This is a genomic window from Aphanothece hegewaldii CCALA 016 (assembly GCF_003007785.1).
GTDB classification, from domain to species: domain Bacteria; phylum Cyanobacteriota; class Cyanobacteriia; order Cyanobacteriales; family Microcystaceae; genus Chroococcus; species Chroococcus hegewaldii.
In genome coordinates this window covers 171701-212785 of sequence record NZ_PXOH01000007.1, presented here as the reverse complement: position 1 = coordinate 212785, position 41085 = coordinate 171701, and the positions used below count along the sequence as shown (strand labels likewise).

General features: G+C 37.9%; 43 protein-coding genes and 1 tRNA gene (1 of these 44 running past the window's edge). 18 read left to right on the top strand and 26 right to left on the bottom strand.

Going from position 1 to position 41085, the window contains the following annotated elements; genetic code table 11:
* The 4 genes from C7H19_RS27160 to rpsP form a co-directional block, all read right to left on the bottom strand.
* The coding region (locus C7H19_RS27160; RefSeq protein ID WP_146136507.1) for a Clp protease N-terminal domain-containing protein at nt 1-109 on the bottom strand (109 nt) is incomplete at its 3' end.
* Nucleotides 110-217: 108 nt separating this feature from the next.
* Nucleotides 218-1081 carry a shikimate dehydrogenase gene (locus C7H19_RS09540; protein ID WP_106456639.1) on the bottom strand — a complete coding sequence of 288 codons (864 nt, stop codon included), beginning with the start codon at nt 1079-1081 and terminating at the stop codon, nt 218-220.
* Nucleotides 1082-1144: 63 nt separating this feature from the next.
* Nucleotides 1145-1564: a KH domain-containing protein gene (locus C7H19_RS09535; protein WP_106456638.1), complete on the bottom strand. Its 420-nt coding sequence runs from the start codon at nt 1562-1564 to the stop codon at nt 1145-1147.
* Nucleotides 1557-1805 (bottom strand): 30S ribosomal protein S16, encoded by a 249-nt coding sequence (rpsP, locus tag C7H19_RS09530; RefSeq protein ID WP_106456637.1) that lies wholly within the window; start codon nt 1803-1805, stop codon nt 1557-1559. The genes C7H19_RS09535 and rpsP overlap by 8 nt, the downstream gene beginning before the upstream one ends.
* Nucleotides 1806-2118: 313 nt before the next feature.
* Here rpsP and C7H19_RS09525 point away from each other — a divergent pair, with 313 nt between their 5' ends.
* The gene (locus C7H19_RS09525; RefSeq protein ID WP_106456636.1) at nt 2119-3306 is read left to right on the top strand and encodes a tyrosine-type recombinase/integrase; all 1188 of its coding nucleotides are present in this window, start codon (nt 2119-2121) and stop codon (nt 3304-3306) included.
* A gap of 93 nt (nt 3307-3399) precedes the next feature.
* Here the strand turns inward: C7H19_RS09525 and C7H19_RS09520 are convergent, their stop codons facing one another.
* A complete protein-coding gene (locus tag C7H19_RS09520; protein ID WP_106456635.1) occupies nt 3400-4203 on the bottom strand; it encodes a hypothetical protein in 804 nt (267 codons plus the stop codon).
* A gap of 26 nt (nt 4204-4229) precedes the next feature.
* Nucleotides 4230-4544 (bottom strand): helix-turn-helix domain-containing protein, encoded by a 315-nt coding sequence (locus C7H19_RS09515; RefSeq protein ID WP_245927413.1) that lies wholly within the window; start codon nt 4542-4544, stop codon nt 4230-4232.
* 283 nt (nt 4545-4827) lie between these two features.
* On the opposite strand from C7H19_RS09515, the gene C7H19_RS09510 reads away from it, so the two are divergent.
* The 3 genes from C7H19_RS09510 (at nt 4828) to C7H19_RS09500 (ending at nt 7207) form a co-directional block, all read left to right on the top strand.
* A complete protein-coding gene (locus C7H19_RS09510; protein WP_106456634.1) occupies nt 4828-5031 on the top strand; it encodes a hypothetical protein in 204 nt (67 codons plus the stop codon).
* A gap of 17 nt (nt 5032-5048) precedes the next feature.
* Nucleotides 5049-5354 (top strand): hypothetical protein, encoded by a 306-nt coding sequence (locus C7H19_RS09505; protein WP_181280562.1) that lies wholly within the window; start codon nt 5049-5051, stop codon nt 5352-5354.
* 197 nt (nt 5355-5551) lie between these two features.
* Nucleotides 5552-7207: a DUF3987 domain-containing protein gene (locus C7H19_RS09500; RefSeq protein ID WP_181280561.1), complete on the top strand. Its 1656-nt coding sequence runs from the start codon at nt 5552-5554 to the stop codon at nt 7205-7207.
* A 279-nt stretch (nt 7208-7486) separates the two neighbouring features.
* Here the strand turns inward: C7H19_RS09500 and C7H19_RS09495 are convergent, their stop codons facing one another.
* From C7H19_RS09495 to C7H19_RS09425, 15 genes are all read right to left on the bottom strand, one after another.
* Nucleotides 7487-8230, bottom strand: a complete 744-nt coding sequence (locus C7H19_RS09495; protein WP_106456631.1) for a CARDB domain-containing protein — start codon at nt 8228-8230, stop codon at nt 7487-7489.
* Nucleotides 8231-8417: 187 nt separating this feature from the next.
* A complete protein-coding gene (locus tag C7H19_RS09490) occupies nt 8418-9176 on the bottom strand; it encodes a glycoside hydrolase family 19 protein (RefSeq protein WP_106456630.1) in 759 nt (252 codons plus the stop codon).
* Nucleotides 9148-9330: a hypothetical protein gene (locus C7H19_RS09485; protein WP_106456629.1), complete on the bottom strand. Its 183-nt coding sequence runs from the start codon at nt 9328-9330 to the stop codon at nt 9148-9150. The genes C7H19_RS09490 and C7H19_RS09485 overlap by 29 nt, the downstream gene beginning before the upstream one ends.
* Nucleotides 9331-9537: 207 nt before the next feature.
* Nucleotides 9538-9918, bottom strand: a complete 381-nt coding sequence (locus C7H19_RS09480) for a hypothetical protein (RefSeq protein WP_106456628.1) — start codon at nt 9916-9918, stop codon at nt 9538-9540.
* Nucleotides 9896-10123 carry a hypothetical protein gene (locus tag C7H19_RS09475; RefSeq protein WP_106456627.1) on the bottom strand — a complete coding sequence of 76 codons (228 nt, stop codon included), beginning with the start codon at nt 10121-10123 and terminating at the stop codon, nt 9896-9898. The genes C7H19_RS09480 and C7H19_RS09475 overlap by 23 nt, the downstream gene beginning before the upstream one ends.
* Entirely contained in the window at nt 10116-10667 is a 552-nt protein-coding gene (locus C7H19_RS09470) for a hypothetical protein (RefSeq protein ID WP_106456626.1), read from the bottom strand. Before C7H19_RS09470 ends, C7H19_RS09475 begins: the two co-directional genes overlap by 8 nt.
* 121 nt (nt 10668-10788) lie before the next feature.
* Complete coding sequence (locus C7H19_RS09465; protein ID WP_106456625.1) at nt 10789-11625, bottom strand: hypothetical protein; 837 nt, start codon at nt 11623-11625, stop codon at nt 10789-10791.
* 11 nt (nt 11626-11636) lie between these two features.
* Nucleotides 11637-13631, bottom strand: a complete 1995-nt coding sequence (locus tag C7H19_RS26335; RefSeq protein ID WP_219907621.1) for a hypothetical protein — start codon at nt 13629-13631, stop codon at nt 11637-11639.
* A gap of 8 nt (nt 13632-13639) precedes the next feature.
* The gene (locus C7H19_RS09455) at nt 13640-13963 is read right to left on the bottom strand and encodes a hypothetical protein (protein ID WP_106456624.1); all 324 of its coding nucleotides are present in this window, start codon (nt 13961-13963) and stop codon (nt 13640-13642) included.
* A 525-nt stretch (nt 13964-14488) separates the two neighbouring features.
* Nucleotides 14489-14559, bottom strand: a tRNA-Gly gene (locus tag C7H19_RS09450).
* Between the two features lie 64 nt (nt 14560-14623).
* Nucleotides 14624-15142 carry a salt stress protein, Slr1339 family gene (locus tag C7H19_RS09445; protein ID WP_106456623.1) on the bottom strand — a complete coding sequence of 173 codons (519 nt, stop codon included), beginning with the start codon at nt 15140-15142 and terminating at the stop codon, nt 14624-14626.
* A gap of 21 nt (nt 15143-15163) precedes the next feature.
* The gene (locus C7H19_RS09440; protein WP_106456650.1) at nt 15164-15754 is read right to left on the bottom strand and encodes a vWA domain-containing protein; all 591 of its coding nucleotides are present in this window, start codon (nt 15752-15754) and stop codon (nt 15164-15166) included.
* Between the two features lie 37 nt (nt 15755-15791).
* Nucleotides 15792-16397 carry a vWA domain-containing protein gene (locus tag C7H19_RS09435; protein WP_106456622.1) on the bottom strand — a complete coding sequence of 202 codons (606 nt, stop codon included), beginning with the start codon at nt 16395-16397 and terminating at the stop codon, nt 15792-15794.
* A gap of 32 nt (nt 16398-16429) precedes the next feature.
* On the bottom strand, nt 16430-16906 hold the full coding sequence (ndhN, locus tag C7H19_RS09430) for an NAD(P)H-quinone oxidoreductase subunit N (RefSeq protein ID WP_106456621.1): 477 nt from the start codon (nt 16904-16906) through the stop codon (nt 16430-16432).
* 189 nt (nt 16907-17095) lie between these two features.
* The gene (locus tag C7H19_RS09425; protein ID WP_106456649.1) at nt 17096-19255 is read right to left on the bottom strand and encodes an O-linked N-acetylglucosamine transferase, SPINDLY family protein; all 2160 of its coding nucleotides are present in this window, start codon (nt 19253-19255) and stop codon (nt 17096-17098) included.
* Between the two features lie 160 nt (nt 19256-19415).
* Between C7H19_RS09425 and C7H19_RS09420 the strand changes: the two genes are divergently transcribed.
* Nucleotides 19416-20375 carry a ribonuclease Z gene (locus C7H19_RS09420; RefSeq protein WP_106456620.1) on the top strand — a complete coding sequence of 320 codons (960 nt, stop codon included), beginning with the start codon at nt 19416-19418 and terminating at the stop codon, nt 20373-20375.
* Here the strand turns inward: C7H19_RS09420 and C7H19_RS09415 are convergent.
* From C7H19_RS09415 to C7H19_RS09400, 4 genes are all read right to left on the bottom strand, one after another.
* The gene (locus tag C7H19_RS09415) at nt 20372-20785 is read right to left on the bottom strand and encodes a hypothetical protein (RefSeq protein WP_106456619.1); all 414 of its coding nucleotides are present in this window, start codon (nt 20783-20785) and stop codon (nt 20372-20374) included. The genes C7H19_RS09420 and C7H19_RS09415 overlap by 4 nt on opposite strands.
* Before the next feature lie 66 nt (nt 20786-20851).
* Complete coding sequence (gene argF, locus C7H19_RS09410) at nt 20852-21775, bottom strand: ornithine carbamoyltransferase (protein ID WP_106456618.1); 924 nt, start codon at nt 21773-21775, stop codon at nt 20852-20854.
* Between the two features lie 131 nt (nt 21776-21906).
* Nucleotides 21907-22404 carry an HNH endonuclease gene (locus C7H19_RS09405; RefSeq protein WP_106456617.1) on the bottom strand — a complete coding sequence of 166 codons (498 nt, stop codon included), beginning with the start codon at nt 22402-22404 and terminating at the stop codon, nt 21907-21909.
* 71 nt (nt 22405-22475) lie between these two features.
* Nucleotides 22476-26306, bottom strand: coding sequence for a hypothetical protein (locus tag C7H19_RS09400; RefSeq protein WP_106456616.1), 3831 nt, complete (start codon nt 26304-26306; stop codon nt 22476-22478).
* A 545-nt stretch (nt 26307-26851) separates the two neighbouring features.
* On the opposite strand from C7H19_RS09400, the gene C7H19_RS09395 reads away from it, so the two are divergent.
* The 7 genes from C7H19_RS09395 to C7H19_RS09365 all read left to right on the top strand — a co-directional run bounded on the left by C7H19_RS09395 (nt 26852) and on the right by C7H19_RS09365 (nt 31710).
* Entirely contained in the window at nt 26852-27370 is a 519-nt protein-coding gene (locus tag C7H19_RS09395) for a C-phycocyanin subunit beta (protein WP_106456615.1), read from the top strand.
* 87 nt (nt 27371-27457) lie between these two features.
* A complete protein-coding gene (gene cpcA / locus C7H19_RS09390; protein WP_106456614.1) occupies nt 27458-27946 on the top strand; it encodes a C-phycocyanin subunit alpha in 489 nt (162 codons plus the stop codon).
* Between the two features lie 117 nt (nt 27947-28063).
* Complete coding sequence (locus tag C7H19_RS09385) at nt 28064-28885, top strand: phycobilisome linker polypeptide (RefSeq protein WP_106456613.1); 822 nt, start codon at nt 28064-28066, stop codon at nt 28883-28885.
* A 28-nt stretch (nt 28886-28913) separates the two neighbouring features.
* Nucleotides 28914-29792, top strand: a complete 879-nt coding sequence (locus tag C7H19_RS09380) for a phycobilisome linker polypeptide (RefSeq protein WP_106456612.1) — start codon at nt 28914-28916, stop codon at nt 29790-29792.
* Between the two features lie 116 nt (nt 29793-29908).
* Nucleotides 29909-30145, top strand: coding sequence for a rod-capping linker protein CpcD (locus C7H19_RS09375; RefSeq protein WP_106456611.1), 237 nt, complete (start codon nt 29909-29911; stop codon nt 30143-30145).
* A gap of 196 nt (nt 30146-30341) precedes the next feature.
* A complete protein-coding gene (locus C7H19_RS09370) occupies nt 30342-30524 on the top strand; it encodes a hypothetical protein (protein WP_106456610.1) in 183 nt (60 codons plus the stop codon).
* Between the two features lie 199 nt (nt 30525-30723).
* Entirely contained in the window at nt 30724-31710 is a 987-nt protein-coding gene (locus tag C7H19_RS09365) for a calcium-binding protein (RefSeq protein ID WP_245927410.1), read from the top strand.
* Between the two features lie 420 nt (nt 31711-32130).
* Here C7H19_RS09365 and C7H19_RS09360 read toward each other — a convergent pair whose 3' ends face one another.
* Entirely contained in the window at nt 32131-32988 is an 858-nt protein-coding gene (locus C7H19_RS09360; RefSeq protein ID WP_106456609.1) for a phosphate/phosphite/phosphonate ABC transporter substrate-binding protein, read from the bottom strand.
* A gap of 142 nt (nt 32989-33130) precedes the next feature.
* Between C7H19_RS09360 and C7H19_RS09355 the strand changes: the two genes are divergently transcribed.
* The 6 genes from C7H19_RS09355 to rodA all read left to right on the top strand — a co-directional run.
* On the top strand, nt 33131-34036 hold the full coding sequence (locus C7H19_RS09355; protein ID WP_106456608.1) for a Tll0287-like domain-containing protein: 906 nt from the start codon (nt 33131-33133) through the stop codon (nt 34034-34036).
* Nucleotides 34037-34174: 138 nt separating this feature from the next.
* Nucleotides 34175-36544 (top strand): caspase family protein, encoded by a 2370-nt coding sequence (locus C7H19_RS09350; RefSeq protein ID WP_106456607.1) that lies wholly within the window; start codon nt 34175-34177, stop codon nt 36542-36544.
* 93 nt (nt 36545-36637) lie between these two features.
* Nucleotides 36638-37819: a sigma-70 family RNA polymerase sigma factor gene (locus tag C7H19_RS09345; protein WP_106456606.1), complete on the top strand. Its 1182-nt coding sequence runs from the start codon at nt 36638-36640 to the stop codon at nt 37817-37819.
* A gap of 21 nt (nt 37820-37840) precedes the next feature.
* A complete protein-coding gene (locus C7H19_RS09340; RefSeq protein WP_106456605.1) occupies nt 37841-39016 on the top strand; it encodes a DUF1822 family protein in 1176 nt (391 codons plus the stop codon).
* A gap of 96 nt (nt 39017-39112) precedes the next feature.
* The gene (locus C7H19_RS09335) at nt 39113-40174 is read left to right on the top strand and encodes an Mrp/NBP35 family ATP-binding protein (RefSeq protein ID WP_106456604.1); all 1062 of its coding nucleotides are present in this window, start codon (nt 39113-39115) and stop codon (nt 40172-40174) included.
* 19 nt (nt 40175-40193) lie between these two features.
* A protein-coding gene (gene rodA / locus C7H19_RS09330) for a rod shape-determining protein RodA (protein ID WP_106456603.1) crosses the window boundary here: on the top strand, nt 40194-41085 show its 5' portion. Its footprint extends 374 nt past the window's final position; only the first 892 of its 1266 coding nucleotides appear in the window; the start codon lies at nt 40194-40196; its stop codon lies off the right edge, out of view.

The window sequence follows — 41085 nt, the reverse complement described above, 5'->3', positions numbered from 1 at the left end:
ATCCTAGTAAGATCTGCTCTGTTCCTACGAAGTTGTGACCCAAACGCCGGGCTTCTTCTTGGGCGAGCATGATTACTTTAATTGCCTTTTCTGTAAAGCGTTCAAACATGGCGTATCTCCATCACCTGCTGCTAATCCCTAGTATGCTGATTTTAGCACAGGCATTGGGTGTAACTGCCGTATCGTGTAGAGCAGAAATTGTTATCTTTAGGATGATTTAATCGATTTTTAAATATTTTTTTAAGGATCGCTCCATAATTTCTATTGGTGGCTCTTTTTCTGTCCAAATTTTTAAAGCAAATGCACCTTGCTTAACTAGCATTTCTAAGCCGTCTATTATTATAGCACCTTGTTGTCGCGCTTTTTGTAAAAATTGGGTGGGATTGGGGGTATAAATTAAATCGTAGGCGATCGCACCTGCCGCTAATTTTTCTAAAATCTTTGCTTCAATGGGAGACTGATCTATCTTAGGATACATTCCCACTGGTGTAGTATTAACTAAAAGTTGGGTTTGGGGCAGTAATTCGGGTAATTGCTCAGGTAAATAAATATTAATTTTACTTGACAAATTGTTCCATGTGTGCTTAAAAAGTTCTAATTTTTCGGGATCACGTCCGACAATATTAATTTCTGGACAACCTAACTGGGTACATCCAACAACGACGGCTCTTGCGGCTCCGCCATTGCCTAAAATAACTGGTGTAATCTGACTCCAATCATAGGATAAAGTTTTTAAAGGTGCGAGAAAGCCTGCGACATCAGTATTAGTGCCACACCATCCTGTTTCGGTGTACCATACTGTATTTACTGCACCGACTAACTTAGCGGTTTGGGACACTTGGGAAAGTAAAGGAATAATATCGAGTTTGTGGGGAATGGTTACACTAAATCCTTTGACACCGATCACGGCAAAACCTGCGATCGCTGTTTTGAGATTTTGGGGTTTAATTTGAAACGGTACATAAACATAATTTAAACCCAAAGCTTCTAAAGCGGCATTGTGCATCACAGGTGAAAGAGAATGGGAAATGGGATCACCAATAACACCTAATAATTGAGTTGCACCTGTTATCTGATTCATCAAAAACTTATATTTTAGAGCAAAATAAAAATGAAAGACGCTGAAAACAACGTCTCTTTCTAACTAGAATTTCGGGGGTGCTGGACGACGAGAACGCTGTTTCCCATTCATGGGTAAATTGTGCGATCGTCGCTCATTATTAATACTAGGTTTACGTTTGGGGGGTTCAGGTCGAAACTGTTCGTCGTTACTTTCACTTTCGTAAATCTCGATGTGTAAAGATTGTCCGGCGGCGGTTGCTGCTGTTTCTAATACAGTGCGGATCGCTTGAAGGTTTCTTCCACCTCGCCCATATACTTTTCCTTTATCTGCACCTTCAATAGCGACACGAACCCAGACTCGTAGATTGTGTTTAATTAACTCACAGTCTACACTAATGGACTCTTTTGACTCTAAAAACGGTTCTATGAGAAATTTAACCAGTCCCGAATAATCAGGACTAGAAGAAGTGGTATAAGCGGGTATTGTGGTCACATTAGCCATTAACTTGTTCAAATACTTTAGCTTTTGAAAGAATGCTACGAACGGTCTCTGTAGGCTGTGCGCCTTCCTGTAAACGTTTTACGATCGCGGGTACATCCAAACGAGTTTCATCGGTTCTAGGATTGTAAAAACCTAGTTCTTCTAGGGGACGACCATCTCTACGGCTAGTCCCACGCATTGCTACAATACGATAGCTAACTTCTCTTTTTTTCCCAAAACGTTTCAAGCGTAATTTAATCATACTTCTGCTCTTAAAAGACTCCTTGATCAATTGTAATAAAAGATCGACAGACTTATTATCGTAAAACAAATCTCTAAGCGGGTCAATTAAAAATGATTGAGTAGAGTTTTAGATTAAAGCTTAATCGTTTTATTCTCCAAAACTCTTGATTTTCTTGCTTTTTGTTTGAAGCGGGTGAGGGGAATCGAACCCCTATCATTTGCTTGGAAGGCATTAAACCACTATTTGGTAAAACCCTTTGATTTCTAGGGTTTTTTGGCTATAGTCTAATTTATAGTCTAGATTTTAGTAACAAAATTAGTAACATACAGCCATGAAACATCAATTGAGATCGTCTAAAGGACAAGCTTCTATTCAGGAAGACAAAGGACGGCTGCGAATCCGTTTCCCCCGTGAATTGTTCGACGGCAAGGTTAAAGTTATGAGTCTTAACTTGCCTGCTACCAAGGACGGATATACAGAAGCACGTCACCGACTCAGTGCTATTCAAGCTGATATTGATTTTGGTACATTTGACCCAACTTTGGCCAGCTACCAGAAACAATCTAAAAAACCAAAACACTTACAGCAGGTTACAGATTTATATCCTGATATTGAATTAATGGATCTGTGGTTAAGGTATTTTAACTACAAAAAACCAATGTTGAAAGAGAGTACGATTCAGTATTATGAAGTTTGTATCGCTCGTACTTTAGAAAAATCAAAGTTTAAATCTCCCTATCAGGCGTTAGAACTTCGGGAATGGCTACTTAATAATACAACTGAATCAATGGCTAAAAGAGTTCTAACTTACGTCAATGCTGCTTTTAATTGGGGATTGAAACACCGCTTGGTTAAAGGGTTAAACCCTTATGATGGAATGCCTACAGAACTAAAACACAACTATCAATTATCAACAACTCCCAATGCTTTTACTCTTGAAGAAAGAGAAAAAATTTTAGAATCATTCAAAAATCATTCAGGTAATTGGAACGGTAGAGGTTATACAGGAAAAACTTATCAGCATTACTACAACTTTGTGAGGTTTCTCTTTTTATCTGGGTGTAGACCTCATGAAGCTATCGGGTTATGTTGGGGAAATGTTAGTCAGGATTTTAAAAAAGTTACCTTTGACGGAGGAATTTTTCAAGCTTACGGCAAACGTATACGAACTAAAAAAAGTAAAAATAATAAAGTTAGATCCTTTCCCTGTAATCTTGAGCTTCAAACTTTTCTTGAAAGTATTAAGCCCGATGGAGTGACCAGCGACGATCTAGTATTTCCTTCACCCAACGGCAAGCCGATTAACTACGGTAACTTTAGTAAAAATGCTTGGGATGCGATCGTCGATCCAATTAAGCCGGGAACTACTCCTTATTGCTGTCGAGATACTTTTATTACAGAGCAGATAGCAAAAGGGGTCAACCCGGCAATCATTGGTAAATGGGCAGACACATCAACGGGCATGATTGAAAAACATTATTTGGATTCAATGAATCTAGCCCATATCTTGCCTCAATAAATGGTATCCCTATATTTAGTGTGTTACTAGGGCGGCTTTGTCCCTAGTGCCACGCTATATCTAGTTTTTTTTGAGTAGTTCTTTTATATTTATTTATTGTTGATCGAGAATCTTCTTGACCGTGCCGATTGTGTTCCATCTGAGATCGTATTTAGGAAATTTTTTCCGAAGTTTCCCCAATTGGGTTTTAGCGTTTGCCTCAGTGTTATATTTTCTAACCGCCGTTACTTGAGGATGGAAAGCAAGCTTAACCTTGACCCAAGCCTGAGAGTTACCCCAGATTTCAACAACCTTTTTATTTTCTAACCGACAAATAATATAAGCGTTAGGATCTAAATAAGGTTGCTCACTTGGTAACTCCCTTGGTAACTCACTTAATGAGTCGTCAGAAATAATTGACTCATCCAATAAATCAATATCATTCTGCTCATCTAATAAATCAATATCATCCTGAGTAGGTTGCTCACTTGATAACTCACTTGATAATTCACTTGATAAGTCGTCAGAAATAATTGACTCATCCAATGAATCAATATCATCCTGAGTAGGTTGCTCACTTGATAACTCACTTGATAACTCACTTGATGAATCTTCAGAAACAATTGACTCATCCAATAAATCGATATCATCCTGAGTAGGTTGTTCACTCACTGACTCACTCACTGACTCACCATAGCAAAACGCCTCTAATGCTTGGATTCTTTTTATCAAATCTTTTAGTGAGTAATTTGGTTGCTCACTTGATGAGTCACTTGAGGAGTCACCAAAAAAATGTTTTTTTACAATGATTTCAACGGCAGATGATAAAGATAATTTTTGCTCAGTAGCAAAAGCTTTTAATAATTCGTGTGTACTATCGTCAAGAAAAGTTTGTACTCTTGTTTTAAGTGTTGTCATACTCACCTTTTAGCTCACTCAATTACTCACTTAATGTTAACACTTATATTACTCACTGAGTGAGTATCGTTTGACTCACGTTCTATATTGTCTCTAATCCAGTCAGGCTCTAAGTCAGAAAATGATAAGCCAACTTGTTTGAGTAACTTTTCAAGTTTTTGACACTGCTCCCAGTTAAGTTTAAACTCTATTGTTCCTTTGCGATAACCCCACAGCGTGCCGTAACTGATTCCCAGAAGGTCAGCAAATTCCTTGTAATTCAGTTCCCATTCTTTCAGCAGGCAGCTTAACACAGATTGTTTTTCAGACCCCTTGACTTTTTTTTGATTATATTCTTTCATGATAGTATACCTTAAGTATCCTTAAGGTTTTTAGGTTAGATGAAGTGAGTAGCCATAAGGTAGCGTTTCCCCGGCTACTTACTCACTAAATCCTATGACTATGCTTAACCATTTCATACAGGAGGTTGAACATAAACAAAAATGCTTGTTAGTGCTGATGAGTGAGTAACCCAGTTCATTAAAAATACTCACTACTCTGTTAAATCACTCTGGATTCTCATAAATTGACGAAAAAAGCAGGACTGATTATGGTCCTGCCCTTTATTCAAACTAGAGGTGCTGAATGCAAAAAACCCCGCCTGAAAATACCAATTTAACTAAACGAGAGTTATTCGCCTTACACACCATGCAAGGTATTGTATCAAAATTCAATGACGGCTCTTGTCTAGACTCTAACTGGGATAGAAAAAGTCATTGTAGAAGAATCGCTGCTTTAGCAGTAGATTTGGCAGACGCTTTACTAGAAACTTTAGAAAAGGATAAATAACCATGATCGAATATGAAATGCAGCCAGTCCCTGATAATAAGATCCGAATTGACGCTTATTACTGTGGGATGACCTTTGAAGGTATTGCCTTAATTGAAGATTTAAAAACTCCAGTGCCTAAAATCAGTATTCCTAAACCGTTAGGGATTGGAGCAATAGTTCACATCATGATTATGATTATCGGCGAATTAGGGGAACAATATAAAGAGCCTAGCGCGATAAATTATAACTTGTATTTCTGTGACATTCATCTTAAACATTTGTCCGAATACTTGGAAGAGTATACGAGAGTGTGTATAGAAGAAGAAATAACACATATATAGACACTCATAAAAGAACCGCGCTTGTTTGATTTTGCGCGGTTGTCGTCTATTCAAATAAACTTTATAGGAGGTAAATCCCAATGTTAGATGACAAATTGTTCACTCAAATTACATATCGTCTAGTGCATGAGCCAGATGTGTATTCATACTACCAAAAATTAATTGAGTTTGTTAAGACAAACCAAAGACACCCCGATATGTCAAATATTGTCGACCAAATAGCATGGATAGAACAAGAATACGGATACGAATCGCCTAAGCCACCAAAACAAAAAATAGTAGCCGAGAAAATTAATACTGATTACTTAACTGCTTCTCAACAAGTTACAGAAGTCGTCGATAAGATAATTGATCGAGATTTTTCGCCTACTGATTTAAAACCCGTTCTACAATATCTTGCACCCGAACTGCGCTGGAATGAACAAGCTTTAGAAAAATACTATAGCCTCAGAAAAGAACAACGCGAGGATGAAGACTTTACCAACGAGATCAATAACGAGTTAAACGAACTTCTAACAATTACAGCCGGTGATGTTGAAATCAAAGACTTCTTACCCGATTGGATAGCTTTACCGTTAAACTCATATTGCAAAAATACACAAACTCGTCAGTCGATCGCGCTCTTAACTTTCCTGACTGCTTGCTCGGCTTGCCACAAAGTCGGGACAAAAATATTAGTCGACTATTCAAAAAATTGGTTACAACCTCCGTTGTTGTTCTCGCTGCTCGTTTCACCAACAGGACAAGGCAAAAGCCCAATTGTAGACGCACTGATTCAAGAGCCGTTTTCATCTATACAATCGGAATGGAAAAAAGCCTATGACCAGCAAAAACAAGATCACAAATTTGAATTAGACGACATAAAAGGGTTACCCAAAGAAGAGCAAATCGCGGCAATGCGAGAAGTTGTACCACCACCGGATCGGGAAAAAATATTATTTTCAACTGACCCGACCATCATCGGTTTAAACCTCCAATTCAACACGTATCCCGAACAAGGAATTTTAGGATTGTACGATGAGGCGAGTAAACTTTTTGCTTTTGATCGCACAGCAAGCGGTAAAAGTGATCGTGCTGACCTGCTTAGTTATTACAACGGTTATGGGGTTTCCGAACTGAGAAAAGACGGCATAAGAACCAATGTTCCACAAACTTCGCTATCTATTCTAGGAGCAATTCAGCCAGAACTATTGTTAGAACTTATGTCTGGTTGCGAAGACCCATCAGGCCAGTGGGCAAGATTTATCATCTGTAATCAACCATTACAACGTAAGCTCCCATCAAGAAATCAACCGATGATCGAGATGAAAGATTTCTTGATCAATATTTACCAAAGAATTTTAAAAGCCCCCAAAACTTTATATACTCTCGACGAGGCTGCTGGTAAATTATTTGATGATTATCTTTACTTTGATGTTGAGAGCAAACGAATGACGACTAATCAATTAGGGCTTGCTGCTCTTTACGGTAAAGTCGGCGGTAAAGTTGCTCGATTGGCTCTTACTTTGCAGGCCATCGAAATGTTAGAGACGGATCGAGTCGACAAAGCTCTTATTAAAATCGAGACGATGGAAAAAGCGATCGCCCTCGATAAATTCTTCACGAATCAAAGTAAAGCTTTTTATGCTATCTCGATGGCCAATCAAAACGAGTTGTCACCTAAGCTGGCGCTGATTGTAAATCGTTCTAAGCAAGTCGGACCATTAACCGCCCGCGATGTTCAAAGATTTATCTTAGCTTTTAGAAAAGATGATCCGTCACAGATCCGCGAATGGTTCAAACGCCTAGAAAAACTAGGTAAAGGAAAGTGCCACGGTACGGGTAACAGACTAACTTTTAATGCTCGGTTGTAACACGGTCTACAGTTGATTTTTTCCTCTCTGTTGATCGACAGATCGACAGTTTTACAGAAGCGGGTCAAGTCCTTATTTAATAGGGGTTTGACCCGTCGACAGTTTGATCGACAGTTGATCGACAGATCGACAGTTTTTACATTCCTTTACATAATTTGTTACATCACTCTACGGAAAATGGGGGTATTCAAGAGTAATTGTAAACTACGTCAAAAAATTGTTTTATGTAGTATATATTCTCTAGATTTTGCGACTTGTAGTATAGTTCCAATGAACTGATTACTGTGGTTTTTGAGTTTTAGTAACCTTGTAACTCCCGTCTGGAGCGATATCTACTGTCCACATATCAGTAATCAGCAAATCAGGCTTTTGTGTTGGATCGGAGATGGTTGCATCTAATAAAAAAGAATTATTACTCTCGTTCGATTCCCGTATTTGATTGTAGCCATCAGCAAGAATAGAGATTTGATGTGTCCCCGGCGTTAGATTCTCTCGTTTCAACGAATGAGAGAACGATCGTTCTTTTTGAGAGCCTACACTTTTTAATTCAACCTTCTTCAAAATCTGGCCATCAAGAGAAATTAAATTAGAAAAACTGCCCGCTCGTCTTGGGCCAGAATTGCTGACCGTATAAGAAACCGTCAGACCATCAGGGATTAATTCAACCTTTCCATCCTTAATCGTCAGGTCAACGCCCGTAATCGGGATAGCCTTAAAATTATTTTTCTCGTTAAACTCAGAAAATTTATTTGCCGAATCAGCCTTAAAAATAAGGTAGTTACTTTGATTGGGGTTGAAGTTTAGTAGTAAATCAATATCTTTTGATTCTCCCGCCGCTAAACTTTCCCTTCGGTTGTTGAGTAACTTGTCACCAAAATTCAGTAAAGGATCTTGAGACAGATAAACCGCCGTTCTAAATCGGTTAGTCTTTTCAGTGCCAAGATTATGAAGCTCATAACCGACAGATACCTGATTATCAGTGACAGGATTAATCGAAACATGATCGACCGATAGATCTAACATTAAAATTTCCTCTTTAAAATAAACAGACTCATCGCCCCAACGATGAACAAACCCGACCCTAAAGAATTTTCTGAAATTCGTTGAACATTAGAGCGAGAGAACTGATTCTGATCAGTTGGCCTGTTACTGGGCAGATGGGAAAAAGAACCATGACAGCCCGTTAACAGTAATCCGAGCAACAAAAGTTTTAACATCCCAAAACCTTACGAGCGTTTTCCCAGCGTCTAACTCGATCGTCAATTCCGTTGTAGCCACCGTTAATCTTTTTTGTGATTCGTCGGAAAGCGTTGTGATCCGCTAATTCATTTAAACCGTTTGATTGCCAGAAGTAGCCAGCGACTCTAGCGGAAATGATGGGGATTTTAACCAGCGTTGGCTCATCTTCCAAGTCAAGCCCTAACGCTTTTCCAACGGTTCTGTAATTAGCCCTTCCAGTTAATTGAATTAGTCCACGTCCTTTATACCGAACGCCGTCGCCTTTATAAATATTTCCTAAGTTTTTGCGACCTTCATAGGCGAAACCCGATGCTATTTCCTCTGAATATCTCAGACTTGCTGATTCATGGCCAACTTGAGCAAGAAAGGCCGCGATCCTTTTTGAGGAATTAATCTGAAACTCTCTAAGAGTGCGATTAATAGGGAGAAAATAAATATCTCGATCTCTATCTTTGGCATATCGGAAAATTTCATCAAAATCTTTACGCGAGATTAAGAGTTCAAATTTATTAGATTCATCCTTAAGCTTTTGATAAGACGCGGGTCCAATTAAATCGGGGTCGCTTAAATAATAATGTTGTTTAAACGAGACCCATGCCCGTTTAGTTTTTGCTCCATATATTCCATCTATTTCATTTTCAGGATAAAGACCTAATCGAGATAGCAGAATTTGAAGGTCTTTTAAAGCCGAATTATCTAAATTAATTAGAGCCGTTTGAGTTGCGATCATTTTTAATTCCTAAATAGGTAAACGCGCTGGTAATCATTGAGCTAGGAATCGAAGCGTATAAAACGGCTTTGTTTTCAGGAAGAAACATAATGCCCATCCCGATAACACAACTTAATAAAATAACTCCTAAAGAAAAACGCTCATTATTGTTCATAATTTTTTTCAAGTCGTTTAATACGTTGTTCTAAAACAATTAACCAACTAGAGAGACGAACTGTTCTAAACACTATAGTTACAAACATGAAAAAGAGTTCTAATTTTTCTTTACTCATGATTAAAAAATTTAATTATTGCATCAAGGGATAAATCAAATAAATAAGCCAAGAAAATAAGTAAAAAGTAAATTCCTTCCATGTTTCCTCTATTGAAATTCATAAATAAGGATTGAGACGTGATGCAATCGATAAAAAGGCTTGAAGGTTAAAAGATAATTTCCTGAATAATCTTCGGAAAATCTGATTAACTGCGTTCCTCTCCAAATCTTCCTAGCTCCAACAACTGCGTTTTGATTAATTCCGAGGGATTTAATTTGTCGAATGTAGCCGAATTTAGCAAAGCTTACATTATCAATTGTCGCCGCAGTAATAGCCAGAATAGGAGAGGAAAAAGGTACAGAAATAATTTGCTCAGGAATGGGTGTATAAGTATTTGTTTCAGGGTCAGTTAACTGAGCTATCCAAGAACTTGATGACTTTAACACCCAATCAGGAGAGTCTAAATTAATAGGCAAGGGTAATGACATTTTCTTCTACTTGCTGTGAATATTCTTCAACATCAATCCCGCTATCGTCAATAATTTCTTCAAAATCATTTAAAGAAATTTTTCCTTGAATTAATAGATTAGTGGCTTGATTAGCTTTGTAGTAATTTGACATTAGTTGCTCTAAATCCTCTTGTGATTCTAAATCCTCTCCTAAAATAATTACTAATTCAAAAGGATTAAGCATCGTAGAATCTTTCAGGAAGAAAAGAAACTATACAAGATTTAGCTTTAGCCGCATTTTTAATCGCTTTCATTCGGGTAAGCAAATCATCTGTAGCTGAAGCCCTCCCAAAAGGATAGGTATACGCTGCTACTCCAGATTTCTGTTTATATTTTTTTCCGGTAATTTTTGAAGTCTGTTCGGTTCCTTCTCCAGTTCCTTTCTTCCGCACATTTGCTTTATATGGGTCCCAGATCGCCCCAGTCGCTACCTCATCTGCAGCAAGAGTTTTATGGTTAAGAGTCGATGCACCTCCTAAAACATCATTAATAGCGGTCATCGCCCGGTTTGAAACAGTCGTCGTGAATTTTGCAGTAACGCCATCTAGAGCGAATGGATAAACATAAACAAGATCAAAACTGCCTGGGTTGCTTGAATCGGCTTTTGTGTAAGTAATTTCAACTTCTCCAGACTTCCACTTTTTATATTTTTCTAAATTACTGCCCGTTGATGGTGTAGTTAACTTTAAAGCAAAGTTGTATCTAGAGAATCTTCTAATTTTAGGCATAAATGCTTAAATAATTTGTGCGATTTGAATAGTCTTCACGTCATCTCCTGTTTTATCAAGGACTGACAACATAAAAGCGACCAGCAAACCCTATAGGGTTGTACACATAATCAAGCCTTTCTTATGACTCTGCATCAACGAGAGGATCGAGAAACCGAAACGACCGATCTACTAAAACGATGGGTTTTGTTCGACCCCAAATAGTGGCGGTGGCGTACTGGAATCGAACTGTACCTACTGGGCGTTGTCGCGGCTCTTTTTTAGATTCACCTAAAATTGTTTGAGTTGGTGGAATAGTCGGATATTTGCTTGTTGCATTTGCGGATAAATGTTCGGTAAAACATTTGTCATCGTATGTGTGTGATTGTAAGCCTAGAATGTCATCAATCAAAGCTTTAGCGTCTGTTTTTGCAAATGCGTAAAGCTGAATGTTATATCCTTTTTCTAAATCTTTATAGGTATAAAGTTCTTTTCCTTTTTTAAAAGTTTTTCCATTACCAGTACAAAACTGAGTTTTAATTTTAGTAGCCAACGTGGTTAACTCAGTTTTAGTAATTGTTGTGCTAGATTCTCCTATTAACCTAAATGAAACCTGCATTCTTAAAGGCTGATAATCTAGATCAACATCATTAGCATCTTCTTTAAAGTAAAGAAATATTTGAGGTTTGAATTTAACATTTTGTTGATAATTGTCGACGGGAATCCCGTACCAAGGCTCAATAATTTCTCCGACACGCTGCATAATAAAGTAAAAGAAAATAATTCTTAAAACTAAAATTGAAGCTGTATCGTTATCTTTAGGGGTACAAGCAGTTCTAAGACTACTTCTAGGGGTATTTATATCGGGTTGCCAATTCTCTCCTAAATCCTTAAATTCTTCTCTAACAATTTTGCTGAAAGTATTAACAATTATTGATTGTAAATGCTCCCATTCATTAAAATCAGCAGGTAAAGCCATAATATTTAAATTTATGATACTGGTGATGGTTTATTCATTGAAGATTTAGGAATATCAGGAGTTTGTGAGTTAGTTTTTCCAGTAGTTTCCTTAGTTGTTTTCTCGGTTACTTGTTCTTGGGTTTCGGCTTTGATTGTATTAATCTGTTCTCCCATTTCGTTAATGTTTTCCTGTGCTTCTCTAAAGTTTTCGGTAATTTCTAATAAATCGCTTGATACCTCTTGCGCTCCCTGTAATCCTTCGATTACCTTTTGTATTGCTCGATTTCGCTTAGATTTAAAATTGAAAGTTTCTCCAAACCAATCATAAGAACTTTCTAAAATAGTTCCAGATTTCTTCAAAGCATTTCCCATCTTACCTGTGTATTTTCCTATCAATTCGACACCTTCAGCTACGGCAAAAAGTGAGTCAGTGAGTAGCTGATAGGTATTAATAGCCGCCTGATAAATGCGGTTTGCTTTTTTCCATGTAGTGACTAATTCTGTGTAATTTTCCGCTCCGATGACTCCCTTGATAAAACTTTCAATTGTGTTACCAATTGCCTCGGAAAAGCTTTTTGACACACCATCTGGATCTTTAATTCCAATTAGAGCAAGAATATTCGTAAAAGCCGCGACTAATGTCTCCCCAATGTTCCGAGAAAGCATTACAGCATTGTGGATTGATGCAGCTAAATTCATCAAAGACAACGCTCGATCCACCGCACTTGATTGCCAAAGCTTTGTAAATTTATCCGTTAAAAAAGTTGACAAACCGCCGTTTACTTTGGGACCTAATCGCTCTAATATTTCTTGTAACTGGGCAAGTTGACCCGCGTTGGCTCCCGCGTTAAACTTATCCAGTTTGTCCCCTATGTTGTCCAGTTTTTTATCTTGATCTCCTAATTTCCCCATTACAGGGATACAGCATTCTTTAGGACCTGGCTGGGTGTTTACGCTCGGTGCGTTAGGATTAGGTGCGGGCGAAAAGCCTGTATTGTTTCCTGTTTTTTGCTCAATTCCAGGGGGTAAAAATAGCGGTGGCAATAACGATCTAGTCCCTGGGTTTTGTTTTGTTCCAGGACTCGTGTTAGTGCCAGGGGTTGTACTTGGGCTTTTTCCAGGACTTGTGTTAGTCCCTGGATTTGTTCCAGGGCTTGGGCTAGTCCCTGGACCGACAAACCCACTAGGACCGGGCGCGGTATTGCCTAATGGATCAAAACCAGGATTGTTATTTGTTCCAGGGTTTTGCCCAGGACTTGTATTAGTGCCTGGATTTGTTCCAGGGTTTGTATTCGTTCCTGGACCTAGTGGGGTCAAACCTGGTAAGGGAGGATTAATTCCAGGACCTAGGGGACTAAGCCCAGGTAATGGGGGTTTGCCGCCAGGCGATGTGTTAGGACCAGGACCTAGGGGACTAAGCCCAGGTAGGGGGGGATTAATTCCAGGGGATATCATGGGCGGAGCTAATGGCTCGTCTTTAACTGGTTTTTTTACAAGCAATTCAACGCTAGAAAAGCTGATCCAACCTGCTCCAGTTCCACGAAAATGGATTTTTTTTCGGAATGTATTTTCAGCATCATCCGCGCATTCAAAGAAAGCTTTCCACTGCCCACTAATCATTTCAGATCCAATAGGTCCAATAGGTCCAAAATAATCTCCCATTAATTCGTCTATCCCACCTGGCGGCCAAACCTCCGAGCCAAAATATGCGGGTGAATAAACCAATTTAAATTTCAGCTTATATTTGATTCCTGCAAATCCTCCAGGGGGGGGCAAATCTTGCAATTCCTTATCTTGTCCAGGATTTTGAGGATTGTTTTTGATCGCTTGTTGCTCTTGAGCGTCAGTTGGACCGACAGGAGGAGGAAAAACTAAATCAAATAATAAAGGCCCAAGCAAACCACCGAAAGAGCCTGGTTTAAACCCAAATGGAGGTTTAGGCGGTGCTATTGGGGGGGCGATTGGGGGGGCTAGAGGTGGTGCTACAGGCGGCTTAAATGAATTCGGTCCAATAAATGCAAGCATATTTTTAATTAAGCTGGGCTATTTTGTTTGAAAGCGGTTGGATATGCAACGTTTCCCCAGTCATAGGCAGCCATCCAAGGTTTTTTGTTTGATGGATTGCTGATGACGATCGATTCGTCAACTTCAAACGCTAAAGTGATGACAGAGTAAAGTTTTCCATCTAAAGCCCGACCTGTTTTAACGTCTGATTTGGGAAATTGCATATTCTCCTTGTTTAAAGGAATTTGCAAATTAGAATAAAGAAGGTTTAAGGCAAGACAGTTATGATAGGTAAGTTTTTCAAGAGTGACTAATTCTGAAGGTAAGTCGGCCGTTAAATTAATTAAAGTCATAGTAAGAGTAGAAAAACTAAAATAAACTATAATAATTTTAGAAAATATCTATTATTAAAAGTATTAGTAAAAATACTGAATATTAAATAATGATTATATTTTAATCAATATCTCTGTAGTTTTACTGTTGTTTTATAAGTATTTAATCCTATAAATTTAATCTAGTGGGTCATTCTAACAAGCAACAAAGTTTCACTTTATTTATTTTTGCTCTAAATTTAGTGAGACTTGTAGCTATTTATTGAATTAAATTTTGAAGAGCTATTAGGAGTTTTTAAGATGTTTTGCGATAATTTTTGGTTTTGGGTTGGCTTTTGGATTGGTCTAATTATTATTGTTCTTGGCGGTGGTTTATACAATGCAGTCGCTTTAACGGAGTGTCTGCCTTGATGTTATATTAACTTTTTGCTAAAAAGTTTAGTAACAAAATTAGTAACGATGGAAAGGTTTTAGTAGAGTGTAGCGCACTAAGTGTAAGTGACTTAAATGGCTTGGTTTCGTTGATTTGTCTGAATTTTTTGCATAAGCGGGTGAGGGGAATCGAACCCCTATCATTTGCTTGGAAGGCAAAGGTTTTACCACTAAACTACACCCGCAGTTGTATTTATTTTTACGCTTTAGCTAGTATAACACAAAATTCTAAAATTTGCTACATTTTTTTTAAATATTCGTGCCACTTTCCCGCAAGGCTTCTAAATATTGCATGGCGGCTTCGATTTTTGAGTCGTAGGAATAGGAAAACTCTTCAAACCATTTACCCTCATCTGATTTAGGATTTAGCTGTTTTAACCAGATTAAAGCTTTTTCTTTGAGGGCTTCTCGTTTTTTTTCCTGACGTTGTTCCTCTAATCGTTGTTTTTCTTGAATTTCCTGCTGTTTTTGCCTTGCTGCAATTTGGTCTTTTTCTTGGTACTCTGAACGTAAATCTTGAAATATACTGGGTTCTACTGGCGTGGTAAACCGACTATGAGATGGGATTTTTTTCGGGGATGTCGGTTGAGGTTTATTTTCTTTGGTTTCTCCTTTCAATTCGGCTAATAAATGATCAACGGAAGAAACAGTCGGTTTAGGTGTCACACTAGGAGAGGGAATTACAGGAGGTTGAGTAATAGGTTGAGGTTCTTTTTTGCCTGTATATTCCGTTTTGAGTTGGGATAGTAAATCATCAAGTTCACTCATAAACCTTTTCCCTCTTGCTGTCTAGTCGATAATAGCGTTCAATAACACTTCTGATAAAGACATATTTTCCATATCTTCTACTGTAACAGTATCCACGATATCGAACTTGGCTCCTACTCCCTGTAAATCATCATCTAAGGCTTTTAAAAAACGTGTCGCTTCAGGATCTCGCCCGACTTGAATAAATGATATCCCTAATTCTTCATCTTTATTCATGCGTCGTGAAGCTTCAATAATAACTTTCATGACGGCTTTGCGCTCATCTGGTTCACCATCTGTAATAACAAGAATGGTTTCTCCTTGTGATGACTTATTTTTAAAATAACAATTAACCGCATCTTCTAAAACAGCCGCTAAATTCGTTGATCCCATCGGTTCATTTTCGATAAAGATTTGTTCCACTTTAGCCGAAGTAACATTATCGTAACGTTTAAAGCGACCCGAAAAAGTATACACTGTAATGCCATCAGGATCGAGTGATTCACATTTAATCGCTAAAGCCAGTGTAGATTCTTGCATCTGTTTCCAGCGACTTTTTCCCCCAACATCGTCTATTTTTGCCATGCTACCGCTTTTGTCGATAATCAGGGTATAGTCTCGATTTTGGGTCATTTCGTAACCTCGTTGTTGTACCATATTTAAAATCTATCTAATCGGCGATCGCACTTAATAAAACTTCTGATAAAGTCGTATTTTCCATATCATCCATCGTAATTGTGTCTACGATGTCGAATTTTGCCCCAACGCCTTGTAATTCGTCGTCTAACGCTTGTAAAAACCTATTTGCGTCGCTATCTTGTCCAACTTGAATAAAAGAAATAGCTAACTCTTCATCAGTTTCCATGCGTCGTGAAGCTTCAATAATAACTTTCATGACGGCTTTGCGATCGTCTGGTTCACCATCAGTTACAACTAAAATAGTTTCGCCGACAGTCGTGGCGTTTCCCGTTGCTTTGGAATTAAAATAATGATTTACCGCATCTTCTAAAACAGCCGCTAAATTCGTTGAGCCCATCGGTTCATTTTCGAGAAAAATTTCTTCTACCTTAGAGGCTGTAACATTATCGTAACGTTTGAAGCGACCCGAAAACAGATAAACTGTAATGCCATTAGGATCGATCGTCTCACATTTGCCCGCTAAAGCCAGAGTAGACTCTTGCATTTGTTTCCAACGACTTTTACTCCCTGGCTGATCAACTTTAATCATACTACCGCTTTTGTCGATAATCAGGGTGTAATCTCGATTTTGTACCATAAAAGTAAGTCACTCCAGCTTTAGATTATTGTTTATGCTGCCATCAAAAGGTCTTGTAATGGCTGCCACCGGAAGTATCTTTCGCCTCCCATCTCTATTACCACTTTAATCTGAGAATTTTGTTTTGGTAAGTTGGCTAAATACTCAAGTTCAGTTTTTGATAAAATAAATCCTTCGAGCAGCCAGACGACTAAACCTTTTTCTTTAGAGTTAAGATGTTGTAAAGGATAACTCGCTACAGGGGCAACATAATAAGTCGGACCTACTGCACCCTCTTGAGCGATATTTTTTTTACCGAGATGGGGAGGGCGTACCCCGTGAATACCCGTTAAATACGCTTCTAAGTCGCCTAAACCTCTAGCGGTAATGGTTAACATCTCATAACCCGAAGCCCGTAACCGTCTTTGATATCGTCCTTCAAAACCACCTTCTAAAGGGGCATAGACGGCAACTGCGCCGTTTTGTTCAACTGAACGAATAAAAGATTTACCTGTGGTTAGTAATGCCATATTATCCTTAAAATATCTTTCTTGTTCAAGATTATAAACAAGGTTGACTCTAAAAATACGGCTAGATTAGGAATTTATAGCAGTTATCATACTGATCAGGTACAGATTAGATATAACAAAAATGTAGGGGTTTGGTCTCCAAACCCAAATAGATAGATAAGTGTAATATTTAATATTTATATTCTTAAATTATTGATGAATATAATTAGTCCACATTTGTTGATAAGCTTGTTCTAGTTCTCGTGTAAACTGTTGAGCATTCCATAAAGGAGCAATTGTCCGAGAATGTTGGAGTTTACTTCTTATTTCTTGGCGGATTTTTTCGTCTGTTCCTAGTTTAATTCCCCATTGAATGTACTCTTCATCTGTCCATGCTATACCCTCATCAATTAAAGCATTTTTTAGAAATGTATAGCTATTTCTAGCGGCAAACTGTTCGCCTACTTTTGTGACTAATGGGATACCCATCCATAAAACTTCTAAGGTTGTTGTCGCACCATTATAAGGATAAGTATCTAGCACAATATCAGCTATTTGTAAATTAGCTCGATGAGTTTCTTCATCTTTATCTTGTGATAAAAATCTTAGTTTTGATGAATCAACTCCAATTTCCTTAGACAAGTTTTTAAATAAATTTTGAATAATTTCTTGATTAGCCATTCCTTTAATCAGTAAATAGCTATTAGGAACCGCTTTAAGAATTTCTAATTGTAATCGAATTGTGTCTGGATGTCGTTTTAATCCTGATTGCACAGTTAAATAAATAATAGCATCGTTGGGAATATTTAAATCTTCTCTTGTCAGAGTTGGTGTTCCCACTTCAAAACCATCAATTGCTAAATAGGTTTGATTTAACCGCCAGATTTTTTCTAAATAGTAATTTTGGGCGTTTTCAGGTAAGACATAAGGATCAGCAATAAAGTAATCAATATTCGGTATTCCTGATGCGTCCATACCTAACCATGTTACTTGAATTGGTGCTATTCTTAGACACATTACTTGAGATGTTATATTATGAGTTAAACTATCTAAATCAATTAATATATCAAGCTCATCCGCTTTAATTTGATTAGCAATTATTTCAGGATTTCTCCCCATTCTATAACTTTTATGTGCATTGGTATAAAACCAGTTTTGAGTAAGTTCATCTTCAATTTGATTAATTAGATATAAATGAATTTGAAACTTATTTTTATCATGATATTTCATTAACCAACGACTGAGCCAACCAACTGAATGTCGTCGCAAAGTATGAGCGATATAACCAATTTTAAGAACATTGGTTTTTGTTTTATGATTAAATGAAGGAAGCGAATAATTAATCCAATTATTAAATTGTTGAACAAATAAATTAGAAACTGTATTTTGTAGCTGGCGTGTTTCTAATGGGTTATCTTGGAGATAAAGTAATGGCATCGTCAAACCTAATAAAGTTTCACGCATTAAAGGATTGAGTTGAATTGAATTGGTGTTAAGTAAATCTTGAATTAAAATTTTATGACGTTGAGCGATCGCATCTATATTTTGCCATTCTCCTTTATTTAATAAAACAAACAAAATCTTATAGTTTGCATAAAGTTTTAAATCTGGTGTATTTACTTTTTCATAAAATTGATAAGCTAATTCTAAAGCATCAGTATAGTTTTCATCGATAATATTAAACCAAAATAATTTATTAAGTAATTCCAAATTTTCGGGATTGAGAGACAAACATAACTTAATTAATTCACTAGCATAATTTCCTTGACCATAATCATAAGCTCTTGTCGAGGCAATTTGAGAAAGTGTGGTAATAAAAGTTTCTTGATGGAGATGAATAATACTCGCTTGAGCAAAAGAAAGAGCCTCAAAACTGGGAAAAAAGAGGATTTTAGTTAAAACCTGTAAAAGTAAATCAGAATCAACATTTTGGCTAGGTATTTGCTCTAATAACGCAATAACTCCTAATTCTTCTAACTGTTCTCCCGAAAATTGCTCTAATTGTATTTCTAAGAGAATTAAAGACAATAAATTATTAATATTTTCAGATTCTAATTCTTGAATATTTTGTCTAATTAACCAACTGGTTTGATAATTTTTCAGCTTTTCTTGTCGAATAGCTTCCGTTTCTAAAACAATAACTAACTCTTGAGTCCAAAAATTAATTTCTTCTGATTCTGCTTGACTTAAGACTAAAAACCAAGTTCCTTGGGCTTCTGCATAATTATCTTGTAATAAATAAGATAAACCCAAATACCAGTAATGAGATAAAACATCGGGTTCATTTTCAATTTTTTCTTCATAAAATTGAATGACCATTTTATAATCACTTTCGATAACTAAAGGATAAATTTGAGGATGCCAAGTCAAAGCCATGTTAATCTCACCAAAGAAATGGGTTTCTATTAACTATTTGTAGTCTGCCCATGTTGTAGATTGAACACACAAACCTTCACCAAGCTTTACATGAACGTTATAATTAAATAACTAACCCACGCTTAATTGCAAAAATCGATAAACTAGACTTAATGTGGAAATCACTTTCTTAGGCACCAGTTCTGGCGTTCCCACACGTTCGCGTAATGTTTCTAGTGTTGCCCTACGTCTACCGCAACGGGCGGAATTTTGGTTATTTGACTGCGGTGAAGGAACACAACATCAACTACAACGGAGTGATTTACGCATCTCTCAACTGCGGCGTATTTTCATTACCCATATGCACGGTGATCATATTTTTGGTTTAATGGGACTATTAGCGAGTTGTGGGTTAGCGGGAAGTGGTCAAGAAATCGATATTTATGGCCCGAGTGGTTTAGGAGAATATCTACGCGCTTGTGCGAAATATTCTTATATGAATATCGGACATCGTATCAATGTTCATACGGTTTCTCCCGGAATTATTTTTCAAGACGAAGAATTTACCGTTAGCTGTGAGTTACTAAAACATCGTATCCCCGCGCATGGTTATTGTATTGCCGAAAAAGATAAACCTGGGCGGTTTGATGCAGAACGGGCAAAAGCATTAGGTATTCCTTTCGGGCCGATTTATGGACAGTTAAAACGTGGCGAAAGTGTTACACTACCTGATGGTAGACGAATTCGGGGACAAGATTTATGTGGACCGACTGAACCAGGGCGAAAAATAGCCTATTGTACAGATACGGTATTCTGTGAAGCAGCAATTGAACTAGCCCAAGATGTAGATGTACTCATTCATGAGGCGACTTTTGCTCACCAAGACGCGGAGATGGCTTTTGAACGCTTGCACTCTACCTCAACAATGGCGGCACAAGTGGCTTTAGCGGCTAAGGTTAAACTCCTCATCATGACTCATTTTAGCCCGCGTTATGCCCCCGGAAACCCCCTAGATGTTCATCATTTACTACAAGAAGCACAGGCAATTTTTCCCAATACAAAACTAGCCTATGATTTCTTTAGTTATGAGGTTCCCCGACACCGAGACGCGAAACAGTTCGCCGAAAAAGTTTAAATTTTCCCTAAACGCCGACGAATTTGCTGTAAACGGTCTTGTGTGTCGATGGGTGAACGAGGTAACGGTAATTCTGTATTGGGCCAAGAGTTTAAATCATTACAGGGACAAACCAAAGAGGGCTGACTGGCGACACTTATCGGAACTGGCATCGTACACCTCGCGCAGGAACTCACCTCCCACGCAGGGGATAAAAGTTCTTGTATGGTTTCCTCGGTTCCTTCTAAATAACTATAACCGTTTTTTGGGTCGATGATTTGTTGCCAAACTGCTTTAAATTCGTTTGAATAATCTTGTCCTGTATAAATGGGTCTCGGTGTCAGGGTTTGTTGGCCATTTTTCAGTACAACCCGCTTACCTAACTGAAACCAATAGGCAAGATATTTTTTAACCTCTGCTTCTGCTGCCATAATTACTGATAATTTTTTTACTTTTTTCCATGCTAACGTGTGTCGTATGGTTTGGTCTTCTTTCCTTTAGACTAATCCTAGTACACTTGCGAGTAATGCTTGTTGGGCGTGCATTCGGTTTTCCGCTTGGTCCCAGACTCTCGACTGTTTTCCTTCTATTACTTCTTCTGTAATTTCTTCGCCTCGATGGGCGGGTAAACAGTGTAAAACAATTGCTTCTGGATCAGCTTCTTTAAGTACATCTGTATTTAATTGATAGGACTGAAATACAGGAAGACGCGACTCGGCTAAATCTTCTTGACCCATACTAGCCCAAACATCAGTATACAGGGCGTGTGCACCTGCGATCGCATTTCTCGGATTTTCTGTAATCAAAATATTTCCGCCATGAGATGCGGCTAAAGTTTTCGCGGTTTCGACAATGGCTGAGTCAGGGTAATAACCTTCTGGTGAAGCGATATGAACATTCATTCCCATTAATGCGCCACCCAAAAGCAAGGAATGGGCGACATTATTTCCATCTCCCACATAAGCGAGTGTCAAACCTGAAAGTGTGCCGAAACATTCTTGTATCGTTAATAAATCCGCGATAATTTGGCAGGGATGTTCTAAATCACTCAAGGCGTTAATAATGGGAATATCGGCATAATTAGCGAAGGTTTCTAAATCCTCTTGTTTAAAGGTACGAATGGCTAACACGTCTAAATAGCGGTCTAAAACCCTAGCAGTATCAGAAATTGGCTCCCCCCGTCCCACTTGGGTTACACTAGGATTAAGATCAATAACCTGACCTCCCAGTCGATACATCGCAACAGTAAAAGAAACCCTGGTTCGTGTCGAAGCTTTATAAAACAACAATCCTAAAACTTTTTTGCAGTTCAGTAAGAGTTCACCCTTTTTGAGTTGAGTAGCTAACTCTAATAAACCTTTGATTTCTTTTTGACTAAGGTCTGTGATTTTTAGAACGTCTCTTCCGTTTAGCACATTCATATCTACTCTTGTTGCGAAAAATATAATTATATCGGCTTACGGATGAGTCGGTGAGGATAAAATTTGAGATAATTTGCTCTTTGGGTATCCGAGAAGTGATGATGCGTCTTCTCTTGTTAATTCGTTTGTGTTTAAATACCAATTACATACTTACGCCATTCGTGATTTAAATTTCCTCTAGTATGTTTCAAAAGTTCAAAATGCAGACTACTGTAGGGTTTACGAGGTGAATTAAGGAGTGTCATACTCGCTTCTTTCGGGGTACGGTTTCCTTTTTTGACATTACACCTCACACAAGCTGTTACCAAGTTTTCCCAGGTATCACCCCCACCTCTTGAGCGAGGGATCATATGGTCTAGCGTTAGATGTTCCCCTTTATAACTACAATATTGACAGGTGTGGTGATCTCTTTCTAAAATATTGCGACGGGTTAAGGGAATTTCTTTATAAGGGACTTTCACGTATTGACGTAGCCGAATTACCGAAGGAAGAGGGAACCCCGCATAAATATAATGTCCATTATGTTCGAGTTGTTCTGCTTTTCCTTTGAGCAACAAAACAACCGCCCTTCGCCAACTGGTTATATTTAACGGTTCATAAGAAGCATTCAAAACCAAAACCTTACTCATCGGTCTTGCAATTTTCTAATTTTTATCAAGATAGTAGCACAAATTACCTCGATTGTGTGGTGTCGATCGCTTTATTCCCATCTGTTTAATTGTTCCAAGGAAAGTCTCACCAGACTGAGCATTTGTTCCCGTCTCCGTTCAAAATTAGCCGCAACAGTAATTAAAAGAATACCAACTACTAACCCAATAATCCATTTTAGTAAAGTATATTGAAAACTAAGTATGACGAGTTGATAAAAAACAGTCAGAATAAATGTAATTGTCCCCACTAAAAGAAAGGCTCTAATTTTTAATCCTAAACCCGCTAAAACTGTGAGTAAACTAATTATACTTGGTGTAAGACCTGTCTTTTGATAAAATACCAATGCAGTCACATTAATGATGCTGCTGCCGATAATTCTTAGATAATGACGTATTTTTCTGTTACTTGATTCTTGTAATTTGGGATCAACTTGGGCTAGATAAAGAATAGATATTCCTATCACAGTCGCATAGTAGATAATTTCCCTTAAATTTTGTTGCTCGAAAAAGCGAAAGAGTAGCCAGTTTAAAATAATGACACTAATATAACTCCAACGAATTTTTCTTTGCTCAACGGCTAAATAGATATAAAAAGCAGCGACAGAAAATAAACTTAAATTAGATATCTCCGTAAAAGTTAATACAGTTGTAATTAAAGATAAACTATAAGCAATATAACGCCAAGGTTTAAGGTTCCATCCCCACTGTTGCCAAGGTATATGATAAATAATTATGGCGAATACAGCAGCGATTAAAGCAAAATAAGGATCTAAAATTTCTAATTGTTGCCAAATCCAACGAGCAAAAATAGCCGTCAGATAAATATCAATAAAACCTAAATAAATCCATCTATTTTTTGTAGTTGAGTGACGTGCTTTCAATAACGCATAACTGGGTACAGTTAAAGTGAGAACAAAAAGAATAAGATTTGGATAAAAGTGAGGAACTAAAAAGACTGCAATGAGCAAACCTAAGATTTTAAAAGGAATTGCTAAACCCCAATTAAGATCAGCTATTTTTTCTAAAGTCTCTAAAGTAATATGTCGAAGTAAGACAAACTCTCTGTTTCTTTGAGTCCATATTATTAACCGATATACATAAGCTAAACTAACTTGTACTAAACTTAATAAAATTAACTCATTGACTAATAAATAATTAATGTTTTTCCATAATTGATAAATGATAATTTCATGACAACCTAAAGTAATACCGAATAAAGATAAATAAATTAAAGTCTTATTTTGTGGAAAGCGACTACTGACAAATAACCCAATAATAGCTACTCCTAAAGTTAATAATCCTGTATAAGCTGTAAATTCACCAAATCGCCATATAATAACCATTACTGCCAATAATAATGGTGATATTTGTAGACTTTTTAAGCGCGATAAATTTGGAAAACGAGCAAATAACCAATCAGTTGCAACTAAAGTAATAGAAGCTAATACTAAATTAACTAAAGAAATAACTAATTTTGTTCCATTTAACCCCAAAATACTTTCTATTACTAAAATTTCAATTGAAAGAAACAACCCATAAACAGCAATTTCTTTTGGACTTTGCCAATATCGATAAATCAAACTAAATATAATTAAAATAGCCGTAAAAATCCATTGCCAATCTGTATTTAATTCCTGAGACGTAACGAAATAAGCATGAAAACTTAAACGAATTATTTCACTAATACAAAGAACACTAGCAACTTGTTCTAATGCTAAACTATAAATTGAGGCAAGTCGATTATTTTTATTTTTTATTCGATTCCTGACTAACCATAGTAATAATATATAAATTCCATTAAATAAACTCCATTGCGGCAAAAATAAAATATCAATTAATTGACTAGATGATAACCATTTTTCTAGTATCCAATTGCTGCCAAAAATAAAAATAAATTGTATTGCTAATCTGGCAATATGCGGATGTTTGTAGTAAAAACTATTAATGAGAATTACTACAGCAGAAATACCTAAACTAATTAATCTAATACTTGGTTGCCAAAGCGTTAATAATTGAGCAAAAACAAAACCATAACTACTCAATAAAGCTGCTTGTCTACTTCGTTTCTTTCGAGTAAAACTTGCTAGAATCGTTAAAAAACTAGGAACTAATAACCAAGCTAAAATACTGGTTTGTTGACTTCCTGTTGCAAAATATATATTTAATAAAGATATAAAAATAATCAAACTGGAAATCGCTAAAATAAAACCAAAATGCCAACTACTTAAATACCACCATTGTTTTTTATTTCGGTAATATAAAGGTTTGTATCGTAAACTATTTAACCATTCTCCTGCTGTTAATAAAATTAAAAAGTATCCCCATTGAGTTAAATTTAAAGATGGAAAAATCCAATCTATCCAAGAAATAAAAGTTAATAAACCAATACCATGAGTAAAATAAATTAAATAAACCCGAATTGGACGAAAAGATACTAGATAAACCAAAGTACTTGTAGATAGTAACAAATTAAGCGATCGTCCGGCATTTGTTTCTAAACTTAAACTGGTTAAACAAATACCTAAACCTAATGTTAACCATTCACCAAAATTAGCTAACCTAGGTTTTCCCTCACGATATAACCAACCCGTAAACCAAACCCACAGGATAATATAAGGAAAAAAAGTAAGACTATAAATTGATAAAGAATAATCAGAAGTTTGACTATATTTTATCCAAGCATTACTGACACTTTGTCGTATATCAATAGGGATAATATCCTCAAGTAAAAATAAACTCTGAAAGCCGATAATAAATAAAGCAAATAACTCCGATAATCTCCAGTTTGTGCGTAATTTTTCCCAAAAATAATGTAAACTTAATCCAGTAATAGCTAAAGCTTGCCAAATTGCATTATGATATACTGCAACACCCCAACCGAAAAAAAGCAAAATTAAACCAACAATATCTAAAACCTTATCTAAAATTGTTACTTCTTCTTCAGATTTTTGTCTCAGTAACCATCCACATATCCCAATAGCTAAACCTAACGATACTAAAGATAACTTTAAAAAAAAGATTCCTCTAACTAATAAAATAGCTAAACCATAAAGCAACAAAGTTTTACTGAAACTAGCTTTTTCTCTCTCATTTGCCTCTTGTCTAGAGAAATTTTGAAAAAAAGTTAAATCAATTGCAGTTAAAAAACTTCCTAAATAAATAGCAGAAATAGGAAATACAGCATTTTGCCATCCCCAATGTAAAAGGTTTAATCCTAAATAGTTAATTTGTCCAACTAAATTTAATTGGGATAAACGACTATAAAAGTAAATGGCTAATAAACTAAGCGTAGCAACTACTATCAAAACAATTCCTAAATTTTGTGTCCATAATTTAAAGGTATCCATTGCCCAGAAATTAATTGGAATTAGGAATAAAGCAATTGTTTGTAGAGTTTGTGAAGTTAATAATAAATTTTCTTGACGTTTTGACCAAAAACCAATTACCCAAAAAACTAGCGTATAAGACCATAAAATTAAATATTGTCCTATTGGTGAAAATTTTTGCCATTGTGTCGCCGCTAAAACTCCCGAAGAAACAATAACTAAAAATAATCCTAAAAATAATAACCAACGTAAACTTAACTCTTCCCGAAAAGACGTAAAAAATTGACTAAAAAAAGATTGAATAGGACTAATATTGATTCGAGAAGGAATTAATCTTGTTTCTAGAGAGTGAGAAACTGGTAATGAATCAGCAGGAGATAAGATAGGAACTTCGGGTAAAGAACAAACTAAATATTGTTGACAAATATTTTTGACTTGTTGCTCACTGATTAACCCAAATCTGAGCCATGTTTCCAAACCATCTAGTAGTAATGGGTTAGCAGCATCAATCGGAATTTGAAGATAAATCTTTTTCGACGGTGGCTCAGGATTCATAGTACAGCAAGTCACACTTCTTCAGAACAATCCCTTTATCCTAGTTCCGTCCTTAATCCTACGCCTCATCCATAGTGTTAGATCACAAAGTGACACATTATATAGGGTTTTGGCTGTCGTCAAGATAGTTCGAGTCATAGTAAAGTTTTGTAAAAAGAAGTATTAAGAAAATCTAAAGTTTTGAGAAGATTTTCCCCAAAGCCCCTGTCACGAGCGCTGCCGAGGTTTATATTTCGTTACACAATAACAGCAAAAAAGTTAACAAGATGTAATAAAACTGGGGCCGTAAGCAGTGTATAAAAATTATCTGAGGGGTATAAATAACAAACCAAAGTTGAACAAACTAAATGTTTGTCCCCTTTTCGAGGTTTATGAGACAAAGGTAAAGTTTTTTTCCAATTTGTTACAACAAACTGAGAAAACGATCAAAAAAACCTTTAGAATAGTCTCTCAGGTGCACCAACAAGGTAACCTAAATAACTAAACCCCTAAAAGGGGAAGACCAGATCAAATAATTAATTAAAGTCAAGTAGGAGATAGATCCAATGTTTGACGCATTTACAAGAGTTGTTGCTCAAGCTGATGCTCGTGGCGAATACCTAAGTTCCAACCAACTCGATGCACTGACCAAAATGGTTGCAGAAAGCAACAAACGCATGGACTCAGTAAACCGCATCACCAGCAACGCGTCTTCAATCGTTGCTAACGCAGGTCGTTCTTTATTTGCTGAACAGCCTCAATTGATTGCTCCTGGTGGAAACGCTTACACCAGCCGTCGTATGGCAGCTTGCTTACGCGACATGGAAATCATCTTACGCTATGTAACCTATGCTACCTTCACAGGTGACGCTAGTGTACTCGAAGATCGTTGCTTAAATGGTCTACGTGAAACCTATGTAGCTCTAGGTGTTCCTGGTGCTTCCGTTGCTGCTGGCGTTCAAAAAATGAAAGAAGCTGCTCTTGCGATCGCTAACGATCGTAACGGTATCACCCAAGGTGACTGTAGTGCTCTTATGTCCGAAATCTCTAGCTATTTTGACCGGGCTGCTGCTGCTGTTGCTTAATTAATATTAAGTAATACCTAACTGGCATTCCGCCTGTCTGTAACGTGTAGGAAAACTTTGCAAACCTAATTGGGAGATACCAACATCATGAAAACCCCCTTAACAGAAGCTATTTCCGCTGCTGATTCTCAAGGACGTTTCCTCAGCAGCACCGAAATCCAAACCGCTTTCGGTCGTTTCCGTCAAGCTAATGCAAGCTTACAAGCTGCTAAAGCATTAACCGAAAAAGCAAGCCAACTCACCCAAGGTGCTGCTCAAGCAGTTTACAACAAATTCCCCTACACCACCCAAATGCAAGGTCCTAACTACGCTGCTGATCAACGTGGTAAAGACAAATGTGCTCGTGACATCGGTTACTACCTCCGCATGGTGACCTACTGTTTAGTAGCTGGTGGAACAGGTCCTATGGATGAGTACCTCATTGCTGGTATCGACGAAATCAACCGTACTTTTGAATTATCTCCTAGCTGGTACGTTGAAGCTCTCAAGTACATCAAAGCTAACCACGGTTTAAGCGGCGACCCTGCTGTTGAAGCTAACTCTTACCTCGACTATGCAATTAACGCCCTAAGCTAGTCATAACTAGGGAATTAACGGCCTGGAAAGCAGGAGGTTGTTAGCAATTGGGTTAGCAATCGGCTGCCTCTCCAGGCTTTGTTATATCTAAAAAAACGTAACCCATAGGTGGTAATTATGAGCAGTTTAACAGCAGCCCAACGGCTAGGATATGAACCCTATGTATCTGCCAATCCCGTAGAATTACGAGGAACCCGCACAGCAGAAGATGTAGAAGCTGTGATTCGTGCCGCTTATCGTCAGGTCATGGGAAATGAACACCTGATGTCTAGCGAACGATTAACCAGCGCAGAATCCCTACTCCGCAACGGTTCGATCAGTGTTCAAGACTTTATCAGAGCCTTAGCCCTATCAGAAGTCTACCGCAATAAATTCTTTTACACACAACCGCAAAATCGCTTTATTGAGTTGAACTACAAACATCTGTTAGGTCGTGCGCCCTACGATCAATCAGAAATCGCTTTCCACACCGACTTATATACCCAAGAAGGCTACGAAGCAGAAATCAACTCTTATATCGATTCGGCTGAGTATCAAGAAAGCTTTGGCGATTCGATTGTTCCCTATTATCGCGGTTTTTCGACGCAACGCAATCAAAAAACCGTAGGTTTTAGCCGAATTTTCCAACTTTACCGAGGCTATGCCAGTAGCGATCGCGCATCAGGCAACGGCACTAAATCCAAACTCGTACGAGAAGTCGCCCAAAATATAGCAACTCCCGTCTACATTGGCGAAACAGGAGAGGCTTTATCGGGTGTTTCTGGAGGCGATCGCGGTAAATTCTATCGCGTTCGAGTCATTCAAGGCGCGAAACCAGGACGTGTAACCCGTGTTCGTCGCTCCAACCAAGAATATCTCGTACCTTACGAACAATTATCTAACAAACTACAAGAAATTAACCGTCAAGGTGGCCAAGTCGCCAGCATCACCTTAGCTTAATCACCTTCATCCACAGGAGCTTAACAACGTGGCTATTACCACAGCAGCATCCCGTCTCGGAACCACTGCATTTAGCAACGCCACACCTGTAGAACTACGCCCCGACTGGACAACAGACGATGCTAAAGGCATCATTCGGGCAGTTTACCGTCAGGTGTTGGGAAACGATTACATCATGGAGTCCGAACGGCTCAAAAGTGCTGAATCACTCTTGACAAATGGTTCAACTTCTGTTAAAGAATTCGTTCGTGCCGTCGCCAAATCTGAATTGTACAAGAAAAAATTCTTCTACGGCAATTTTCAGACCCGCGTCATCGAACTGAATTACAAGCATCTCTTAGGACGTGCGCCCTATGACGAGTCTGAAGTAATCTATCACCTCGATCTGTACGAAACTCAAGGATATGATGCCGATATCGATTCTTATATCGATTCCGTTGAGTATGCCGAAAACTTTGGCGAAAACATTGTACCTTATTATCGCGGCTTTTCGACCCAAACTGGACAAAAAACCGTAGGATTTACCCGGATGTTCCGTTTATATCGGGGTTATGCCAATAGCGATCGCGCCCAAATTGAAGGCAGCGTGACTCGTTTAGGTACAGAACTAGCCCAAAACGCGGCATCTGCTGTCGTTGGACCCTCTGGAGGAAACAACGGATGGGCATATCGTCCCTCAAAAGCAGGAAACACACCTACTAAAGCACTCGGTGGTAACGTTGCCTTTGGTGATGTCGGCAAACTCTATCGCGTAGAAATTTCGGCTATTAGTAAACCAGGTTATCCCAGTGTCAGACGCAGTAGCAAGGCCTTGATTGTACCTTATGAACAACTCAATAACACCTTGCAACAGATCAACCGTCTTGGTGGAAAAGTAGCGAGTATTACGCCAGCTAGTCTCGACTAAAAAAGATCAGGAGGTAAAAGCTGTTTTATTCAGTCTTTTATCTCCCGATTTCAAGATTCTCATTTTGATCCTAATTCTTCATTATTCCTCAAAAGAGAAAAGGAGAAAAGAAAATTATGCTAGGTCAAGCAGCTATCGTCAGTGCAGACAGTAACCCCTCAGCAAGTCGGGTTTTTGTCTACGAAGTCGCAGGACTCAGACAAAATGACGAGAATGATAAAAATAGCTATCAATTTCGTCAAAGCAGTAACGTTTTTATTAAAGTTCCTTATAACCGCATGAATGAAGAAATGCGACGTATTACTCGGATGGGTGGCACGATCGTTAGTATTCAGCCTTTAACTGCCGAATAAATCATAGGGTGGGTATTATTGCTCACCCTAACCATTAGCTCTAAAACCAACCCTTCATTTAGTTCTAATGTACTTGCTAATTTTTCTCATAGATTACTCAGAATTTTTTCACCAAACTGCATAAACTCAATCAGTCATTCCTAAATAATGAAAGGGATGATTTAAACATGAGATCAAACGAGCAGGAGGTGGAGAAATGAAAAGTCAATTGCAAAAAAGCTTTACTCAAATTTTCATCGCCTTAGTTATTGAAATAACTCTTAACTGCTTAGGACTTGATCAATTAGCCGACTATAGCGAATTTGTTTTCAAATCTGATGTTATTAAACTCGAAAAAATCACAAAAAATATTTATTTAACTGGATATTATTTAATTTAATATTGTCTTATTAGTCATGATTATTCTGTAGAGACGCTTTATTCGGTAGTGTCTCTACTTTCTACTTTAGAATTAAACAGGTTATTTTTATTGGTCTAGACTTTTTCAAAAAACTTTTAAAAAAACTGCATAAGCCATCAAGTACAAACCTATGAAGTCAATGTGAAAATTCAATCGAAAAACGATTAGGAAAAAAACAATGACTACATTTTATGGCTATGATTACTGGAATGACTCTTATGATCATCAAAGCACTTGGTACTACGACAGCTATTATGGATGGTATGAATGGGCTGATAGTCTTACCGCTTATGGTTACAGTGGAGATGATTATCTAGCAGGCGACATGAATGATGATTACCTTTATGGTAATTCAGGCAGCGATACCCTATACGGTGAAGAAGGCAATGATTATTTAGATGCCGGTTACTGGTCTGATAGCTATTGGGATTATAACTACCTATACGGTGGAAGTGGCAGTGATACCCTTTATGGGGGTGCAGGTAATGATTATTTAGATGCTGGTTCTTGGTCTGATAGCTATTGGGATTATAACTACCTATACGGTGAAGGTGGCAGCGATACCCTTTATGGGGGTGCAGGTAATGATTATTTAGATGCCGGTTCTTGGTCTGATAGCTATTGGGATTATAACTACCTTGATGGTGCCGGCGGTAATGATACTCTCTATAGTGGCGCAGGTAGCGATAATCTCTATGGTGGAAGTGGTAGTGATACCATCTACGGTAATGATGGCAATGATTATTTAGATGCCGGTTCTTGGTCTGATAGCTATTGGGATTATAACTATCTTGATGGTGGAAATGGCAGCGATACCCTTTATGGAGGTGCAGGCAATGATACTTTATTGGGTAGCAATTCTACCGCCTACGATAATTGGGAATATGATGTTTTAACTGGTGGTGGCGGCTACGATACATTTGTTCTAGGTCAATACTGGGGTAACTCCTATCAAGGTTATGGCTATGCGACAATTACCGATTTCTACTGGGTAGAAGATAAAATCCAAGTACAAGGTAATTCTTGGGATTTCTATTTGGATTTCCAAGAATTTTCGGGAAGTTCCAGTCTGCTAGATACCGCAATCTACAACAATGGTGACTTAATTGGTGTGGTGCAAGATAACACGAATGTAATCATATCCGCCGATTTTGTCTTTGTCTAACTTTTGTTTTTTCAGTTGTTCACTCTGATAATTAATTAAATCCTTTAGCTTAGTTTAATAATTAGGTTAGAGGATTTTTTACAACTAAGTTAGTTTTAGAATAGTTATTAATTTTATGGACAAATGTACACTCAATTAACTTTGTAAGGTTTAAGCCTTACTGGGTGAACTACACACCTCACTATCAGATCTTGTTGACGCACCGCGCCACGAATTTCTGACTACTTTTAAGTTTAAGCACTTATGATCAAGAAGCCAAAACTTTTACGCCAACAGCTTAGAGCGTTAAGATTTAAGTTAACTTTTCCTTGTTGGCAACCCCATAGTTTTAAGGTTTATTTAATTTTCTTAGGTGCTATAACTAAATAATTAACTACATTTAGGCATATTTGTCAAGATTTTCGTCGAAGTTTTAGAATACTAACGAGATGGAAATAAACGAACATTTTGAGTCTCAAGATGATTAGCTTCAGGAAAAATACCTCTAACTCGTTCGACGACCGAAATCATGTAATCATAATTAGGAACGGGTGCATTAGGAACAAATCCCGCTTCAAGAGCAATCATCGAAGGTGTATCATTAAGAATTTTAAAAATTTCCTCTTGACGTGATGGCGAAAGATTTGGCGCAATTAAAACCACACCCGATGGAACACTATGAGAATCAGTAAAAAGAATGCGAAAAGTATTTAGTTTAAATTGAGTTTTGTAAGTTTTAAATTGTTCCATCGAAAGGGAACCAGCAGCAACACGACCATCAGCAACAGCTTCTAAAATCGATTTAGGCGTGGGTAAAAAATGTAATTCGGCGATTGTTAAACCATAAAGATTAAAAATCGGAAAATAATACCCCGTAGCTGAACCAATTTGACCTAAAGCAATAGCTTTACCTGTTAAAGATTTTAAATCTTGAAAAGGACTATCTTGACGAACCACAATCACCGATCGCAAAGTACTAATCCCATCAAGGGGTAATAAAGGTTTATATTGATATTGAGACATAGCGATCGCCGCTAACCCCGGAGGCGCGAAAACCAAAGACCATGCTTGCGATCGAATTCTTTCTAAAGCCTTATTTTCATTAAAAGCGGGTTCTAATTCAATTAAAGAACGCGTCTGTTGCTCTAAATATTGTTTAAAAGCCTCATATTGATTAATTGCTTGTTCCCCCTGGCCATAGCTAACAGAGCCAATTACAAGGGGATCACCTTTTAATGAACTCGCTTGACAAGCCGAAAAAAATAGAAAAACGATAAACAAACGTCTCGAAAATCTCACAGTAACCTACTACAACTCAAATAAAAAATACTTTTAAACTCACTGCAACAAAAAAGAATAAGAAAGTTTAACATAAAACCCAAAAACAAGAGATACACTTCACAATTAAAACTAAAATAAACATTATTTTTTCTCACTAGCAATGTTTTTAAAAAAACTTAAACTCGGAACCAAGTTTAATCTACTATTGATTATCGTCTTTGTGACGGGTATTATTCTAAGCGGACTCACCCTATCTTTGGTACTGCAACAAAGAGCGCAAGCGGAGGTAACGGCTAAAGCATTGTTACTCATCCAAACCATGAATTCAGTACGAGACTATACCAGTAACCATATTGCGCCGCTTCTATCACCAAAATTAGAAACCGAACCCGTATTTATCCCAGAAACCGTACCCGCGTACTCAGCTACAGAAGTCTTTCAAAACTTCCGACAAAATGAAGAATACAAAGGTTTTTTCTACAAAGAAGCAACCCTCAATCCCACCAACTTGAGAGATAAAGCGGATAGCTTTGAAAAACAACTCATCGAACGTTTCCGCACCGAACCGAATATCAAAGAAATTGCCGATTTTAGAACCTTTCCAGGGGGACAAGTTTTTTACATCGCTCGACCATTAACCGTTAAAAAAGAAAGTTGTCTGCGCTGTCATGGAATTCCCAGTGATGCACCCAAAAGCCAATTAGCGACTTATGGGGCAGAAAATGGATATGGTTGGAAACTTAACGAAATTGTCACAGCACAAATGATTTCAGTGCCAGCAGAAGAAGTCATCAAACAAGCTCATCAATCTCTGGCGATGATTATAACTATCTTGTTAGGAGTGTTTGCCATCATCGTATTAGGCATTAACTTTTTACTCAAACGTGCTGTGATACAACCGCTACGACAAATGGCGAAAACAGCCGAATCAGTAAGTATGGGGGATATGAATAGTGAATTTGAGCAAAAAACAGAAGATGAAATCGGCACATTAGCCAAAGCGTTTAATCGAATGAAATCAAGTCTTGAAATCTCGATGAATCTTTTAAATAAACGTCTTTTATAGAAATCCTTATTGCATAAAATGGCCTTGATGTTCATATAGAGCCAATGATATAACTTTTTTAAATCGTTAATTGAATTATCGTTAGGATAAAAATATATTACCGAAAAGCTCATTATTATTTATGTGTGAGTTTGAACAATGCCTCCAATTAGTATTAGTACCAGTCGTTTTACTTTAGCCCTAGAAACAGGTCAAGCTAAATTGTGGGTTCTTTTAGTCGGAGTGAATGAATATTATGATCAAAATTTACCACCACTGCGTTACTCAGCACTCGATTGTCAAGGATTAGGAGAAGCTTTAAATGATGCAACTCAAACCTTTCCTCAAAAAGAAATTATTATTCATCATGACTTAGCCGAACAAAAACCCTTTCTACAAACCGTTAAAGCGAGTTTAGAACGAATTGTCACCGAGGCAAAAACCCAAGATACCGTCCTGTTTTATTTTTCAGGACATGGCTTACTCGACCCCGAAAGCCAGCAGACCATACTCTGTCTAACCGATACTAACAAAGAAAATTTACTTGAGACGGGTTTAACGCTACAAGATTTACTCGTCATGTTTAATCGCTGCGCGGCACACTGTCAAGTCGTTTGGCTCGATGCTTGTCATTGCGGTAATATGACCCTAACAGGAGCAAGAGGAGAACTTAAAGAAAGTTTACTCCCTAATCCAACGACGCAACTTTTAGAAGCTTTACGCAAAAGAGCCGCAAAAAGTAAAGGATTTTATGCTTTACTTTCTTGTGACCAAGGTCAACAATCTTGGGAATTTCCAGATTTAGGACATGGGGTATTTAGTTATTATTTGATGCGGGGTTTACGGGGTGAGGCGGCTAATTCTAAAGGTGTCATTGAAGCCGACGGACTCTATCGCTATGTGTATAATCAAACCTTACAATATATTGAAAAAGCTAATCAACAACTACGATTAATAAATCAGCAAAAACGTCATCGCGGCGAACCTCAGATTTATTCAGAGTATTCCATGCAAACCCCTAAACGAATTGTCGAAGGTGTGGGAGAACTCATTTTAGGATTGAAAAAAAATGCTAATGATTTCAACAATGAGCAACGTCATGCGCTAATGATTGAAGGTTTAGCCGAAAATCAAACCAGTATTGCTTTAAAAGAAGTTTTTGAACAAGAAGGATATTTTACAGTTACAAAAATTTCTACAAGTGACAAACCAGAATCGGTCAAAAATACCATTCAAAATTTTTTACAATATGGAAGTGTTGCAAGACCAAATCCTGTTACTTTATTACTGTATCTGCGAGGACGGCTCGAAGTCGACAACAAAGGCGAATCTTATTTAGTTCTAGAAAATGGTATTCGGTTAGAGCGTTCTTGGTTAAGAAAAGAATTACGCCGTTGTAAAGAAGCGCAACAGATTGTTATTTTAGACGGATATGGTGAGGGTTCGATTGAAGAATGGCTCGAAGAACTCAAAACTTATGCAGATCATGGACAATGTTTATTAGGCTCTCTAGCTCCTGCTGAAGATGTAGAGTTATTTGCTCAAATTTTACTCGAATCCCTCATCGCTGCCAATCCCCAAATCGGTTTATCGGTGGCTGAATGGCTAACTAAATTACAAACCAATTGTGAACAACTTGGGATTACTTTTTCGGCGTGGCTTTCGGGAATACACGGCGTTATCGATATTTTACCCGGAAAAATTGAAGAGAGTTTACAAAAGATTCCTCAAACACCCGTAGTAGAACCCCTAGAAAAACCCCTAGTAAAACCAGTTCCTTTAGTAGCCGAGAAAACCTCGTTACCACCAACTCCCCCAACTCAAACTCATCGGAGTTTTTCGCCTAAACAATATGCTATTCTTACACAGTTTTTGACTGAACTTATCGGCCCGGTTGCTCTAACATTACTAAACTCAGTCGGTGACGAAACAAGTAGTATCAGCGTTTTCCTCGATAATTTGTCTCAGTATCTTTCTCCTTCTCAAAAAATAAAACTTGACAAATGGGCTAATTCTATGGTAGAGAAACCAGAACTTTTAAGCTTAGATCAGCCACAACCTCAAAGCAAAGAGGCGACTAATACAAATATATTACCAGAGCAATATACTCAGCTAGAATCGATTTTAAGGGAAATCATCGGCCCGATCGCATCAATGTTACTCAAGCAAATCAGCGCACAAACCCAACAAAGTGAATCACTAATCGCAAATATCAAAGATTACTTGACTCCTAGCCAGAAAGCGCAATTTGAAACACAAGTGTATTCTTTGTTTAGTAAAAATGAACAACCCCCCATCATCGAGGAACAACCAAAAGAAACGACCTCAACCAAACTTGATGAAAAGATGCTTCATCAGTGTGAACAAGAATTAACTCAATTAATTGGACCAATAGCACAATTTATTATTACAACAACGTTACAAAAGCAACCTCAGATTACGAGAAATGAATTTATAGAACTAATTTCTACAGAAATTCCTAACCAAAATCAAGCGATACATTTTCGTCAACGATGGATGACAAAATAGTGATCACCAAAGCGATTATAAAGCAAAATAGTAATAAAGCCGATTGTTCTCTTAAGGCAATCTATATATGATTAAATCTTTAAGGAATCGGATATGCAAACTCGTGAAAGTGTTCTAGAAAAATTTTCAACTTTTTTACAGTTTGACACTGATTGGGTCAGTCGTTGGGTTAGTGATCCAAAACTACAACGAAGTATGAAGAATTGTTTAGCTCAATCCTCACAATCTCAGCAAATTTCCGAACATTTTTGGGCTTTATATTGGCACAAAATCTGGCAAACACAATCAAATCATTTATCTGCTGCTCATCTAACCGCTTATTTACAAGAAGTTAGTTACTGGACGGCCAAAAAAATGATGTTAACCTTTTCGAGTAGTCAGTCATTTGCCGACTTATTTCAAATTTCCTTGACCAAAATCGAGAAAATTTTAGCTAAATTTGAGCCACAACAAGGCGTTACTCTCGAAAAATACGCTAGTCTCGTTTTTAGAAGTATTATTAGAGATGAATTACGTCAACGTCGTGAAGTTGATATTTGTAGTGATTGGGGATTATTACACAAACTGAGCCAAAAAAAATTACTCGAATCACTTCGCTATCAAGGACTCAAAAGCGAGACGATTAATGAATTACTGAAAGCATGGAAATGTTTTCAAACGATTTTTGTTCCCACCGAAGCGAGAAATAGTCGCAAAATTCCTGAACCTGATCCCGCAATTTGGACAGCCATTACCCAACTTTATAACAAACAAAGCACCCAAAAACCATTAACGAGCGAACAAGTGAAAAAATTGCTCGAAACTGGGGCAAAAATGGCACGCTCTTACTTATATCCTAAATTCGTTTCTGTTGACGCGCCTAAACCTGGCTTTGAACAAGGAACATTTCTCGATGATTTACCCGCAACATTTGATGAATCATTACTTAGTGAGATCATCGCACAAGAAGAAGCCGAAAATAGAAACCAAATGCGATCGCTTCTTAATGCTGTTTTACTCAGAGCCTTAGTCAAGCTAGACGTACCCTCGCAAAAACTTTTACAACTATACTATGGTCAAGGACTGACTCAACAAGAAATCGCTCAACAACTAGAGATGAAACAATATACTGTTTCTCGTCGCCTAGCTAGTCACAGACAGTCATTACTCCTAACACTCGCCCAATGGAGCCAAACGACATTGCATTATTCTCTCAACACAGACGTACTTAATAATATGAGTATTATTTTGGAGGAGTGGCTAAAAGTTCATTACAATCACCCCGACCAAGCCTAAATTTTAAGTAGAGCAAGCCCAATGAGTGCTGATTCCATCCTATTCTATGACATCGATCCGAACCAACTGTATCTAGAAATTCCTTCTGAGACTCTAGAGAAGATTTGGACACAAACTGATCATTTTTCTTCGCCTTCTCGTCGTTGGCAAGCCTATCTTCATCAAGTTTGTCTTGATGTTTTTCTAGCTTTTTTACGAGAAGAACAATCTTATCAAGCCAACGTCTGGCCAAGCTTATCCGCACTACCATATTTATTAGAAATTGTCAATGGTGTAGCGATTAATTTTGCGGGAAAACGACTGGTTTTAATAGCGATCGATACAATTGATTTAAGTGAAATACAAGTCCCGCAAGAATGGGTCGATCTTCCGAGTTGGGCGGCTGATTATTACATCGCATTTCAAGTCAATCCAGATGATGGTTATCTCAGAGTTTTTGGCTATACAACCCATCGCCATTTAAAAACCAAAGGTATTTATGACGCAAGTAATAGAACTTACTGTCTTGATGAAAAAGATTTGATTGCTGATCTGAGCATACTTTGGGTATCTCGTCAACTGTGTCCCGATGAAATTTTACGAGAAGCGAGCGCACCGTTACCGACTTTACCACTCCCCCAAGCCGAAAATCTATTAGAACGTTTGGGAAAAACTTCCGTTTTGTTACCCCGTTTAGAAATTCCCTTCGCTTTGTGGGGTTCACTCATAGAACAGGATAACTGGCGACGGCGACTCTATGAGAAACGGCTAGGAATCACAGAACAATGGTCTGTACGACAATGGTTAGAAACCGGAATTTCTCAAATAGCGCAAGAAGTCGGATGGAGTACCGTACAATGGCAACCAAATTTTATTGCAGCAAGAGGAACCGAACCAACTTTATCATCGGTAATATTTTCCCGTCAGTTGGTGATTGAAAATAAACCCTATGAATTACGAGTTTTCCCTCAAGGCATTATAGAAGAGGAAATTTGGCGTTTTGAGTTGCGAAGTTCCACCCCAGGTAGCCAGATTCCTAGAGGCTTTAAACTCAGGCTATTGACAGAAGATTTACAGCCTTTTGACAATAATGAAGATATTGCCATTAAAAACACCGATTTACTCTTTGTAGAAGTCACAATCAATTCGGGAGAAGCTTTAGCGTGGGAAATCGAACCAAAAAGCACTAATGATGAGCGAGAAATTTTACGTTTTTAACATATTCTCTGGTCATCTGTCCCCCAAAACCGTTACCATTTGTGGTAGAAACCGTTACGGCCGTAATCCAAAGGGGATAGGAAGCTTAAATCAATCATGCTCGATACACAATCCATTTTAGATGTTTTACGTCCGGTACAAGATCCCGAACTACAGAAGAGTTTAGTTGAACTAAACATGATCCGTGATGTTCAAATTGAAGATGGCAAGGTTAGTTTTACTTTAGTTTTGACGACTCCCGCTTGTCCATTACGAGAATTTATCGTCGATGATTGTAAAAAAGCCGTTAAACAATTGCCCGGTGTAGAAAAGGTCGATGTAACAGTAACAGCAGAAACACCAAAACAAAAAGAAGTACCCGATAAACAATCCGTTTTTGGCATTAAAAATATTATTGCAATTTCCAGTGGCAAAGGTGGCGTAGGTAAAAGTACTGTGGCGGTGAATGTAGCAGTAGCTTTAGCTTCATCAGGGGCAAAAGTAGGCTTATTAGATGCGGATATTTATGGGCCCAATGCGCCAATGATGTTAGGTTTAACAGGAGCCGAAGTCAAGGTACAGCAAGGAAAAGCCGGTGATATTCTAGAACCCGCTTTTAATTACGGTGTAAAAATGGTGTCGATGGGTTTTTTGATTAATCCAGATCAACCGGTTATTTGGCGCGGTCCGATGTTAAATGGGATTATTAGACAATTTCTCTATCAAGTTTCTTGGGGCAGTTTAGATTATTTAATTGTTGATATGCCACCTGGAACGGGTGATGCACAGCTAACCTTGATCCAAGCAGTACCCATAGCAGGCGCAGTCATTGTTACAACTCCTCAAAACGTCTCTTTGTTAGATGCTAGACGTGGCCTAAAAATGTTTCAGCAAATGGGCGTAAATGTGCTAGGAATTGTGGAGAATATGAGTTATTTTATTCCTCCTGATTTACCCGATCGCAATTACGATATTTTTGGCTCAGGAGGCGGCGAAAAAGCGTCTAGAGAGTTACAAATTCCTTTACTGGGTTGTGTACCCCTAGAAATCCCTTTAAGAGAAGGGGGTGATCAAGGTATACCTATTGTAATCTCTAATGAGGAATCTGCTTCGGCAAAAGCCTTAACAGCGATCGCTCAACAAATCGCAGCTAAAGTATCAATAGCTGCCTATGCCTAACTTCTTTTTGGTGTGAGAAATGCTGCATCGAACTCTAATTCCTCAATTTAAAGTTTATTGGAAACTTTGGCTGGCTGAGTTACCCCAAGTTGACTGGATTCTTTTTTGTGCTGTGATTGGTTTAACCGCTTATGGTGGTTTGATGATTCGCAGTACAGAACTCGTCGAAAAAGCAGTCGATGGCTGGCAACATTGGCTATTTGGTTTATTTGGTCTAGTAATCGCTTTATTAATTGCGCGATCGCGTTACGATGGTTTATTACGCTGGCATTGGTTAACCTACATCTTGACCAACCTATTTTTAATTGCAGTTATTATCATGGGAGTAACGGCAAATGGGGCGCAAAGTTGGCTCAATATTGGCAGTTTTAACATTCAGCCGTCAGAATTTGCCAAAGTCGGATTAATTATTACCCTAGCCGCCTTACTCCATCAAAAACCAGCATCTACACTCTTATCAGTTTTTCGAGTCTTATTGGTGACGGCAGTTCCCTGGGTACTCATTTTATTACAACCTGACTTAGGAACATCTCTCGTTTTTGGGGCAATAACATTAGGGATGTTGTATTGGGCAGATGCGAACCCCGGATGGCTAATTATTATGCTTTCGCCTTTAGTCTCTGCCATTCTGTTTAATCTATTATTCCCCGCGTGGCTAGTATGGGCGGTCATTATTGGTGTAATTGCTTGGATTAGTTTACCTTTAAAAATCTTATCAACGATCTTGGTCGTAGCCGCTAATACAATGGTGGGTCAATTAGGCGGTGTGTTGTGGGGTTTCTTAAAAGAATATCAAAAAGATCGTCTAACCTTGTTTCTCCATCCTGAAAAAAATCCTTTAGGGGGAGGCTATCAATTAATTCAATCTCGTATTGCTATTGGTTCGGGCGAACTCTGGGGCAGAGGTTTAC

What these genes read in the sequence shown, in the direction of transcription:
- C7H19_RS09540 (WP_106456639.1), bottom strand. Translation starts at nt 1,081, where the DNA reads ATGAATCAGATAACAGGTGCAACTCAATTATTAGGTGTTATTGGTGAT.
- C7H19_RS09535 (WP_106456638.1), bottom strand. Translation starts at nt 1,564, where the DNA reads ATGGCTAATGTGACCACAATACCCGCTTATACCACTTCTTCTAGTCCT.
- rpsP (WP_106456637.1), bottom strand. Translation starts at nt 1,805, where the DNA reads ATGATTAAATTACGCTTGAAACGTTTTGGGAAAAAAAGAGAAGTTAGC.
- C7H19_RS09525 (WP_106456636.1), top strand. Translation starts at nt 2,119, where the DNA reads ATGAAACATCAATTGAGATCGTCTAAAGGACAAGCTTCTATTCAGGAA.
- C7H19_RS09520 (WP_106456635.1), bottom strand. Translation starts at nt 4,203, where the DNA reads ATGACAACACTTAAAACAAGAGTACAAACTTTTCTTGACGATAGTACA.
- C7H19_RS09515 (WP_245927413.1), bottom strand. Translation starts at nt 4,544, where the DNA reads ATGAAAGAATATAATCAAAAAAAAGTCAAGGGGTCTGAAAAACAATCT.
- C7H19_RS09510 (WP_106456634.1), top strand. Translation starts at nt 4,828, where the DNA reads ATGCAAAAAACCCCGCCTGAAAATACCAATTTAACTAAACGAGAGTTA.
- C7H19_RS09505 (WP_181280562.1), top strand. Translation starts at nt 5,049, where the DNA reads ATGCAGCCAGTCCCTGATAATAAGATCCGAATTGACGCTTATTACTGT.
- C7H19_RS09500 (WP_181280561.1), top strand. Translation starts at nt 5,552, where the DNA reads ATGTCAAATATTGTCGACCAAATAGCATGGATAGAACAAGAATACGGA.
- C7H19_RS09495 (WP_106456631.1), bottom strand. Translation starts at nt 8,230, where the DNA reads ATGTTAGATCTATCGGTCGATCATGTTTCGATTAATCCTGTCACTGAT.
- C7H19_RS09490 (WP_106456630.1), bottom strand. Translation starts at nt 9,176, where the DNA reads ATGATCGCAACTCAAACGGCTCTAATTAATTTAGATAATTCGGCTTTA.
- C7H19_RS09485 (WP_106456629.1), bottom strand. Translation starts at nt 9,330, where the DNA reads ATGAACAATAATGAGCGTTTTTCTTTAGGAGTTATTTTATTAAGTTGT.
- C7H19_RS09480 (WP_106456628.1), bottom strand. Translation starts at nt 9,918, where the DNA reads ATGTCATTACCCTTGCCTATTAATTTAGACTCTCCTGATTGGGTGTTA.
- C7H19_RS09475 (WP_106456627.1), bottom strand. Translation starts at nt 10,123, where the DNA reads ATGCTTAATCCTTTTGAATTAGTAATTATTTTAGGAGAGGATTTAGAA.
- C7H19_RS09470 (WP_106456626.1), bottom strand. Translation starts at nt 10,667, where the DNA reads ATGCCTAAAATTAGAAGATTCTCTAGATACAACTTTGCTTTAAAGTTA.
- C7H19_RS09465 (WP_106456625.1), bottom strand. Translation starts at nt 11,625, where the DNA reads ATGGCTTTACCTGCTGATTTTAATGAATGGGAGCATTTACAATCAATA.
- C7H19_RS26335 (WP_219907621.1), bottom strand. Translation starts at nt 13,631, where the DNA reads ATGCTTGCATTTATTGGACCGAATTCATTTAAGCCGCCTGTAGCACCA.
- C7H19_RS09455 (WP_106456624.1), bottom strand. Translation starts at nt 13,963, where the DNA reads ATGACTTTAATTAATTTAACGGCCGACTTACCTTCAGAATTAGTCACT.
- C7H19_RS09445 (WP_106456623.1), bottom strand. Translation starts at nt 15,142, where the DNA reads ATGAGTGAACTTGATGATTTACTATCCCAACTCAAAACGGAATATACA.
- C7H19_RS09440 (WP_106456650.1), bottom strand. Translation starts at nt 15,754, where the DNA reads ATGACCCAAAATCGAGACTATACCCTGATTATCGACAAAAGCGGTAGC.
- C7H19_RS09435 (WP_106456622.1), bottom strand. Translation starts at nt 16,397, where the DNA reads ATGGTACAAAATCGAGATTACACCCTGATTATCGACAAAAGCGGTAGT.
- ndhN (WP_106456621.1), bottom strand. Translation starts at nt 16,906, where the DNA reads ATGGCATTACTAACCACAGGTAAATCTTTTATTCGTTCAGTTGAACAA.
- C7H19_RS09415 (WP_106456619.1), bottom strand. Translation starts at nt 20,785, where the DNA reads ATGGCAGCAGAAGCAGAGGTTAAAAAATATCTTGCCTATTGGTTTCAG.
- argF (WP_106456618.1), bottom strand. Translation starts at nt 21,775, where the DNA reads ATGAATGTGCTAAACGGAAGAGACGTTCTAAAAATCACAGACCTTAGT.
- C7H19_RS09405 (WP_106456617.1), bottom strand. Translation starts at nt 22,404, where the DNA reads ATGAGTAAGGTTTTGGTTTTGAATGCTTCTTATGAACCGTTAAATATA.
- C7H19_RS09400 (WP_106456616.1), bottom strand. Translation starts at nt 26,306, where the DNA reads ATGAATCCTGAGCCACCGTCGAAAAAGATTTATCTTCAAATTCCGATT.
- C7H19_RS09395 (WP_106456615.1), top strand. Translation starts at nt 26,852, where the DNA reads ATGTTTGACGCATTTACAAGAGTTGTTGCTCAAGCTGATGCTCGTGGC.
- cpcA (WP_106456614.1), top strand. Translation starts at nt 27,458, where the DNA reads ATGAAAACCCCCTTAACAGAAGCTATTTCCGCTGCTGATTCTCAAGGA.
- C7H19_RS09385 (WP_106456613.1), top strand. Translation starts at nt 28,064, where the DNA reads ATGAGCAGTTTAACAGCAGCCCAACGGCTAGGATATGAACCCTATGTA.
- C7H19_RS09375 (WP_106456611.1), top strand. Translation starts at nt 29,909, where the DNA reads ATGCTAGGTCAAGCAGCTATCGTCAGTGCAGACAGTAACCCCTCAGCA.
- C7H19_RS09370 (WP_106456610.1), top strand. Translation starts at nt 30,342, where the DNA reads ATGAAAAGTCAATTGCAAAAAAGCTTTACTCAAATTTTCATCGCCTTA.
- C7H19_RS09365 (WP_245927410.1), top strand. Translation starts at nt 30,724, where the DNA reads ATGACTACATTTTATGGCTATGATTACTGGAATGACTCTTATGATCAT.
- C7H19_RS09355 (WP_106456608.1), top strand. Translation starts at nt 33,131, where the DNA reads ATGTTTTTAAAAAAACTTAAACTCGGAACCAAGTTTAATCTACTATTG.
- C7H19_RS09350 (WP_106456607.1), top strand. Translation starts at nt 34,175, where the DNA reads ATGCCTCCAATTAGTATTAGTACCAGTCGTTTTACTTTAGCCCTAGAA.
- C7H19_RS09345 (WP_106456606.1), top strand. Translation starts at nt 36,638, where the DNA reads ATGCAAACTCGTGAAAGTGTTCTAGAAAAATTTTCAACTTTTTTACAG.
- C7H19_RS09340 (WP_106456605.1), top strand. Translation starts at nt 37,841, where the DNA reads ATGAGTGCTGATTCCATCCTATTCTATGACATCGATCCGAACCAACTG.
- C7H19_RS09335 (WP_106456604.1), top strand. Translation starts at nt 39,113, where the DNA reads ATGCTCGATACACAATCCATTTTAGATGTTTTACGTCCGGTACAAGAT.